General features: G+C 67.5%; 52 protein-coding genes, 1 tRNA gene and 2 pseudogenes (1 of these 55 cut by a window edge). 14 read left to right on the forward strand and 41 right to left on the reverse strand.

What is annotated here, in order from left to right; all coding sequences use genetic code 11:
* From IEW15_RS10445 to IEW15_RS10465, 5 genes and pseudogenes are all read right to left on the reverse strand, one after another.
* A pseudogene (locus IEW15_RS10445) lies at nt 1-1,849 on the reverse strand (hypothetical protein); the annotation flags it as partial.
* Between the two features lie 178 nt (nt 1,850-2,027).
* Nucleotides 2,028-2,102, reverse strand: a tRNA-Thr gene (locus IEW15_RS10450).
* Nucleotides 2,103-2,246: 144 nt separating this feature from the next.
* The gene (locus IEW15_RS10455) at nt 2,247-3,386 is read right to left on the reverse strand and encodes a hypothetical protein (protein ID WP_188577561.1); all 1,140 of its coding nucleotides are present in this window, start codon (nt 3,384-3,386) and stop codon (nt 2,247-2,249) included.
* The gene (locus IEW15_RS10460; RefSeq protein WP_188577563.1) at nt 3,325-3,510 is read right to left on the reverse strand and encodes a hypothetical protein; all 186 of its coding nucleotides are present in this window, start codon (nt 3,508-3,510) and stop codon (nt 3,325-3,327) included. The genes IEW15_RS10455 and IEW15_RS10460 overlap by 62 nt, the downstream gene beginning before the upstream one ends.
* A gap of 136 nt (nt 3,511-3,646) precedes the next feature.
* The gene (locus IEW15_RS10465) at nt 3,647-5,149 is read right to left on the reverse strand and encodes an L-lactate permease (protein WP_188577565.1); all 1,503 of its coding nucleotides are present in this window, start codon (nt 5,147-5,149) and stop codon (nt 3,647-3,649) included.
* Nucleotides 5,150-5,324: 175 nt separating this feature from the next.
* Between IEW15_RS10465 and IEW15_RS10470 the strand changes: the two genes are divergently transcribed.
* Entirely contained in the window at nt 5,325-6,842 is a 1,518-nt protein-coding gene (locus IEW15_RS10470) for a hypothetical protein (RefSeq protein WP_188577567.1), read from the forward strand.
* Between the two features lie 119 nt (nt 6,843-6,961).
* Here the strand turns inward: IEW15_RS10470 and fumC are convergent, their stop codons facing one another.
* Complete coding sequence (gene fumC, locus IEW15_RS10475) at nt 6,962-8,374, reverse strand: class II fumarate hydratase (protein WP_188577570.1); 1,413 nt, start codon at nt 8,372-8,374, stop codon at nt 6,962-6,964.
* Nucleotides 8,375-8,753: 379 nt separating this feature from the next.
* Between fumC and IEW15_RS10480 the strand changes: the two genes are divergently transcribed.
* The 3 genes from IEW15_RS10480 to IEW15_RS10490 all read left to right on the forward strand — a co-directional run bounded on the left by IEW15_RS10480 (nt 8,754) and on the right by IEW15_RS10490 (nt 11,281).
* On the forward strand, nt 8,754-9,362 hold the full coding sequence (locus IEW15_RS10480) for a sigma-70 family RNA polymerase sigma factor (protein WP_306432605.1): 609 nt from the start codon (nt 8,754-8,756) through the stop codon (nt 9,360-9,362).
* 47 nt (nt 9,363-9,409) lie between these two features.
* Nucleotides 9,410-10,117: a ChrR family anti-sigma-E factor gene (locus IEW15_RS10485; RefSeq protein ID WP_188577572.1), complete on the forward strand. Its 708-nt coding sequence runs from the start codon at nt 9,410-9,412 to the stop codon at nt 10,115-10,117.
* A 156-nt stretch (nt 10,118-10,273) separates the two neighbouring features.
* The gene (locus IEW15_RS10490; protein WP_188577574.1) at nt 10,274-11,281 is read left to right on the forward strand and encodes an asparaginase; all 1,008 of its coding nucleotides are present in this window, start codon (nt 10,274-10,276) and stop codon (nt 11,279-11,281) included.
* Nucleotides 11,282-11,438: 157 nt separating this feature from the next.
* Here the strand turns inward: IEW15_RS10490 and gstA are convergent, their stop codons facing one another.
* Complete coding sequence (gene gstA / locus IEW15_RS10495) at nt 11,439-12,056, reverse strand: glutathione transferase GstA (RefSeq protein ID WP_188577676.1); 618 nt, start codon at nt 12,054-12,056, stop codon at nt 11,439-11,441.
* 101 nt (nt 12,057-12,157) lie between these two features.
* On the opposite strand from gstA, the gene IEW15_RS10500 reads away from it, so the two are divergent.
* Nucleotides 12,158-13,036, forward strand: coding sequence for a LysR family transcriptional regulator (locus IEW15_RS10500; protein ID WP_188577576.1), 879 nt, complete (start codon nt 12,158-12,160; stop codon nt 13,034-13,036).
* Nucleotides 13,037-13,331: 295 nt separating this feature from the next.
* Here the strand turns inward: IEW15_RS10500 and lysA are convergent, their stop codons facing one another.
* From lysA to argH, 3 genes are read right to left on the reverse strand one after another with little or no spacing between them, the layout of a single operon-like run.
* On the reverse strand, nt 13,332-14,609 hold the full coding sequence (lysA, locus tag IEW15_RS10505; RefSeq protein ID WP_188577578.1) for a diaminopimelate decarboxylase: 1,278 nt from the start codon (nt 14,607-14,609) through the stop codon (nt 13,332-13,334).
* 12 nt (nt 14,610-14,621) lie between these two features.
* Nucleotides 14,622-14,879: a hypothetical protein gene (locus IEW15_RS10510; protein ID WP_188577579.1), complete on the reverse strand. Its 258-nt coding sequence runs from the start codon at nt 14,877-14,879 to the stop codon at nt 14,622-14,624.
* A complete protein-coding gene (argH, locus tag IEW15_RS10515; RefSeq protein WP_188577580.1) occupies nt 14,876-16,291 on the reverse strand; it encodes an argininosuccinate lyase in 1,416 nt (471 codons plus the stop codon). Before argH ends, IEW15_RS10510 begins: the two co-directional genes overlap by 4 nt.
* Before the next feature lie 56 nt (nt 16,292-16,347).
* On the opposite strand from argH, the gene IEW15_RS10520 reads away from it, so the two are divergent.
* Nucleotides 16,348-16,941: a TlpA disulfide reductase family protein gene (locus IEW15_RS10520; RefSeq protein WP_188577582.1), complete on the forward strand. Its 594-nt coding sequence runs from the start codon at nt 16,348-16,350 to the stop codon at nt 16,939-16,941.
* Between the two features lie 103 nt (nt 16,942-17,044).
* Here the strand turns inward: IEW15_RS10520 and IEW15_RS10525 are convergent, their stop codons facing one another.
* The 7 genes from IEW15_RS10525 to ccrA form a co-directional block, all read right to left on the reverse strand.
* The gene (locus IEW15_RS10525; RefSeq protein WP_188577584.1) at nt 17,045-17,917 is read right to left on the reverse strand and encodes a 3-hydroxybutyryl-CoA dehydrogenase; all 873 of its coding nucleotides are present in this window, start codon (nt 17,915-17,917) and stop codon (nt 17,045-17,047) included.
* 134 nt (nt 17,918-18,051) lie between these two features.
* Nucleotides 18,052-18,984, reverse strand: coding sequence for an electron transfer flavoprotein subunit alpha/FixB family protein (locus IEW15_RS10530; RefSeq protein WP_188577586.1), 933 nt, complete (start codon nt 18,982-18,984; stop codon nt 18,052-18,054).
* Between the two features lie 2 nt (nt 18,985-18,986).
* Complete coding sequence (locus tag IEW15_RS10535) at nt 18,987-19,736, reverse strand: electron transfer flavoprotein subunit beta/FixA family protein (RefSeq protein ID WP_188577588.1); 750 nt, start codon at nt 19,734-19,736, stop codon at nt 18,987-18,989.
* A 292-nt stretch (nt 19,737-20,028) separates the two neighbouring features.
* Nucleotides 20,029-20,604, reverse strand: a complete 576-nt coding sequence (locus IEW15_RS10540) for a cob(I)yrinic acid a,c-diamide adenosyltransferase (protein WP_188577590.1) — start codon at nt 20,602-20,604, stop codon at nt 20,029-20,031.
* Nucleotides 20,605-20,662: 58 nt separating this feature from the next.
* Nucleotides 20,663-20,866, reverse strand: coding sequence for a twin transmembrane helix small protein (locus tag IEW15_RS10545; RefSeq protein ID WP_229707996.1), 204 nt, complete (start codon nt 20,864-20,866; stop codon nt 20,663-20,665).
* 87 nt (nt 20,867-20,953) lie between these two features.
* A complete protein-coding gene (locus IEW15_RS10550) occupies nt 20,954-22,639 on the reverse strand; it encodes an acyl-CoA dehydrogenase family protein (protein ID WP_188577592.1) in 1,686 nt (561 codons plus the stop codon).
* Nucleotides 22,640-22,867: 228 nt separating this feature from the next.
* Nucleotides 22,868-24,154 (reverse strand): crotonyl-CoA carboxylase/reductase, encoded by a 1,287-nt coding sequence (ccrA, locus tag IEW15_RS10555; protein ID WP_188577593.1) that lies wholly within the window; start codon nt 24,152-24,154, stop codon nt 22,868-22,870.
* A 542-nt stretch (nt 24,155-24,696) separates the two neighbouring features.
* Here ccrA and IEW15_RS10560 point away from each other — a divergent pair.
* A complete protein-coding gene (locus IEW15_RS10560; RefSeq protein ID WP_188577595.1) occupies nt 24,697-26,727 on the forward strand; it encodes a protein meaA in 2,031 nt (676 codons plus the stop codon).
* A gap of 23 nt (nt 26,728-26,750) precedes the next feature.
* Nucleotides 26,751-27,269, forward strand: coding sequence for a DUF523 domain-containing protein (locus tag IEW15_RS10565; RefSeq protein ID WP_268237154.1), 519 nt, complete (start codon nt 26,751-26,753; stop codon nt 27,267-27,269).
* A gap of 10 nt (nt 27,270-27,279) precedes the next feature.
* Here IEW15_RS10565 and IEW15_RS10570 read toward each other — a convergent pair whose 3' ends face one another.
* Complete coding sequence (locus IEW15_RS10570) at nt 27,280-27,426, reverse strand: hypothetical protein (protein ID WP_188577598.1); 147 nt, start codon at nt 27,424-27,426, stop codon at nt 27,280-27,282.
* Between the two features lie 251 nt (nt 27,427-27,677).
* Between IEW15_RS10570 and IEW15_RS10575 the strand changes: the two genes are divergently transcribed.
* The gene (locus IEW15_RS10575; RefSeq protein ID WP_188577601.1) at nt 27,678-29,657 is read left to right on the forward strand and encodes a BCCT family transporter; all 1,980 of its coding nucleotides are present in this window, start codon (nt 27,678-27,680) and stop codon (nt 29,655-29,657) included.
* Nucleotides 29,658-29,693: 36 nt separating this feature from the next.
* Here the strand turns inward: IEW15_RS10575 and IEW15_RS10580 are convergent, their stop codons facing one another.
* From IEW15_RS10580 to htpX, 14 genes are all read right to left on the reverse strand, one after another.
* Nucleotides 29,694-30,167, reverse strand: coding sequence for a DUF2000 family protein (locus tag IEW15_RS10580; protein WP_188577602.1), 474 nt, complete (start codon nt 30,165-30,167; stop codon nt 29,694-29,696).
* The gene (locus IEW15_RS10585) at nt 30,164-30,607 is read right to left on the reverse strand and encodes a MarR family winged helix-turn-helix transcriptional regulator (protein ID WP_188577604.1); all 444 of its coding nucleotides are present in this window, start codon (nt 30,605-30,607) and stop codon (nt 30,164-30,166) included. The genes IEW15_RS10580 and IEW15_RS10585 overlap by 4 nt, the downstream gene beginning before the upstream one ends.
* Nucleotides 30,608-30,704: 97 nt before the next feature.
* Nucleotides 30,705-31,394, reverse strand: coding sequence for an NnrU family protein (locus IEW15_RS10590; RefSeq protein WP_188577606.1), 690 nt, complete (start codon nt 31,392-31,394; stop codon nt 30,705-30,707).
* Between the two features lie 152 nt (nt 31,395-31,546).
* Complete coding sequence (locus IEW15_RS10595) at nt 31,547-31,912, reverse strand: iron-sulfur cluster assembly protein (protein ID WP_229707997.1); 366 nt, start codon at nt 31,910-31,912, stop codon at nt 31,547-31,549.
* A 128-nt stretch (nt 31,913-32,040) separates the two neighbouring features.
* On the reverse strand, nt 32,041-32,529 hold the full coding sequence (gene sufU / locus IEW15_RS10600; protein ID WP_188577608.1) for a Fe-S cluster assembly sulfur transfer protein SufU: 489 nt from the start codon (nt 32,527-32,529) through the stop codon (nt 32,041-32,043).
* 15 nt (nt 32,530-32,544) lie between these two features.
* Nucleotides 32,545-33,789: a cysteine desulfurase gene (locus tag IEW15_RS10605; protein WP_188577610.1), complete on the reverse strand. Its 1,245-nt coding sequence runs from the start codon at nt 33,787-33,789 to the stop codon at nt 32,545-32,547.
* The gene (gene sufD / locus IEW15_RS10610; RefSeq protein ID WP_188577612.1) at nt 33,786-35,180 is read right to left on the reverse strand and encodes a Fe-S cluster assembly protein SufD; all 1,395 of its coding nucleotides are present in this window, start codon (nt 35,178-35,180) and stop codon (nt 33,786-33,788) included. The genes IEW15_RS10605 and sufD overlap by 4 nt, the downstream gene beginning before the upstream one ends.
* Nucleotides 35,143-35,901, reverse strand: coding sequence for a Fe-S cluster assembly ATPase SufC (gene sufC / locus IEW15_RS10615; protein WP_188577613.1), 759 nt, complete (start codon nt 35,899-35,901; stop codon nt 35,143-35,145). The genes sufD and sufC overlap by 38 nt, the downstream gene beginning before the upstream one ends.
* 119 nt (nt 35,902-36,020) lie before the next feature.
* A complete protein-coding gene (gene sufB, locus IEW15_RS10620; protein WP_188577615.1) occupies nt 36,021-37,475 on the reverse strand; it encodes a Fe-S cluster assembly protein SufB in 1,455 nt (484 codons plus the stop codon).
* Nucleotides 37,476-37,716: 241 nt separating this feature from the next.
* Nucleotides 37,717-38,163: an SUF system Fe-S cluster assembly regulator gene (locus IEW15_RS10625; RefSeq protein WP_188577617.1), complete on the reverse strand. Its 447-nt coding sequence runs from the start codon at nt 38,161-38,163 to the stop codon at nt 37,717-37,719.
* A 168-nt stretch (nt 38,164-38,331) separates the two neighbouring features.
* Nucleotides 38,332-40,452 (reverse strand): heparinase II/III family protein, encoded by a 2,121-nt coding sequence (locus tag IEW15_RS10630; protein WP_188577619.1) that lies wholly within the window; start codon nt 40,450-40,452, stop codon nt 38,332-38,334.
* A gap of 109 nt (nt 40,453-40,561) precedes the next feature.
* Entirely contained in the window at nt 40,562-41,311 is a 750-nt protein-coding gene (rpe, locus tag IEW15_RS10635; protein WP_229707998.1) for a ribulose-phosphate 3-epimerase, read from the reverse strand.
* A gap of 73 nt (nt 41,312-41,384) precedes the next feature.
* Complete coding sequence (locus IEW15_RS10640) at nt 41,385-42,923, reverse strand: RsmB/NOP family class I SAM-dependent RNA methyltransferase (protein ID WP_229707999.1); 1,539 nt, start codon at nt 42,921-42,923, stop codon at nt 41,385-41,387.
* Complete coding sequence (gene htpX / locus IEW15_RS10645; protein ID WP_188577621.1) at nt 42,920-43,846, reverse strand: zinc metalloprotease HtpX; 927 nt, start codon at nt 43,844-43,846, stop codon at nt 42,920-42,922. Before htpX ends, IEW15_RS10640 begins: the two co-directional genes overlap by 4 nt.
* A 187-nt stretch (nt 43,847-44,033) precedes the next feature.
* Here htpX and IEW15_RS10650 point away from each other — a divergent pair, with 187 nt between their 5' ends.
* Together IEW15_RS10650 and IEW15_RS10655 are read left to right on the forward strand one after the other, a co-directional pair.
* Nucleotides 44,034-44,210 carry a DUF1674 domain-containing protein gene (locus IEW15_RS10650; protein WP_188577623.1) on the forward strand — a complete coding sequence of 59 codons (177 nt, stop codon included), beginning with the start codon at nt 44,034-44,036 and terminating at the stop codon, nt 44,208-44,210.
* Nucleotides 44,211-44,354: 144 nt separating this feature from the next.
* A complete protein-coding gene (locus IEW15_RS10655) occupies nt 44,355-44,786 on the forward strand; it encodes a hypothetical protein (RefSeq protein ID WP_188577625.1) in 432 nt (143 codons plus the stop codon).
* Nucleotides 44,787-44,899: 113 nt separating this feature from the next.
* Here the strand turns inward: IEW15_RS10655 and acs are convergent, their stop codons facing one another.
* From acs to IEW15_RS10675, 4 genes are all read right to left on the reverse strand, one after another.
* On the reverse strand, nt 44,900-46,846 hold the full coding sequence (acs, locus tag IEW15_RS10660; protein ID WP_188577627.1) for an acetate--CoA ligase: 1,947 nt from the start codon (nt 46,844-46,846) through the stop codon (nt 44,900-44,902).
* Between the two features lie 153 nt (nt 46,847-46,999).
* Nucleotides 47,000-47,383, reverse strand: coding sequence for a Rieske (2Fe-2S) protein (locus IEW15_RS10665; protein WP_188577629.1), 384 nt, complete (start codon nt 47,381-47,383; stop codon nt 47,000-47,002).
* A 5-nt stretch (nt 47,384-47,388) separates the two neighbouring features.
* Entirely contained in the window at nt 47,389-47,808 is a 420-nt protein-coding gene (locus IEW15_RS10670; RefSeq protein ID WP_188577688.1) for an EVE domain-containing protein, read from the reverse strand.
* A 103-nt stretch (nt 47,809-47,911) separates the two neighbouring features.
* Nucleotides 47,912-48,196, reverse strand: a complete 285-nt coding sequence (locus IEW15_RS10675; RefSeq protein WP_188577631.1) for a YciI family protein — start codon at nt 48,194-48,196, stop codon at nt 47,912-47,914.
* Between the two features lie 287 nt (nt 48,197-48,483).
* On the opposite strand from IEW15_RS10675, the gene IEW15_RS10680 reads away from it, so the two are divergent.
* Entirely contained in the window at nt 48,484-49,464 is a 981-nt protein-coding gene (locus IEW15_RS10680) for an NAD(P)H-binding protein (protein ID WP_188577633.1), read from the forward strand.
* A 5-nt stretch (nt 49,465-49,469) separates the two neighbouring features.
* Here IEW15_RS10680 and IEW15_RS10685 read toward each other — a convergent pair whose 3' ends face one another.
* The 3 genes and pseudogenes from IEW15_RS10685 to IEW15_RS10695 form a co-directional block, all read right to left on the reverse strand.
* Entirely contained in the window at nt 49,470-49,919 is a 450-nt protein-coding gene (locus IEW15_RS10685; RefSeq protein ID WP_188577635.1) for an acyl-CoA thioesterase, read from the reverse strand.
* Nucleotides 49,916-50,416 carry a MarR family winged helix-turn-helix transcriptional regulator gene (locus IEW15_RS10690; protein ID WP_229708000.1) on the reverse strand — a complete coding sequence of 167 codons (501 nt, stop codon included), beginning with the start codon at nt 50,414-50,416 and terminating at the stop codon, nt 49,916-49,918. The genes IEW15_RS10685 and IEW15_RS10690 overlap by 4 nt, the downstream gene beginning before the upstream one ends.
* Before the next feature lie 77 nt (nt 50,417-50,493).
* Nucleotides 50,494-52,828: pseudogene (locus IEW15_RS10695) on the reverse strand (bifunctional salicylyl-CoA 5-hydroxylase/oxidoreductase).
* A 248-nt stretch (nt 52,829-53,076) separates the two neighbouring features.
* Here IEW15_RS10695 and IEW15_RS10700 point away from each other — a divergent pair.
* A complete protein-coding gene (locus IEW15_RS10700; protein WP_188577639.1) occupies nt 53,077-54,705 on the forward strand; it encodes an AMP-binding protein in 1,629 nt (542 codons plus the stop codon).
* 97 nt (nt 54,706-54,802) lie between these two features.
* Nucleotides 54,803-55,672, forward strand: coding sequence for a TSUP family transporter (locus tag IEW15_RS10705; protein WP_188577641.1), 870 nt, complete (start codon nt 54,803-54,805; stop codon nt 55,670-55,672).
* Nucleotides 55,673-55,784: 112 nt separating this feature from the next.
* Here IEW15_RS10705 and IEW15_RS10710 read toward each other — a convergent pair whose 3' ends face one another.
* Nucleotides 55,785-56,498 carry an EF-hand domain-containing protein gene (locus IEW15_RS10710; protein WP_188577643.1) on the reverse strand — a complete coding sequence of 238 codons (714 nt, stop codon included), beginning with the start codon at nt 56,496-56,498 and terminating at the stop codon, nt 55,785-55,787.
* Between the two features lie 95 nt (nt 56,499-56,593).
* A protein-coding gene (tsaD, locus tag IEW15_RS10715; RefSeq protein ID WP_188577690.1) for a tRNA (adenosine(37)-N6)-threonylcarbamoyltransferase complex transferase subunit TsaD crosses the window boundary here: on the reverse strand, nt 56,594-56,716 show its final stretch. It continues 990 nt past the right edge of the window; only the last 123 of its 1,113 coding nucleotides appear in the window; the start codon falls outside the window, past its right edge; it ends in the stop codon at nt 56,594-56,596.

Genomic DNA, 56,716 nt, shown 5'->3' on the forward strand with positions numbered 1-56,716 from the left:
CCTCCGACGCAAGGTCGCCGCTTGGGACGACGACTTCCTCGCAAGCATCATCGCAGCTTAAAATTTTCACCCGATTCCCCTGCTTGCCACCCTGGCCGGTCATGTTGTCGCCGGTGGCATTGTAGACATGTGGCCGTTCCAGCCGCAGGCCACGCACTGTGGTCAGCAGCCAGCGTTCCCACGTATTGGTGCCGACACCGATGCCGTTGTTGCTGGGGGCATGTCCGGCATCGACCTCGGCGTCGACCAGCGTGATATTGACGGCACTCTCGCCGGACCGCCGCAGGCTGATCAGGCCGCCGCGCAGTGCCCGCCACGCCTCGTCGCAGGCGATCGCCGCGCGGCCCAGCCAGCGCAGGGTGGTGTTGCTGCCCACCTCGATCTGGAACTGGCCCAGCACCGTCGGATCGCCGCACATATACCGGCCGCTGGCCGACGGCACCAGCACAGTGCCTCCGGCCGACGGCATACTATCCAGCGCGGCCTGAATGGCGCCCTGATTGTCGACGGCGGCAGTTGATGCGCCGAACCAGGCGATCGATGCCACCTGTCCTGCCGCGAAGCGGATGTCGCCATCCACGAACAGGTCGGCCGCCTCGGGCGCGATCACCGGCCCGCCGAAGCTGATGCGATGGGGGCGGGCCACCGTCCAGCCATAGGATTTGACTTCGTTGCGCACCCACAGGCGGTTGGCGCCGCCCTCGAAGGCACCCATGCCCCACAGCCGGTGGGGATCGAAGGGTTCGCGCACGGTCGCGGCCACAGTGCCGAGCGGCTGCCACGGTGCATCGCCATCGACGCGATATCGCAGCGGCGTTCCCACGGCCAGCCCGGGTGCGCCGGTGGTCGAATACAGGCGGTTGCCGTTGATTGAGCCCACGGTGAACGACACGGTTCCGGCCACGTCCGACACGGTGTATCCCGACTGGACCTCAGGCATCGTCGCGATATCGACATCCACCGCATTCAACTGCGGCGCCGGCAGGAAATACATTGCGCGGATCACGTCCGGGGCCGACACCGGCGAGCCGCTGGCCAGCCGCAGATAAAGGGTGCCTTCCTCCAGCCCGTCCTGCACGCCATAGGCCCAATTGTCGGGGGCCATCTCGCTGAACTTGGCCGCTCTGGTCAGCATGGTGGTGCCGATCTCGACCCGCGACGGCAACGGCAACTGCCCACGCCCGGGCTTCGAGCCATTGACGAAAAACCAGCTGGCGGCAACGTTGGTCGATGCGGTCCAGCTCGCCGCCAGTCGCGGCAGCAGTTCTTCGCCGAACGCGACATAGCGTCGGCCGCGCTTGATCGTGCCGGTCCCGCTGGTGAACAGCAGATAGGGCGGCACGGCCCCCGCGGCGATCACGGGCCCCGGCGTCTGCGGGCCGATGGCGGTGCCGGTGAACGCCAGCACCTCATGCCCGACCACCAGCCGTCCGGCGCCTTCGAACACCACCGGCGCCGTGAACGCCAGATCCTGGTCCACCTTGTGCGGCCGGTCGATGAACAGGCTGCCGCCGATGGTGGCCGCATAGGCGTCGGCGGCGGCGAGCGCCGGGCCGTCATCGGTGATGCCGTCGCCGGCAGCACCCCACCAGCCGGCCACCGGGCGGGCGGTGTCACGCCGCAGCCAGCGGCCGGGCTGGCCCGAGGTCAGCGCCGACGGCCGCAGCACGGTCGCGCCGTCATCGGCCGCGAGCGACGCCGTGTCGAAGCGGAAGGCTCCACCCCCGGCGGTGGTGCCGGTGGTGGCGCGGATCACCTCGACCATCGGGATGGCGGGCACGCCGCCTGACAGCGGCAGCGAACGCAGATCGGCCAGAATGTCGACCGACTGGAAGTCGACGGATGCCATGAAACAAGATCCTCACAATGTCCGACACCGACGGCGGGCTTGCCGCGGTGTCGGGGACCAGTCTGTCGCGAGACTCTAAAAATGCGGCATGATGAACTGTTGCAACTTGCGGCAACAATGGCCGCCACAAAAAAGGCGCCATGCAGGAAGCCCTGCATGGCGCCTTTTTTGAAATCTCTGGTGCCGGCGGTCGGAATTGAACCAACGACCTACTGATTACGAATCAGTTGCTCTACCCCTGAGCTACGCCGGCCGGAACGCCGGGGCGCGAAACCCCTGCGAACGGCGCGGACGATAGCGCCGCACCAGCGGTTTGGCAAGGGCTTAACGTGGCCGGCCGGCAGCTTGTTTCCGCAACCGTTGCCGGAATTCAGGCGGGCCGGCCCCGACCGGTCGGTCAGCCGATGGCTGTTCCTCCGGTCTTCCAGTCGGTCACCGGGAAAGAGCCCTGCCGCAACCGGTCGGCAGACTGCCAGAGCGCCCTGTCACCGATCAGGCGGATGGTGCGGTCGATGCCGGTCGCGATGTCGAAGAGATGCCCGGCGGCAATCGCCGCCGCAAGGTCTGCGGTGAGGTCGTACCACAGCATCAGCGTGCCGGCGGCATCATTGCCGGCGATGTACCAGGCCTCGCGGGTGCTGGTGTCGATCAGGACGCGGCCGCTGTGCTCATCGGCGGTCATGACCATCCCGGTCGACACCATGGTGACATAGCCTGCGCCGTCGAAGACCGGGTCCGACAGGGCAAGGTTCGATGCCACCTCGGTGAACAGCCGCGGCACCTCGGCCTCGTTGCGCGCCTCCTGTGGTCGCAGCAGAGTGGTGTCGCGGAGCGCCAGCCGGAAACTGGGGAAGACGTCCCATTCCACGCGCATGGCCGCACCGACGGCAATCTGGCCGGTCACATTGCCCCAGATCCGGAACTGGCGGCCTCCGTCGGACAGGAAATCATCCTGCACATGCCAGCGCCGGCCCGAGGTTTTGTCGACCAGGAACAGCCCCTGCGCCATGTTGCAGACCGCGTCAGACGTTGCCGTCACATAGGTTGACATCTGCAGGTTGAGGCGGCCGGCGGAAATCGTGACGCCGGCCACGATCACATGGCCGGGCAGATAGCCCGGAGTCGAAGGTGGGCCGAATTCCGCCGCGCCGGTGATCATCGCCGTACCACTGCCCGGTGCCCGGATCGGATCGATGATCTTGGCCGAAGTATAGCCCTCGACATGCAGGGTCGGGCCCTTCATGCCGGCGATGAACCCATCGCGCCAGCGCAGATTGGTGGTGTCCCGCAGATGCATGGCCGGAACGCCTTGGGGAACGACGCTGCCAAACGAGCCGTCGATCTTGCCACTGAACATCTGAATGCCGCGACCATCCTGAACATAGACGCCGGTGGCGCGCGGGTCTTCGATCCGCAGACCATAGACATAGAGATTGTTGAGCCTGACACCATCGAAGCCGGGGCTGCTGAACCCCTCATAGCAGATGGAGACGGCGGCACAGCGTCTGCTTGAAAACGAAGCGGCCGACCGGCACATCCACCCGAAGAATGTCCTTTGCACCGCCGGAAGCGGTTCGCGCCGCATTGAAGACTGCCTGAAGGGCCGTGGTGCAGTCGGTGTCATTGTCGCCGACGGCGCCGAACCAGACGATATCGAGCATGCCATCGACATCGCGGCGCCAGCGCCCCGCACCGCCGCCGGCAACATCATGCGGGCGCAGGATTGTGCCGCTGTCGTCATCGGCGATCGCTGCGGCGTCCCACCACCGGATGCGGCCACTTGTGGCCGCGCGACCGTCAGCCAAGCAGCCCGGCCACGGCCGCCGCAAGGCCCAGCAGCAGGGCCACGGCCACCGGCAGGGGCGTGCTGCGGCGGCGGATGGCGGCCTCGTCCGAGGCGGCCGCACCGGTCAGCGCCGCCGCCATCGCCAGGCGCATCGGCGAGACCATGGTGGCAAGCCCGCCGACCACCAGCAGCATGGCCGCGATCAGCAGCGCCATCAGGGCACCGGCGCCGCCACCGTCGGCGCCCATCCCCGGCAGCGCATCGGCCAGTGGTGCGATCATCGCCGCCACCGCCACATTACTGCCGGTCAGGAAGCCCGCAAGGCCGGCCAGCGGCGGAATGATCGCCAAGTCGGCGCCGGCGGCGACATCGCGCCATGCCGCCGCCAGAACCGTCGGCGCGCCACCCGCCGCCCACACCCCCGCCAGCAGCACGAAGGCGATGGTGGCCGCCGCCGGCCGGATGCCATGGCCAAGGCCGCGTGCGATGTCGTGGCCGATCCGCCCCGGCCGGTTGCCCGCCATCAGGGCGGCGACGACCGCGGTCGCCAGCAGCCAGCCGGCAGGATGGTGCAGCGGCGCATAGCCGGGCAGGCCGTCGACCGGCTGCCAGATCCAGTGCCGCAGCGCCTCGGCCAGCGGCGTCACCAGCCGGGTGACCAGCAGCACCAGGGTCAGGGCAAGATAGGGCGCCAGGATGCGGGTGGTGGTCCGGATGGCGACGTCGCGGCGCCGCACGCCCAGATCGATCGCGATCGGCAGGCCCAGCGCCGCCAGCGCCGCGGTTTCCGGCCCCAGAAACAGATTAGCCACAACCAGCGCCACGATCAGCCCGGCGACCAGCGGCGGATCGATCAGCCGGTCGCGGCGCCGTGGCCGGATGCCCACCGCCGCCAGTTGCAGCCGCAGCACCACCAGCCCGCCGGCATAGGCGATCGCCGACACCGCTGCCGCGGCGGCCCCCAACTGGTGCGGATCATGACGCATCAGCACCGCCGTGACCTGAGTGCCGATCGCCAGAGCGCCCCAGGGCACCAGCAACTGACTGAGCAGCGCCAGCACCGCCGCCCGCGCGCCACCAAGCCCTTCCCCCCGCAGCAGAGCCGCGGTCACCACCGCGCCCACCCCGAAGCCGGTGGCGCTTTCCGCAAATGGACCGATCAGCATGCAGGCGGTGAAGATCCGACGATAGCGGCGGTCATCCGGGCCGGCTGTCGTGGCTGCGGCATCGGTCCACGCCGATCCGCGCACCGGCGATGCCACGGCATCGAACACCAGCCCGGCCAGGATCACCGAAACCGCCATCCAGGCGATCCACAGCGACCGCAGGGCGGCATCGGCCAGCACGGCGCCGGGCAGCCCGCCGGCCAGCGCCAGACCGGCGCCCAGAGCCGCACCGGCCAGCCCCGCCTCGATCGAAGACCGGCGCGCGGCCAGCAGGCCCATGGCCAGCAGCACCGGCATCGGTGCCAGAATGATGGTCAGCAGCGACATCGGCTCGGGGTCTCGCGTCATGGCGGTGGATGGCCCGCCGCATCAAAGCCGATCGACCGATGCCGGGCAAGCACGGCGCCGCCGGTTCGGCCGGCCTTGACCCGCGCACGCGCCCGTGATCGGCTGTGGCCGTCGTCACTCCCCCCGATGCCCGCCATCATACGGCGCCGGCCGTCCACCCGAGGCCTCAGCCATCATGACCACCTCGCGCCCATCCCGCAGCCGGACGGTACTAACCCTGTCGGTGCTAATGCCCGTGGCCGCCTGCGCGCCGCTGATCGATCAGATGGTGCCGCCACGCTATGGGGTGATGAGCGAACGGCAGTCACCGGTGCGGATCGACTGGCCGGCGCTCGACGATCAGCCGCAGCGCTTCGTGGTTCAGTCCTATGGCATCTATGACCGGGCGATCGCCGATTATGGTGATCTGTATGGCGCCGTGCCGCGTGGCCAGCTGCGCGTGCAGCGGCTGTCGCCGGAAAGCCGCCATGCCCTGACCGATGCACCGGACGATCAGCCGGCGGGAGATGACACAGAGGAAGACACAGAGCAACGGCCAGTCGCCGATGTGCGCGCGGCCCCCGCCGCCACCGCTTCACAGCCAGCCGGCAATGATGACGGCCGCCCGGCACTCGCCCCGGTGCGCGCGGCCGATCCCCGTCTGGCCGGGCTCGACCTGTCGGCACCGGCCGACACCACGGCGCCTGTCGCCCGTGACGGTGAAGGCCGGCCGATCGGCATCGCCGGCGGCGCTGGCGGCAATGCGGGCGACACCGATCCGCAAGGCGAGGCGGTGTTCGCGGCGGTCAGCGGCTTTCTGGGCAACACCCGCAGCGAACAGGCCCGCCGCGCCTTGGCTGATGCCGGAACCACCGGCGCCAGTGACATCGATCGCGCAATGATCGGCGATGACACGCCACGCGATCCCGTCTCGGCGCTGGAGGCGTCGCTGCCGCTCTATTTCCAGCGCTATGCCTATACCATCGGTGAACGCGGCCAGATGACGGTGGCCTTGGGAGCGGTACAGGCGCCGCTCGACTGGGTGCGGGCCGACACAGCCAATGCCCGCTGCGTGCTGTTCTCGACCGCGCTTGCCGATCAACCCGCCGGCACACAGGCCGAAGCCGAGGCCGCCCCCGTGGCGGCACCCGCCGCTGCGGCCGAGCCCGAGGCGGTGGAGCCCGAGGCGGTGGCCGGGCCGGACGAGGACGCCGCCCCGGATGCGGCGCAGGACAGTCTGGGCAGCCTGTTCGAAAGCGTCGGCCGCTGGCTCGATGGTGACGATGCCGAACCGGAATCCGAAGCCAAACCAGAACCGGAAGCCACAGCCGAACGCCAGGCAGACACCGAGACGGCGGCGGCCGAGACCGCGTCCGACCCGGTTGCCGATTTCTTTGCCCGCCTGTTCGGCGGTGACGCCGCCGAGACACCACCCGAAGAGGCGATGACAGAGGCTGTGGCCGCGGCCGACCCGCCTCCCCGACCACAGCCGAAGCCCGAACCGCAGCCGCAGCCCGCGCCAAAGCCGGACCTGCGACCCGAAGCCATGCCAAAGCCGGAACCCGGACTCGAACCCGGGCCAGAACCCCAGGCGCCCGCCCTGCCTGCCACACTGTCCGCCACCCACATGGATGGCCATCTCTGCGTGCCGCAGAACGAGACACTCGACCGCGCCCGCATTGCCGAACTACTGGGGTTCATCCGGCTGCGCTGATCGGCCACCAGATCGCGCCCGGCCTGGAAAAGCCGACATGACAACGGGCGGCGCCGGTGTCCCGGTGCCGCCCGTTGTCATGATGGATGTCCGCCCCGTCCGGGATCGGCCCGTATCGATCAGGCGCTGGGGCCGACCATCAGCTTCGGGTCGACATAGCGGTCGAACTCGTCTTCGGTCAGCAGGCCCAGCGTCACCACCGCCGTCTTCAGGCTGGTGCCTTCCTTATGGGCGGTCTTGGCGGCCTTGGCGGCGTTGTCATAGCCGATATAGGGGTTCAGCGCCGTCACCAGCATCAGCGAGTTGCGCATCAGCTCGTCGATGCGGCCGGTATTGGCCTCGATGCCGACCACGCAATTGTCGGCGAAGCTGACCGCCGCGTCGCCCAGCAGGCGGATCGACTGCAGCACGTTGTAGATGATGACCGGCTTGAACACGTTCAGCTCGAAATGGCCGTTCGATCCGGCCACCGTCACCGTCACATGATTGCCCATCACCTGGGTCGCCACCATGGTCAGCGCCTCGCACTGGGTGGGGTTGACCTTGCCGGGCATGATCGACGAGCCGGGCTCGTTTTCCGGCAGCAGCAGTTCGCCCAGGCCCGAACGCGGGCCGGAGCCCAGGAAGCGGATGTCGTTGGCGATCTTCATCACGCTGGCGGCCAGCACGTTCAGCGCGCCCGACAGCTCGACCAGCGCATCATTCGCGGCCAGTGCCTCGAATTTGTTGGCGGCGGTGATGAACGGCAGGCCGGTGATCTTGGCGACCTCGTCGGCGAAGGCCTCGGCGAAGCCGATCTTGGCGTTCAGGCCGGTGCCGACCGCCGTGCCGCCCTGCGCCAGTTCGTAGACCCGCGCCAGCGAGCCCTCGACCCGCGCGATGCCATATTCGATCTGGCGGGCATAGCCGCCGAATTCCTGGCCCAGCGTCAGGGGCGTGGCATCCTGGGTGTGGGTGCGGCCGATCTTGATGATGTCGGCGAAGGCATCGGCCTTGTCGGCCAGCGCCTTGTGCAGATGGCGCAGGCTGGGGATCAGATGGCCGGTGGCCTCGACCGCCGCCGCGATATGCATGGCGGTCGGGAAGGTGTCGTTCGACGACTGGCCGCAATTGACATGGTCGTTCGGATGCACCGGGCTCTTCGAGCCGATCACGCCGCCCAGCATCTCGATCGCGCGGTTGGCGATCACCTCGTTGGCGTTCATGTTGCTCTGGGTGCCAGACCCGGTCTGCCAGACGACCAGCGGGAAATGGTCGTCCAGCTTGCCATCGGCCACTTCCTGGGCGGCTGCGGCAACCGCCTCGCCGATCCTGGTGTCCAGCACGCCCAGCGCCATGTTCACCCGCGCCGAGGCCAGCTTCTGGGTGCCCAGCGCGCGCACCAGCGGCACCGGCATCTTCTCGCCGCCGATCTTGAAGTTCTGAAGCGACCGCTGGGTCTGGGCGCCCCAGTAACGATCGGCTGGCACGTCGAGCGACCCCATCGTGTCCTTCTCGACGCGCGTTGCGGCGGCGGTGGTGATCTCGGTCATCGCGTCCTCGGCTCCATCAGGCAGTCAGCGGGTGGCGGACACAGGCCTGGCTCATTGCGAACCGCCATGTCCGCGCGGCGTCTCCTCTTCGGCCGGTATATGCGCCTGCACGGGCGCCCGCGTCAAATATTGCGGGGGGTTGTACGACCCTGGTCGTCGGTTTTGGCGCCGCATGGCGCCCTGAAATAAAGCGTATGATCAACGGGCGTCGCGTGATCCGCAACCGCCGCCACATCGTATTGGCAGTGTATCCACAGCCACGAGTGGCCCGAAAGGCCGGCGCATGACGGACGACACCTGCGTGCAGATCCAGACGATATCCCGGCCCGTGCCCCGGCGCCTGCTTGCGGCCCGCGCGACAGTTCTGTTAGATGGCATCATGACCACGGCGAGCGGTCGTGGCGGGGCTTCCGAAGGCTCGCGCCCGGCATCCGAACACATGGCCGACCTGATGGTTCTGATCGCCCGCGATCAGGATCGCCGGGCCTTTGGCGAGCTGTTCGGATATTTCGCGCCCCGCGTGAAGGGGTTCCTGATGCGCCGCGGCCTCGATGCCGGGCGCGCCGAAGAGATCACCCAGGAAACCCTGCTGATCGTCTGGCGCAAGGCGGATCGCTTCGATCGGCGTCAGGCGTCGGTGTCCACCTGGATCTTCACCATCGCCCGCAACCGCAGCATCGATGCGTTGCGGCGGGAACGACGGCCGGGGATCGAGCTGGACGACCCGACCCTGACGGGCGACGGCATGGTGGCATCGGCCGAAACCGCCTATTGCGATCAGCAGGATCATGCCCGGCTGAAGGCAGCCATCGCGACACTGCCCGACGATCAGGCCCACCTGCTGAAACTGGCCTTCTTCGAGGACAAATCCCACAGCGTCATCGCTGAAACCGAGGATCTGCCGCTCGGCACGGTGAAGTCCAGGCTGCGTCTGGCCCTTTCCAAGCTCAGGGTCGCGCTGGCCCAGACATTGGGTCCGGTGCAGTGATGGCGTATCAGACGAGGACGGGCAAAGGCCCGATGGGAGACCGCCGGATGACCGGTCCGCAACATCATATGCCCGAGGCATGGCTGGTGGATTATGCCGCCGGCACGCTGGACGAGGCGAACGCGCTGCTGGTGGCCTGCCATGCGGCGCTCTGCCCGTCCTGCCGCGAAAGCTTGCGGCTGCTCGACGGCGTGGGCGGCGCGCTGCTCGATGAGGCCCAGCCGGTGCCGGTCGCAGACGATGCCCTGTCGCGCCTGTTCGCCCGCATCGATGCCGAGGATGCCGAGACCGGCGATGATGCGCCCGATGGCGCCACCACCGGCCAGCATAGAGTCGATCTCGACAGCCTGCTGCCACTGGGCGCCGACGCACTGCGCCTGCCCCGGCCATTGCTCGCCTATCTGCCCGCCCGGCCCGACGCACTGCCCTGGCGGTGGAGCGGCCCCGGCGTGCACACGGTCGATCTGGCGGTGGGGCGGCCCGGCACCCGCACCGTGCTGATGAAGATCGGGGCCGGGCGGGCCATGCCGCATCACACCCACAAGGGCACCGAGGCGCTGATGGTTCTGGCCGGCGGCTATCGCGACCATAGCGGCGACTACCTGCCCGGTGACGTCGCGATCTCGACCGGCGCGGTCGACCATCGCCCGATCGCCCATGATGACGGCGAGTGTCTGTGTCTGGCGGTGCTGGATGCGCCGATCACCCTGACTGGAACCCTGGGCCGGCTGCTGAACCCCTTCATCCGCTTCTGATCGACCCGCGGCCGCCGACCCACCCCACCTGCCCCCACCCGACTTGAACGGCGGTGCGGCTTCGCGCATTGTGGCCCGGTCATGGCCACACGGGCGTGAATGAGGACAAGCAGGCGTGAATGAGGGCGGGCGGGCGTGACTGAGGGCGGGCGGGGCATGAACACCGATCCGGTGCTGGTCGAGGTGGTGCGCGGCGGCTTTGTGGAAAGCCGGCATCGCGGTGCGGTGGCGGTGGTGAACGCCCGCGGGCAGGTGGTGCTGTCGGTGGGCGATGCGGCGCGGCTGGTCTATCCGCGCTCGGCCACCAAGCCGGTTCAAGCCCTGCAGCTGATCGAAAGCGGCGCCGCCGATGCGCTGGGGCTGTCGCCGGCCGATCTGTCGCTAGCCCAGGCCAGCCATGGCGGCGAGCCGGTCCATGTCCAGCGGGTTCAGGCATGGCTGGACCGGCTGGGGCTCGGCACCGAGAACCTGATCTGCGGCGCCCATTGGCCGACCACCGAGGCCGCCGCCCGGGCGCTGGTCCGCGATGGCGGGGCGCCGTCACGCGCCCATAACAACTGTTCGGGCAAGCATTGCGGCTTTCTCACCACTGCCCGTCATCTGGGCGAGCCGCTGGCCGGCTATGGTGATCGCGACCACCCGGTGCAGCGGCGCTGGCGCGACGCCCTGGCCGAGCTTGGCGACCATCCGCTCGATGCGGCCCCCGAAGGCATCGACGGCTGCGGCATCCCGGTGATCGCCATGCCCCTGCAGGCCCTGGCGCTGGCCTTCGCCCGTATTGCCGATCCATCGCGTGAGGCCGCCGCCCGTCAGGCGGCGATGCGCCGGCTGACCGACGCGGTCTGGCAGGCACCACACCTGATCGCCGGCCAGGGCCGCCTGTGTTCGGCCCTGGCCGGCCGCGCGCCCGGCCGGGTGCTGGCCAAAGTGGGCGCCGAGGGCGTCTATGCCGCCGCCCTGCCGGCACTGGGCCTGGGCGTTGCGCTGAAAGTCGAGGATGGCGCCGTGCGTGCGGCCGAAACCGCGCTGGTCGCGGTTCTGGCCCGGCTGGGCGCCCTCGATGCGGCCGACCTGGAAGCCCTGGCGCCCTGGAGCCGGCGCGGCGTCACCACCTGGGCCGGCGCCGAGGTCGGCACGATCCGGCCGGCGGATGCCCTGATCTGAGGCATCCTCCACCCCAAACCTGCCGGATGGTTGTCGGCGCTGTCCGATCCTGTGCGCCGGGAACGTTCCAACGAGATGACGCTCCCTGAATCTTCTCTGCCGCGCGCCGCGACCACCGGCCGCTTTCCGATCAACGGGTCGACGTCGAACTTGCGTGTCATTCCACGGGAGGAATCTCCGCCTCCCGTGCCAAAGCAGATTGGACGGACGCCCGCGTGTCGATGCGCTGCATGTAGAGCGCAATCGCCGGCCAACGGTCGAGATCGATCGAAAACCCCTTCATCCAGCCGAGCACGGTGAAGAGGTAGGCGTCGGCGACCGTGAAGCCGTCGCCCACCAGATAATCCCGAGATGCGAGATTCACCTCGATGAAGTCGAGACGCCGGAACAGCCGGTCCCGGAAGATCACCAGCGCCTCCTCCGGCAAGGCTCGATTGAACAGCGGGCTCGATCCGGCATGGACCTCGCTGGTGATGAAGTTGAGCCATTCCTGGAGCCGAACCCGTGCCAGCGTACCAGCGGCCGGAGCCAATCCCGCTTCCGGCCTCAGGTCGGCCAGATACTGAACGATGGCCGGGCCTTCGGTCAGAGCCTCGCCGGTCTCGAGTTCGAGTGCTGCGACATAGCCCTTTGGATTGATGGCGAGGAAGTCCTCTCCGGTGGATGTGCGTTTCGTCCGATTGTTCACGCGGACGAGTTCGTAGGGCATTCCGAGCTCTTGAAGCACGATGTGCGGCGAGAACGAACAGGTGTCGGGGGCGAAATAGAGCTTCATCGTCAGGGCCTCGCTGAGGGGGGAGATCGCCACCCACATTGGCAGGCCTCGTGATATGATAAAAATTACGTCCATATTTTCCTGGTATAAGATCACCTACTATGAACCTGACCCAACTCCAGAGCCTGATCGCCGTCGCCGAGGCCGGCAGCTTCACCGCAGCCGCGGATAAGCTCGGCGTCACCCAATCTGGGATGAGCCAAGCCCTGGCGGCGCTCGAAGAAAACCTGGGGGTGAAGCTGCTCATCCGGCAGCCACGGGGTGTCGAGTTGACCGCCTTCGGAGAGCGCGCGCTCGACCATGCGCGTGCGGCCCTTTCGCATCTGGAGGCGATCGAAAGGGAAGCAATGGCGCTGATCGGCGAGGAGACCAGCGCCATCCGTCTGGCCGGGTTCCCCAGTGTCTTTGCCACCGTCCTTCCACCCTTGCTTCGCCGCTTTCGCACGCTCCATCCAGGCGTCGACCTCGTGCCGCTCGAAACCGATGACATGGAAGTGGAGACTTGGCTTACGGCGGGATCGATCGACCTCGGCGTCGTTCTCAACCCGTCTCCGGCCAGAAATGCCGTTCCGCTCGGGCGAGATGCCTGGGTTCCGATCCTGCCGGCGGCGCATCCCCTGTCACGGCGGAGTTCGGTCTCGTTGGCCGAACTGGCGGCAGCGCCCTTCGTCCTCGCCACCGGCGGGTGCCATACGAACGCCCGCTCGCTTGCCGACGCGGCTGGATTGACGCTCCAGAACGTGCAGATCGAGGTGCGCGACTGGTCGAGCGCGATTGCCCTGGTTCGGGAGGGCGCGGGTGTCAGCCTCGTGCCGGAATCCACCCTTCCGGAACAGCGGCGCGGCTTCCGGGTTTCGAAACTCACGTCACCGCTGCATCGCGCGTTCGGACTCGTTGCCTCGCCAGCGCGGCCACTCTCGCGGGCCGGACGTCTGTTCGTCGAGATGGCACGTCGCTCGACCGCGCCGACCTTGGCATAGCGCAGGACGCAAGGACCGGCGGGCTGACGGGGGCTCCAACCTCATGACGCGCTATCGACATCTCTCCTCCTCCCGAAGGTGAAGACGCTGAGTGCGGCAAGCATCCAGACGCCGATGGTGCCGTAGAGTATCGTGTCTCAGAAGCCGCCAGCGCGATGCGCCGCAAACCCTCCCCGAAGGCCGAACGCAAACCAATCGCCGCCGCCATCGCAAGCCTCCGACAGCCTGCAATTGTGAATCACGCCAAAGGCCGTTTGGGACTCTCGGCGTGAGCAGGCATCAGTCGGATCTGGTATTATAACCAGGCGGGCACCCGGTCCATGGCGATCAGATCCTCGATGCTCTGGCGAGGCCGGATCACCGCATAGCGGTCGCCGTCGACCAGAACCTCAGGCACCAGTTCGCGGGCGTTATAGGTGTTCGACATGGTGGCGCCATAGGCGCCGGCCGAGCGGAAGGCCACCAGATCACCGGCATTGAGCGGCGGCATCAACCGGTCGCGGGCGAAGACATCGGTGCTCTCGCAGACCGGCCCCACGATTTCGACCGGCGCGCGTGGCGCATCCGCTGCGGGTTCGCTGACGGCCACCACCTCGTGATAGGCGTCATACAGCGCCGGGCGCATCAGGTCGTTCATGCCGGCATCCAGGATCAGGAACCGCTTGGCCGCGGTGTCCTTCACATAAACCACCCGCGACATCATCAGCCCGGCATTGCCCACGATCACGCGGCCCGGCTCGAAAATCAGCTGCAGATCCAGATCACCGGTGACCCGGGCGACCATGTCGGCATAGGCCTCGGGCGCCGGCGGCGTCTCGTCGTCATAGGGAATGCCCAGCCCGCCGCCCAGATCCAGATGGCGGATCGGGTGGCCGGCGGCGCGCAGGCTGCGGACCAGCCCCACCGTGCGGGTGAAGGCCGCCTCGAACGGTTCCAGCTTCGACAATTGCGACCCGATATGCAGGTCGATGCCGGTCGCCTCGACATGGGCCAGCCGGCTGGCATGGGCATAGACATCCGGCGCCCGGTCCCAGGCGATCCCGAATTTGTTGTCGGCCTTGCCGGTGGTGATCTTGGCATGGGTGCCGGCATCGATATCGGGGTTGATGCGCAACGACACCTTGGCGATCTGCCCCATGGCGCCGGCCACCCGGTCGATAGCATCCAGTTCCGCATCGCTCTCGACATTGAACTGCAGAATGCCGGCCTCAAGTGCGGCCCGGATCTCGCCGTCTGTCTTGGCCACGCCTGAGAACACGATCTTCCCGGCCGGGATGCCGGCGGCCAGCGCCCGCTTCATCTCGCCGGCCGAGACCACGTCGGCGCCATAGCCCTCGGCTGCCAATATCCTCAGCACCGCCTGATTGCCATTGGCCTTGACGGCATAGCAGATCAGCGGCGCCCGCCCATGGGGCGCGATGCGGCCCGCCAGGGCATCGCGGAATACCCGCGCGTGCCGGGTCAGGGTCGCCCGCGAATAGACATACACCGGCGTGCCAACTTCGGCAGCGATCCGCTCAAGCGGCACGTCTTCGGCATGAAGACGGCCCGCGCGATACTCGAAATGGTCCATGCGGTCCAGTCCTCAATAAGGCGGAACGCCGAGGCCCGGGCCGTTGATCCGGCCGGGTGTCATCAGCGAGCGCGGGTCGTTCTCGGGCGTGTAATCCGGCAGCTTGTCGCGATCGACGGTGCCATCCGGCGCCACGGCCATCGGCGGCACCGGCGTGCCCTTCTTGCCGCAGGCCGTCAGTGTCAGCGCCAGCATCACGGCTATAGCCGCGTGCCGCAGCATCCGCCGGGGGCCGTCCACGGCGGCCGGGGCAACAGAAATCCGGGTCACAGGAAACGCTCCCTTGCATCGGCCGCGCGGGCGCGCACGCCCTCAGGCGCGGTTCCGCCATATGACGTGCGGCTGCGGACCGAGGCATCGACGGTCAGCACCGCCATTGCCTCGGCGCCGATGCGAGCATCGACCGCCGCCAGATCCTCCGCCGTCAACTCGTCCAGTCTCAGGCCCCGCTGTTCGGCCGCACGCACCACCCGGCCGGTCAGGTGATGGGCCTCGCGGAACGGCAGCCCGGCCGCGCGGACCAGCCAGTCGGCAAGATCGGTGGCGGTGGAATAGCCGCCGGCCGCCTGGGCGCGCATCGCATCGGGGTTCACGGTCAGGTCGCGGATCATGCCGGTGGTCGCCTGCACCGCCAGCGACAGGGCGTCGACCGCATCGAAGGTCGGTTCCTTGTCTTCCTGCATGTCCTTGGAATAGGCCAGAGGCAGGCCCTTCATCACCGTCATCAGCGTCACCTGCGCGCCCATGATCCGGCCGACCTTGGCGCGGACCAGTTCGGCGGCATCGGGGTTGCGCTTCTGCGGCATGATCGACGAGCCGGTGGTATAGGCGTCCGACATCCGCACGAAGCGGAACGGCGCCGACGACCAGATCACCAACTCCTCGGCGATCCGCGAGAGGTGGGTGGCGCAGATCGTGGCGGCCCCCAGGAATTCCAGCGCGAAATCACGCGCCGACACGCCATCCAGCGAATTGGCCATCGGCCGGTCGAAGCCCAATGCCTGGGCGGTCATGTGCCGGTCGATCGGGAACGAGGTGCCGGCCAGCGCCGCCGAGCCCAGCGGGCTTTCGTTCAGCCGCCGGCGGGCATCGGCCATCCGGCCGCGATCGCGCCCGAACATCTCGACATAGGCCAGGAAATGATGGCCAAGCGTCACCGGCTGAGCGGTCTGCAGATGAGTGAAGCCGGGCATCACCGTCTCGGCATGCTGTTCGGCGCGCTCGATCAGCGCCGCCTGAAGGTCGCGCAACTGGATGTCGAAGCGGTCGAGCATATCGCGCAGCCACAGGCGGAAATCGGTCGCCACCTGATCGTTGCGCGACCGGCCGGTGTGCAGACGCTTGCCTGCATCGCCGATCAACTCGGTCAACCGCGCCTCGACATTCATGTGAATGTCTTCAAGCGCCCGGCTGAACGGAAAATCACCGCCCTCGATCTCGGCCAGAACCTGATCCAGACCGCCATCGATCGCCTGCACATCGTCGGCCGACAAGATGCCCTGGGCGCCCAGCATCCGGGCATGGGCACGCGATCCGGCGATGTCCTGGGCATAGAGGCGCTTGTCGAAATCGATGGAGGCATTAATCTCCTGCATCAGATCCGAGGGCGCGCTGTCGAAATGTCCGCCCCACATCATCACGCCGCTCGCGCGGCCGGCGCCGCCCTTGCTGTCGCTGGTCATCTTGCTTCAAGGCTCCTTGCAGGCACGGACATCCCCGGAGGCCAGATACCCCCGCCATGAAAAAGCCCGTCATCGCCATCATCGCCGCCATCGTCGTCATCGCGGCCGGTGTCCTTATCTACCGCGGCTTCGGCCCCGGCGACAAGCCGGCAGGGCTGGATCAGGCGCTTGCACGCGGCAGTCTTGCCAAGCTCATCGTCCATGATACGCCGAAACCGCTGCCCGATCTGCCGATGACCCGGCTTGACGGCAGCCCGGCCAGTCTTGAGGATTATCGCGGCCGGGTGGTCCTGCTCAACCTCTGGGCCACATGGTGCGCGCCCTGCATCGAGGAAATGCCGGCCCTGCTCAGGCTTCAGACCAGCCGTGGCGGCCCCGACTTCACCGTGCTCGCGGTGGCGGCAGACCAGGGCGGCGCCGCGGTCGTGGCACCGTTCCTGGACCGGCTGCAACTCACCGGCCTGGACGTCACCATCGACAAGTCGATGAAGACTCTGGGCGCGCTTCAGGTCGCCGGCCTGCCGACCACCCTGATCATCGACCGCCAGGGCCGCGAAGTGGCGCGGCTGGTGGGCATCGCCCATTGGGACGCAGCCGAGGGCGTGGCACTGATCGATGCCGTGGCCGCCCAGGGGCCGCCGGCCGGCTAAGGAAACGCCGGCGGCACGCACTGCGCAACCGCCGGCGGATGTCATGCCCGATGATGCCTACGCGGCACTGTCCGCCCGGCAAGACCTGCCAGGGCGCGGCCGCTCAGCGGGTCGGAACCGGCACGTCGCCGCGATAGTCATAGAAGCCGCGATCGGTCTTGCGGCCCAGCCAGCCGGCCTCGACATATTTCACCAGCAGCGGACAGGGCCGGTACTTGCTGTCGGCCAGGCCGTCATACAGCACCTGCATGATCGACAGGCAGGTGTCCAGGCCGATGAAATCCGCCAGTTCCAGCGGGCCCATCGGGTGGTTGGCGCCCAGCTTCATGGCGGTGTCGATCGCCTCGACGGTGCCCACACCCTCATACAGGGTATAGATCGCCTCGTTGATCATCGGCAGCAGGATGCGGTTGACGATGAAGGCCGGGAAGTCTTCCGAGACCGCCGGGGTCTTGTCGAGCTTGAACACCAGCTCGCGGACGACCTCATAGGTCGGATTGTCGGTGGCGATACCCCGGATCAGCTCAACAAGCTGCATGCGCGGCACCGGGTTCATGAAATGCATGCCCATGAACTTTTCCGGGTGGCGCATTGCCGCCGCCAGCCGCGTGATCGACAGCGACGAGGTGTTGGTCGCGACGATCACCTCATCCTTCACGATGTCGCGGATGTCGGCGAAAATCTTGCGCTTCAGACTCTCGTCCTCGGTCGCCGCCTCGACCACCAGATCCAGATCGTCGAAGCCGGCATAGCCGACCTGCGGCTTGATCCTGGACAAAGCGGCGGGCTTGTCCCCGGGCTCGATCTCGCTGCGCGACACCTGCCGGTCGAGCGCCTGCTCGATCCGGTCCAGGCCCTTCGCCAGCTGAGCCTCGGAGATATCGACCATCGTGACCTCGTAGCCGGCAAGCGCGCAGACATGCGCGATGCCGCGGCCCATCTGGCCCGCCCCGATGACGCCGATCTTCCTGATCATGAGGACCGCACCTTCTTCGACTTGACAGCCCGGAGCGATGCCATGTGCAATCTTCTTTTCGAAGATTGCGCAAGACATCACGCCGGGCTCGGTTTTCTTTCACATGGCCGGCGGGCTGCCTGCCATATGTTACATCACTTCTTCAGCGTCTCGGTCAGCTCGGGCACGATCTTGAACAGATCGCCCACAAGGCCGTAATCGGCGACCTGGAAGATCGGCGCCTCTTCGTCCTTGTTGATCGCAACGATCACCTTGCTGTCCTTCATGCCGGCCAGATGCTGGATGGCACCCGAGATGCCGACCGCCACATAGAGCTGCGGCGCGACCACCTTGCCGGTCTGGCCGACCTGATAGTCGTTGGGCACATAACCCGCATCGACGGCGGCGCGGCTGGCGCCGACCGCCGCACCCAGCGCATCGGCCAGGCCTTCGATGATCTTGAAGTTGTCGGAGCTGCCGACACCACGGCCGCCCGAGACCACGATCTTGGCCGAGGCCAGTTCCGGGCGCTCGGACTTGCTCAGGCTCTCGCCCACGAAGCGGCTGACCGCCGCGTCATCGGCGGCCTGAATGCTCTCGACCGTGGCGGAGCCACCTTCGGCCTCGGCGGCCTTGAAGGCGGTGCCGCGCACCGTCAGCACCTTCACCTTGTCGCCCGACTGAACGGTGGCAAGGGCGTTGCCGGCATAGATCGGGCGCACGAAGGTGTCTTCCGACACGATCTCGATCGCTTCCGAAATCTGCGCCACATCCAGCAGGGCGGCCACGCGCGGCATCACGTTCTTGGATGCGCTGGTGGCCGAGGCCACGATGTGGCTGTAGCCGTCGGCAAGGCCCACGACCAGCGGTGCCAGGTTCTCAGGCAGGTTGGCGGCGTACTGGTCGCCTTCGGCGTGCAGCACCTTGGCGACGCCGGCCACCTTGGCGGCGGCTTCGGCCACGGCACCGGCATCCTTGCCGGCGACCAGGACATGGACATCGCCCAGCCTGGTGCCCGCGGTGACCGCATTCAGGGTCGCCGCACCCAGAGTCGCGTTGTTGTGATCGGCAATGACAAGAACAGCCATGGTCAGATAACCCCCGCCTCGTTCTTCAGCTTGTCGACCAGCGTCGCGATATCGGGCACTTTGATGCCGCCCTTGCGCTTCGGCGGCTCCGACACCTTCAGCGTCTTCAGACGCGGCGCGATGTCGACACCGAAATCAGCCGGGGTTTTGGCATCGAGCGGCTTCTTCTTCGCCTTCATGATGTTGGGCAGCGAGGCATAGCGCGGCTCGTTCAAGCGCAGATCGGTGGTCACGATCGCGGGCAGCTTCAGCGCCACGGTCTGAAGACCGCCGTCGATCTCGCGGATCACCTCGACCTCGCCGTCACCCACCGTCACCTTGGACGCGAAGGTGCCCTGGGGCCAGCCCATCAGCGCCGCCAGCATCTGGCCGGTCTGGTTCGAGTCGTCGTCGATCGCCTGCTTGCCCAGAACCACGAGCTGCGGCTGTTCGGCCTCGACCACGGCCTTCAGCAGCTTGGCGACCGCCAGCGGCTGAACCTCGTCGTCGGTCTCGATCAGCAGGCCGCGATCGGCGCCCATGGCCAATGCCGTGCGGATCTGCTCCTGCGCGCCCTTGGGGCCGATGGAGACCACCACGATCTCGGTCGCCTTGCCGGCTTCCTTCAGCCGAACGGCTTCCTCGACTGCGATCTCGTCGAAGGGGTTCATCGACATTTTGACGTTGGCGAGGTCGACGCCGGTCTGGTCAGCCTTGACACGGACCTTGACGTTATAGTCGACCACGCGCTTTACGGGGACGAGTACCTTCATAGATCTCCCGACTCCAGTTGGGTTTCATCGGCTCTTCGTCGTCCGGGCAGCGGCCCGACCCCCTCAGCGGGACCACAGCCGGACGGTTCGCTGTTCCGACAGGCGGCCGGGGCCGTGCGTATGCCTGTCTTGGAGGCCACGGTCGATGCCGTGTGCGCGCCCCCAGGACCGAAAATGCACTGACTGCCGGTTCCCCCCGATCAAGTCCACCGCACATTAGGCGCTCAATGCAGCGGAGTCAATTTCGGGGCACCTCTCGAAAATGCAAGGAACGCCGCAGCTTACCGCGGCATCAACGGTTTGCGCCCGGCACCCACAGCACATCCCGGGCACCTTTGTCGTTCAAATGCCGCGCCATCACGAACAGATGGTCCGACAAGCGGTTCAGATAACGCAGCGCCGCCTCGTTCACCGGCTCCACCCGCATCACTTCGACAAGCTCGCGCTCGGCGCGGCGCACCACCGTGCGTGCCAGATGCAGATAAGCGGCGGCCGGCGTGCCACCGGGCAGCACGAAGGATTTCAGCGGCGCCAGTTCCGCGTTCATCGCGTCGATCTCCGCTTCCAGCCGGTCGACCTGCGCCGGATGGATACGCAGGCTGCGCGCCTCCTTTACCGGGTCGTCGCCTGCCGGGCAGGCCAGATCAGCGCCCAGATCGAACATGTCGTTCTGGATGCGCATCAGCATGGTATCGGCATCGCTGCCGGTCTCGACATGCTGACGCACCAGGCCGATCACACCATTGGCCTCATCGACAGTGCCATAGGACGCCACCCGCAGATCATCCTTGGGCCGCCGGCTGCCATCGCCGAGCGAGGTCTCGCCCCGGTCTCCGCCGCGGGTATAGATCCGGGTCAACTGCACCATGGGGGAAGGCTCCGTTGGTTGATAAGGGGTTGCCCGCTGAAGGTGGACGTCGGACGCCTCAGCGCCCGGACATCAGCAGAAACAGCAGCACCAGCACGATCGCCAGGCCCTGAAGCCCCACCCGCCACTGCATCAGCTTGTTTGAGTATTTCTGGTTGAAGCGGCCGCCGACAAGCATCGACATCACCCCGACCATCAGAACGGCGGCCGTGGCGACCATCGCGACCACGATCAGCACCGACATCACACCCGACATATCCATGAGCCTCAATATGGTTCCGGCTGACCGGATCTGACAGGGGGGATGGCGCCGGCCGATCCGCCGGCGCCGGAAACCGCCGCGCGCGGATCAGCCCAGCAGGCGGCGGGCGATGACCTGCGCCTGGATCTCGGCTGCACCCTCGAACACGTTCAGGATCCGGGCATCGCACAGCACCCGGCTGATCGGATATTCCTCGGCATAACCATTGCCGCCATGGACCTGCACGGCATTGTCGGCCGTGGCCCAGGCGACGCGGGCCGCCAGCAGTTTGGCCATGCCGGCTTCCAGGTCGCAGCGCCGGTCGCTGTCCTTTTCGCGGGCCGAGAAATAAGTCAACTGGCGAGCGATCATGATCTCCACCGCCGCCCAGACCAGCTTCGACGACACCCGCGGGAAGGCATAGATCGGCTTGTTGAACTGCACCCGCTCATGGGCATAGCGCAGGCCCATCTCCAACGCCGACTGGGCAACGCCCACCGCGCGCGCCGCCGTCTGGATGCGGGCGCTTTCGAACGTCGCCATCAACTGCTTGAAGCCCTGGCCCTCCACCCGGCCCAGCAGGTTGGCGGCCGGCACCTGGAAGTCGTCGAAGCCGATCTCATATTCCTTCATGCCGCGATAGCCCAGCACCCGGATCTCGCCGCCGCTCATGCCCTGGGCCGGGAACGGGTCGGCGTCGGTGCCGCGCGGCTTTTCGGCCAGCATCATCGACAGGCCCGAATAATTCTTCGTCGCCGGATCGGTGCGGACCAGCAGGGTCATCAGATCGGCGCGGGCGGCATGGGTGATCCAGGTCTTGTTGCCGGTGACGGTATAGGCATCGCCGTTCAGCGTGGCACGGGTCTTCAGGCTGCCCAGATCCGATCCGGTTCCGGGCTCGGTGAACACCGCCGTCGGCAGGATCTCGCCCGAGGCGAGCTTGGGCAGGAAATGCTGCTTCTGGTCTTCGGTGCCGCCCAGGCGGATCAGTTCGGCCGCGATCTCGGACCGGGTGCCCAGCGAGCCGACGCCGATATAGCCGCGCGACAATTCCTCGGTCACCAGGCACATGGCGACCTTGGTCATGCCCAGGCCGCCGAATTCCTCGGGCACCGTCAGGCCGAACACGCCAAGCTCGGCCATCTGCTCCACGACCTCGATCGGGATCAGCACGTCGTTCTTATGCCAGTCATGGGCGAAGGGCACGACCTTTTCCTCGACGAAGCGGCGGAACTGGTCGCGGATCATCAGCAGGGTGTCGTCTTCGAGCCCAAGGTCACCGAAATTGCCGTCGGCGATCAGGCCGGCCAGCGCGCCCCGCACGGCGGCGGTGTTGCCACGGGCGGAGAACACGCCGGCATCGCCCTGGCCCAGAGCCGCCGCCTCGGCCGTCAGGCCGAAATCGGCCGGGCGCACCATCTCGCCCTGCGACATCGGCAGGCCGCCGGCCAGCTGCGCCAGATATTCGCCGAACGCCGCCTGAAGCATCAGCTCTTCCAGCGCGCCCAACCGGCCATCAGCCTCAAGCCGCCGGGCCCAGCCCAGCATCTGGCGCAGCGCCTCGACATAGGTCGCGACCCAGGCGAGGCCGTGCACCGCATGCTGATTGGCGTCGAGCCTGCCCGCGTCGACCCGGCCGTCGCTGCGCACCAGCCCGCCCACGGCGGTCTGCACCGCATCGGCATAGGCCTCGGCCGTGGCCAGCGCCCGTTCGGCGCGATCGAGCAGATCGTCGATCACCACCGACGACAGGTCATCGGCGGCGGTGGTGGCGAGCGAAGTGGAAGCGGACATGGGGGAAGAGACCTCCGGTCGGAACTTGGTCGGTGCAGGCGGCGGGGCGTCTGGTCCACAGATGGCGCGACGAAGCGTCCTGTCCAGTGCCCCCGCGCGGTCGGGATCGAAGCGGGTCGCATGCGTCACGGCCGCGCATGACCGCCACACCGCATAGCCGGCCGGATGGGGCTCCGGGCCGGGGCGCGAGGTGACAGACCATGCGCGGCCGCCCTTGGCAGGGGCGCGTCAGCCTTCGACAGCGTCCTCGATGGTCCGCAGGCCCGGGCGCGGGGCCTGGATCAGCACGGCCATGTTACCGGGCTTGTGCTGGTTGCGGAGCATCTTCATATGCGCCTCGGGGATGTCCTCCCACGGGAACACTTCCGACATGCACGGGTCCAGCCGGCGCTCGATCACCAGCCGGTTGGCCTGCGCCGCCTGCTTCAGATTGGCGAAATGGCTGCCCTGAATGCGCTTCTGGCGCATCCACACGAAGCGGGCATCCATGGTCAGGTTATAGCCGGTGGTGCCGGCGCAGAACACCACCATGCCGCCGCGCTTGACCACATAGGTCGACACCGGGAAGGTCTGCTCGCCCGGATGCTCGAAGACGAAATCGACGTCATTGCCCTTGCCGGTCACGTCCCAGATCGCCTTGCCGAAGGCGCGGACCCGGCGGACATAGTCGTTATAGCCCTCGACATCGTCGACCTCGGGCAGCCGGCCCCAGCAATCGAAATTCTTGCGGTTGATCGCGGCCTTGGCGCCCAGGCTGAGCACGAAATCGCGCTTGTTGTCTTCCGAGATCACGGCGATGCCGTTGGCGCCCGCGGTCGCGATCAGCTGCAAGGCCATCGAACCCAGACCGCCGGCGGCACCCCAGACCAGGACATTGTCGCCGGGGCGCAGGATGTGCGGGCGATGGCCGAACAGCATGCGATAGGCGGTGGCGAGCGTCAGCATATAGCAGCCGCTCTCTTCCCAGGTCAGATGCGCCGGGCGCGGCATCAACTGGCGCGACTGCACGCGGCAGAACTGCGCGAAGGATCCGTCCGGGGTCTCATAGCCCCAGATGCGCTGCGACGGCGAGAACATCGGATCGCCGCCATTGCACTCCTCGTCGTCGCCATCATCCTGGTTGCAGTGAACCACGACCTCGTCGCCGACCTTGAAGCGCTTCACGCGCGATCCCACCGCCCAGACGATGCCGGCGGCGTCGGAGCCCGCGATGTGATAAGGCGCCTTGTGGCCGTCGAACGGCGAGATCGGGCGGCCCAGCGCCGCCCAGACACCGTTATAGTTGACGCCGGCCGCCATCACCATGACCAGCACTTCGTCCGCAGCCAGATCCTTGGGGGTTTCCACCACCTCCACCTGCATGGCGGTGTCGGGGTTGCCGTGGCGTTCCTTGCGGATACACCAGGCATACATCTGGTCGGGGGTATGACCGAGCGGAGGAATCTCGCCGACTTCATAGAGCGCCTTGACCGGCTGGCTGCGGGTCGCCTCGGCGACGTTGGTGTCAGTGTTCATGGGAAGACCGTGCCCTCGTTTTACGTCTCTCGACCTTGGTCGTCCGCGGCGCGCGATCGGGGCACCACGCGCCTGCGGCCTCCTGGCAGCGCCCCGTTATCCGGGGCGCTCTGAACTGTCGTAACCGCACGTATTGTTCGTGCGTTGGCCTGGTTCTGCTAGACTGCCGGCCCGGACACCCCGCCCTGACCCGCCGTCCTGTCGTTCATGCCGTCCTGTCGGGCAGCGTCGCCCCGTCCGACATTTCCCCGCCCGGCGCATCACGGCCGCCGGCCACCCGTGGGGAGACGGGCGGATCGGCAGGGCCGGTGCGGAACCGGTAGGGGCAGCGGCGGGTTCAACCGCCTGCGGGAGCGCCATGCGCGGTACGGTCGCATGCAGCGGCCCGATCACGACCGACGCTTTCCCGGTTGCCGTTCATGATTTTCCGGATATAAGGGATTTTCAAGCCCTTTTTTGCGGCGCAAAATATGGGCTTATTTCCAATGGGGCACCCATAGGGTAATATTCGACACAGAACCCCGCCAGGACAGGACGAAAAGATGCCGAAACAGCCAATTTCCGCAGCGGAACAGGCAAACAGCACCATGCCGCGCCGCGATAAACCGTGGCTGATGCGCACCTATGCCGGCCATTCCTCCGCCGAGGAGAGCAACACGCTCTATCGGACCAATCTGTCACGCGGGCAGACCGGCTTGTCGGTCGCCTTCGACCTGCCGACCCAGACCGGCTATGACGCCGATCATATCCTGGCCCGGGGTGAAGTGGGCAAGGTCGGCGTGCCGATCGGCCATATCGGCGACATGATGACCCTGTTCGACGGCATCCCGCTCGACCGCATGAACACCTCGATGACGATCAACGCGACCGCCGCCTGGCTGCTGTCGCTGTATATCGCCACCGCCGAGCGTCAGGGCGTGTCGCGGGCCAGCCTTCAGGGCACCACCCAGAACGACATCATCAAGGAATATCTGTCGCGCGGCACCTATGTGTTTCCGCCCAAGCCCAGCCTGGGGCTGATCGCCGACACCATCGCCTTCACCTATCGGGAACTGCCCAAGTGGAACCCGACCAATGTCTGTTCCTATCACCTTCAGGAAGCGGGGGCCACGCCTGAGCAGGAACTGGCCTATGCGCTGGCGACCGCGATCGCGGTGCTCGACGAGGTCCGCAATGGCGGCCAGGTGCCGGCGGAAGATCTGGCTCAGGTGGTGGGCCGGATCAGCTTCTTCGTCAATGCCGGGGTGCGGTTCGTCACCGAGCTTTGCAAGATGCGCGCCTTCACCGAGCTTTGGGACGAACTGACCCTTGAGCGCTATGGCGTGACCGACGAGAAGTTCCGCCGCTTCCGCTATGGCGTGCAGGTGAACTCGCTGGGCCTGACCGAGCCGCAGCCTGAAAACAACGTCTATCGCATCCTGCTGGAAATGCTGGCGGTGGTGCTGTCGAAGAACGCCCGCGCCCGCGCCGTGCAGTTGCCGGCCTGGAACGAGGCGCTTGGCCTGCCCCGCCCCTGGGACCAGCAATGGTCACTGCGCCTGCAGCAGATCGTGGCGATGGAAACCGACCTGCTGGAATATGGCGATCTGTTCGACGGCTCGCCCGTGGTGGCGGCCAAGGTCGCCGAATTGAAAGAGGGCGCCCGCGCCGAGCTTGCCCGCATCGACGAGATGGGCGGCGCCGTGGCCGCAGTGGAAAGCGGCTACATGAAGCAGCGGCTGGTCGAGGCCAATGCCAACCGGGTCGCCGCGATCGAGAACGGCGAGCAGATCGTCGTCGGTGTGAACAAATTCGTCGAGACCGCGCCCTCGCCGCTGACCACCGGTGCCGATGGCAGCATCATGGTGGTTGATGAGGGGGTCGAGCGCCGGCAGATCGAAAAGCTGCGCGCCCATCGTGAGGCCCGCGACGCCAAGGCCGCCGCGGCGGCGCTGGGCGAGCTTGCCCGCGCGGCCAAGGAAGGCCGCAATATCATGGAAAGCTCCATCGCCTGCGCCCATGCCGGGGTGACCACCGGCGAATGGGCCGGCGCGCTGCGCGAGATTTTCGGCGAGTACCGCGCCCCCACCGGTGTCGGCGGCAGCGTGGTCGAGGCGCGCGGCGATCGCAGCCAGACCAACAAGGTCCGCGAGGCGGTTGACGCGCTGTCGGCGCGGCTGGGCCGGCGGCTGAAATTCCTGGTCGGCAAACCGGGCCTCGACGGCCATTCCAACGGCGCCGAGCAGATCGCGCTCAAGGCCCGCGATTGCGGCATGGAGGTGGTTTATGAAGGCATCCGCCTGACCCCCGCCCAGATCGTCAATGCCGCCCTTGAGGAAAGCGTCCATGTTGTCGGTCTGTCGATCCTGTCGGGCAGCCATAACGAGTTGGTCGCCGATGTCATGCGCCGCATGGTCGAGGCCGGGCTCGACGATGTGCCGGTGATCGTGGGCGGCATCATCCCGGATGAGGACGCGCGCAAGCTGAAGGCCGCCGGCGTTGCCCGGGTCTATACCCCCAAGGACTTCGAGATCACCCAGATCATGGCCGATATTGTTGCCCTGGTCGACGGGCTGACCCGCGAAGCCGCCTGACCGGACGGATCGACACCAGGGCAATGCCGACGCCAACCCTGAGCCCCGTCCTGATATCGGCCTGTCTTCTGGGCAGGCCGGTGCGCTTCGATGGCCGGGGTGCTACCCGGCCGCATCCGCTGATCGACCGGCTTCAGGCCACCGGGCGGCTGATCCCGCTCTGCCCGGAAATCGCGGGCGGTCTGCCGACCCCGCGCCCGCCGGCCGAGATTGTGCCAACCGGGCATGTGACCGATGGCGCGGGCGGGCGGGCGGTGATCGACGCGACCGGTGCCGATGTCACGGCGGCGTTCGCGACCGGCGCCGCGCTCGCTGTGGAAACCGCGCGGCGGGCCGGGGCGCGGCTGGCGCTGCTGAAGGCGCGCAGCCCCTCCTGCGGGGCAGGGCTGGTCTATGACGGCAGTTTCTCAGGCAGGCTGATCGCCGGCCACGGGCTGACCGCGGCGGCGCTGACCGCGGCCGGCATCATCGTCTGCGCCGATGACGATCTGGATCGCGCCGCCCGGCTTCTGGCCGAGCTGGATGGTGACAACGCCTGGTAGGGCCGCGATCCTACTTGGTTTCCACCGACAGGCTGCCCTCGCCAACATTCACCTCGACGCCACTGGTCTTCTGGCTTTCCTGATAGTACTGATAGCCAAGTCCAATCGCCGCGACGGCAAGAACACCGATGACGAGATAAAGAATATTTCGGTTCATATCGACATAACCTCATTCTTTTTTGCCAGGCGGGTGCCAATGGCCTTTTCATTGAATCATATGACGTCATGAAATGATTGGGGTGTCAACCGAGCGGGATCTTCTGGAACACCCGGACACCAAATAGACACCAGTGGTGTCATCACCAGGGCCGTCGATGGTCGTGGCGGCATCGAGCTGGATCGGCAGTCGCATGGCGGCCCGCATTCCTGTAGCGTTGGGGCAGAGCGCCACCATGCAGGACAAAAATCATGCAACGGATGACGATCAATCCGCCGGTATTCTTCGGCGCCGCCTTCATCATTCTCGCCTTCGTGGTGTCAGGGGCGGTGATGCCCCAGACACTCGAATCATTCTTCTCTCTTCTACAGTCCGAAATCCTGTCGCGATTCGGCTGGTTCTACATCCTGTCGGTCTCGATCTTTGTCGGTGTCGCGCTGTTCATGGGCATCAGCCGCTTCGGCCGGCTGAAGCTGGGACCGGATGATTCGACGCCCGATTTCCGTTACACCTCGTGGGTGGCGATGTTGTTCGCGGCCGGCATGGGCATCGGGCTGATGTTCTTCGCGGTCGGCGAGCCGATGACCCATTTCAGCAGCCCGCCGGTGGTGGAACCGCGTTCCTTCGATGCCCAGCGCTCGGCGATGAACATCACCTTCTTCCATTGGGGCCTGCATGCCTGGGGAATCTATGCGATCGTCGGGCTGTCGCTGGCCTATTTCGGATACCGATATAATCTGCCGCTGACCATCCGCTCCGGCCTCTATCCGCTGCTGAAGGAACGGATCAACGGCCCGATCGGTCACGCGGTCGACATCTTCGCGATCTGCGGCACGGTGTTCGGCATTGCCACCTCGCTGGGTTTCGGCGTGCTTCAGATCAATGCCGGGCTCAACCATCTGACCGGGCTTGAGGTCTCGTCCACCGTTCAGGTGATCCTGATCGCGGGCGTCACCTGTGTGGCAACCGTGTCGGTGATCAGCGGCCTGGACCGCGGCGTGCGCATCCTCAGCGAAACCAATCTGGTGCTGGCGGTCACGCTGATGCTGTTCGTGCTCGCTGTCGGCCCCACCACCTTTATCCTGCGGGCCTTCGTCCAGAATATCGGCATCTACCTGGACAATTTCCTGATCAAGAGCTTCAACCTCTATGCCTATGAGCCGCGGTCGTGGATCGAATCCTGGACGCTGTTCTATTGGGCCTGGTGGATTTCCTGGTCGCCGTTTGTCGGCATGTTCATCGCCCGCATCTCGCGCGGGCGGACGGTGCGCGAATTCGTGGTCGCGGTGCTGTTCGTGCCGTTGGGTTTCACCTTCCTGTGGATGACCGTGTTCGGCAACACGGCCATGTATATCGACACCATGGTCGCCGACGGCGCGCTGGCCGCGGCGGTGGCCGATGACCTGTCGGTGGCGCTGTTCCGCTTCCTGGAATATCTGCCGCTCAGCAGCGTCACCTCGGTGCTGGCGGTATTGCTGGTGACGGTGTTCTTCATCACCTCGTCGGATTCGGGCTCGATGGTGGTCGACACCATCGCCGCTGGTGGCGCCACCGACACGCCGGCGCTGCAACGCGTGTTCTGGTGCGCGATGGAGGGTGTGGTCGCGGCGGTGCTGCTGCTGGCGGGCGGGCTCTCGGCGCTTCAAACCGCCACCATCGCCAGCGCCCTGCCCTTCGCCGTGGTGATGCTGCTGCTGTGCTGGGGGCTGTTCCGGGGCATGACCGCCGATCTGGCCGGCATCTCGGCGCCCGCCGTGGTGGCGATGCCCGCGGTGGAGGTCGGCTGGAAGCGCCGGCTCGCCCATATCCTGCACACGCCCGACGAAGCCGACATCCGCCGCTTCATCGACACCACCGTCACCGAGGCGTTGACGGCGGTGGCGGCAGAGCTGGAGAAGAGCGGCCGCGCCGCCACCACCGAGCGCGATACGGATACCGGCATCGTCAGCCTGGTGGCGCCGGCCGAAGGTGTCCGCAACTTCCTCTATGGCGTCGGGCTCGCCTCCCACAAGCTGCCGGCGATGACCGTCATGGATGCCACGCGTCCGGAACTGCGGCATGAGGCACGCACCATGTTCAGCGATGGCAGCCGTGGCTATGACGTCTATGGTCTGACCCGCGACCAGTTGATCGCCGATGTTCTGGTCCAGTTCGACCGTTATCAGACCCTGGTCCAGACCCCGCGCGCGGCGCTGTTCGCGGGCGCGCCGGAACAGGATCTGCCGGCCTGACCGGCCAGGCCCCAGCGCGCGCGGACGTCATGGGCCTCACGGGTGCATGCGCGCGCCCTTGGTGATCCGGTCGACCACGCGGCGCTCGGCGCGCAGGCCCAACCCCACCACCCGCGCGGTATCAGGGCCGTATTCGGCAAAAACCGCGCGGTTCGCCGCATCATGGCCGGTGCTGAACATCTCCTCGATATACAGCGCCGTCGCCACGCCGCGTTCCAGGCTGCGACGGTGGATATTGGCCATGGTCGCGGTATCCGCCGCCAGCACGATCACCGGCTGAACCGACAGGCTTGAATGAACATGGCCTGCGGCATCGCGATAGGGCGCGCCGATGATCTCGGGGTTGGCGCCGACCACGCCGCTCATCAGAAAGGCGGTCACGTTCAGCTTCTGCCACACCGCCAGATCCTCGCGGATCACCAGAGCGATCTTGGTGTCGAAGACGGGTGCGCGCTCTGGGGCGGCATCGTTATTGGCAGGGGCATCGGGTGCAGGGGTCGCGGCAGTCATCGGCCGGTATGCTCCGGATCAGTGGGTGACAGGCCCGCAAGCTGGCGCAGCAGCGGCCACAGCCGCACGGCATCGGCGCCCAGCAACGCGCGGACATCCTGGTTGAGCGCCGCCATCTCGGCCTGCAACACCGGTCGCAGCGCCTCGGCCGCCGGTGTGGAAGACAGGCGGTTGACCCGGCGGTCGCGCGGATCGGGCCGGCGGACCACCAGCCCCTGCTTCACCAACCGCTCGATCACGCCGGTGGCGGTGGCACTGTCCAGCACCAGCCGCTGGCCGATCTCCACCCCGTTCAGGCCGTCATGCTCCCACAACACCTGAAGCACGGCATATTGCACCGGGGTCACCCCATGGGGCGCCAGCCGGTCGCGTGCCGCCCGGCTCACCGCCTGCGCGGCCTTGCCGGTCAGAAAGCTGATGCAGTCCTCGATCCGATCCATGGCCGGAAGACTGGCATGCCTGTATCTCGCATACGAGTCATTTATCGGAAAAAACGGCCACGGCCCATGACCGCGGCCCCGTCTCAATACAACCGTCTCAATACAATGCCACCCCGGCGATATAGCGGTGGCCGGCGAACAGGGCCGCATAAACCGCCAGCGCCACCAGCCAGCGCCACCAGGCGATTTCGCCGAAGGCGCCCTTGGCGCGGCCGCTGAACATGGCGGCGAAAGGCACATAGGAACTGGTGGCGGTGAACATGGCCCACGACACCGGCACCGCGCGGCGCTTGCGCATCTCGATGAAGCGCGTGCCCACGAAACCGACCAGCAGGATCGTGCCGGCCAGGATGGTGGTGGCGGCATCGCCGTTGGCCAGGATATGGGCGACCGCCCAGATCATGATGCCCCACATCACCGGGTGGCGGGTGATCTTCAGCACGCCCACAGCCCGCATCGATCCGGGACCGCCGGTGTTGCCGTCACTGCCGGCCATGGTGGGGTTGCGCTGGGTCACGCCCAGCACCAGAAACAGCACCGACACCAGCATCAGCAGAAAGGCCAGATGCCGCGGGGCGCCGGTTCCGTCCCACAACGGGATATAGGGCGCCGAGGCGTAGCCCCAGATCAGGATGCCCAGCGCGAAGATCGCCACCATCGAATAGGCGGCACGATACGGGCCTTCCTCCAGCGACCGCACCAGACCGGCGCGCACCGATGGTATGCCCGGTACCAGATGCGTGATCGCGAACAGCGCCGCGCCGATGGCGAGACCGATAAGTTCCATTGTGATGAGACCTTCCCCGCCTTTTCCCCGACGCCAGCATGACCGGGACCGGCCCCGGGTTCAATCCCGCATCATGACAGCGGGGCCGGGGCTGGCCCGACCGGTGCAGGCCGGGAGAGATCGGGGCCGGAGACGCGCAGTTGGCGGCAGGATCAGAACATGTTCAGTTCCAGCCGGGCATCCTCGCTCATCAGTTCGGGCGTCCATGGCGGATCCCAGACCACCTCGACCGTCACATCCGACAGCCGGCCAATGTCGCGGACCTTGGTCTCGATCTCCACCGGCAGGCTTTCGGCCACCGGGCACATCGGCGAGGTCAGGGTCATCCGGATATAGGCCTGATCGCCGCCGTCGATCCGTACCTCGTAGATCAGGCCCAGATCATAGATGTTCACAGGGATTTCGGGATCATAGCAGCTGCGCAGCACGTCGATGACCGCCGTTTCGAGGTCGCCGGTGCCGACGTCGCCGCCGGTCTGTGTACCACCGCTGTGGATGGTCGAGGTGTTTTCGGTCATGTCGCCTGCTTCCGTTCAAAACCCGTCGTCATCACGTTGCCCGTCGTCATCACGTTGCCCGTCTGCGCGGGCTTGTCTGGTGTGGTCGGGCGCACCGCATGCCGGTATCGGCGGCCCGTCCTGTCCACTCATTCGGTGCTGACACCACCACCGCCACCGCCCAGCGCCCTGGCCAGCGTGTGCCAGGGCAGGGTCGCGCATTTCACCCGGCTGGGGAATTCACGCACGCCCCCCAGCGCCGCCAGCACGCCCAGCACCGCCTCGACCTCCGGGTCGTCCAGCGCCCGTGGATCGGTGCCGGTCACCAGATCGCGAAACCGGGTGAACAGGCTCGCGATCTCGTCGCGGCTCCGGCCCAGCACCGCATCGGTCATCATCGACGCCGAGGCGGTCGAAATGGCGCAGCCCCGGCCCTTGAAGGCGATCGCCGCCACCCGGTCGCCATCCATCCGCAGATCCACGGTCACCTCGTCGCCACAGAGCGGGTTGTGACCATGGGCCGTGGCATCGGCCGGATCCAGCCGGCCGGCATGGTGCGGGTTGCGGTTATGGTCCAGGATCACCTGCTGATACAGCAGGCGCAGATCGTCATCCAGTGCGGCAGCATCGGCCGGCATCGCGGCGGTCCTTCCTCAGCCCATGAACTTCACGACCTTGCGCAGGCCGTCGACCAGAGCATCCACTTCGTCCCGGGTGTTGTACATGCCGAACGATGCCCGCGCCGTCGCCGGCACGCCGAAGCGCACCATCAGCGGCTGGGTGCAGTGATGGCCGGTGCGCACCGCCACGCCCTGCTGGTCAAGAATGGTGCCGATGTCATGCGGGTGGATGCCGTCGATGGTGAACGACACCACCCCGGCCTTGTCGCGCGCCTCGCCGATGATCTTCAGCCGGTTGATCTCGCACAGTCGTTCATGGGCATAGGCGGTCAGGTCGTGTTCATGGGCCGCGATCGCGCCCACGCCGATGCCCGCGATATAATCCAGCGCGGCCGCAAAGCCGATCGCACCCACGATATGCGGGGTGCCGGCCTCGAATTTCGCCGGCGGCTCGGCATAGGTGGTCTTCTCGAAGGTCACCGTCTCGATCATATCGCCACCGCCCTGCCAGGGCGGCATCGCCTTCAGCAGCGGCAGCTTGCCATACAGCACGCCGAAGCCGGTCGGGCCATAGGCCTTATGCGACGACATGGCATAGAAATCGGCATCCAGCGCCTGCACGTCCACCGCCAGATGCGGCAGCGCCTGGGCGCCGTCGATCACCGCGATCGCACCCACCTTGTGGGCGGCCTCGATCATTCGCCGCACCGGCAGGATGGTGCCCAGCGCGTTCGAGACATGCGCCACCGCCATCACCTTCACCCGGCGGCTGGAAATCAGCCGGTCGAAGGCATCCTGATCCACCTCGCCCCGGTCATCCACCGGCGCCACCACAAGCCGCGCGCCGGTGGTCTCGGCGATCATCTGCCAGGGCACGATGTTGGAGTGGTGTTCCAGATGGGTGATCAGGATTTCGTCGCCGGCGCGGAGATTGGCCCGGCCCCAGCAATGCGCGACCAGATTGATGCTCTCGGTCGTGCCACGGGTGAAGACGATCTCATTGGTCGAGGCGGCATTGATCCAGGCCCGCACAGTCTCGCGCGCCGCCTCATAGCCCTGCGTGGCCTTTTCCGACAGGTAGTGGACGCCGCGATGGACGTTGGCATAACCGGTCTCATACACCGCCCGTTCGGCATCCAGCACCTGCCGCGGCTTCTGCGACGAGGCGGCGTTGTCCAGATAGACCAGCGGCTTGCCGCGCACCTGGGTCGCCAGGATCGGGAAATCGGCGCGGATCCGCGCCACGTCATACAAGGGTCGTGTGGTCTGGTCGGTCATGACGCTGTCGCCTCCTTCACGACCGCGTCGGTCAGCACGGTCTGGGCCATGTGGCGGTCGACCCAGCCCGAGACCTGCTCACGGAAGGCCTCGAATGGCAGGCGGTCGACAATCTCTTCAGCGAAGGCGCGGGTCAGGATCCGCCGGCCCTCGGCGGCATCCAGGCCGCGGCTTTGCAGATAAAACAGCTCCTGCTCGGAAATCGCGCCGACGGTGGCGCCGTGGGCGCATTTCACCTCGTCGGCATGGATCTCCAGTTCCGGCTTGGGCAGGATTTCGGCGGTGCGCGATGCCAGCAGGTTGCGGCTCGACATCGACGCATCGGTGCCGACGGCGCCGGGCAGCACATGCACGCGCCCGCAGAAGATGCCGCGCGCGCGGCCACCGGCGACCCCCTTCCAGGTCTGCGACAGCCGGCCGTCGCGGTGGCGGTGCTCGACATTGGACCGGGTGTCGGTCTGCTGTTCGGCGCCGATCGCGAACAGCCCGTCCAGGGTCGCCGCCGCCCCGCGCCCGTCCAGCATCACATCGATGCCATGGCGCGACAGCCGGGCGCCCAGATCGATCTGGATCACGTTCAGCGTGGCATCACCGGCGACCGAGGCCGCCAGCCGGTCGATATGGAACGCCGTCTCGCCGCTGGTCTGCAACCGGATCAGGTCCAGCCGGGCGCCACGCGCCAGCCGGATCTCGATCACCGCGTTGACGAAGGCGGTCTCACCTGCCAGGCCCCGCCAGTGCTCGATCACCGTGGCGCGGGCATTCTCGGCCAGATCGATCACGATCCGGGGTTGCGCCACCACGGGGGTGCGCGGGCTCAGCGCGTGGTGCAGCAGATGCACCGGGCGGGACAGTTCAACCCCGCGCGGCACGATCACCGCCGCGCCATCGGCCAGCGCCGCCTGATTGAGTGCGGCAAAGCCATCGGCATCATCACGGGCGATCCGGCCCAGCACCGGCTCGATGCGGTCTGCGTCTCCGGCAATCGCGTCGGCCAGACCCGACACCCGGACCCCCTCGGGCAGATCCCCCACCGCCGACAGATCGGCGGAAAATCGGCCATTGACCATGGTGATCCGGTCGCAATCGATGCCCTTGGGCACGATCGGCATCAGATGCGCCCAGGTCAGCATCGGCACGGCGCCCTCGCCGGCCGTGAAGCTCTGGCCATAGAGCGCGTTCAGCCGCAGGTTCCGCCAGTCCTCGGCACGCGGGGTCGGCAGGCCCAGCGAGCGGAAGCCGTCGCGGCCCCGGGCGCGCAGCGCTTCCAGCCAGTCGGGGCCACCGTGATGGCCCTGGGCCGCGATCAGCATGTCCAGCTTGTCAGGGGTGGCATCCAGAACCGCCATGGTCTCAGGCCCCCGCGCCGGCAAGCTCGTCGATCCAGCCATAGCCCTTTTCCTCAAGCTCCAGGGCCAGCGACTTGTCGCCGGAACGCACGATCCGGCCATGGGCCAGCACGTGCACGAAATCGGGCACGATATGGTCCAGCAGCCGCTGATAATGGGTGATCATGATGAATGACCGCGCCGGATCGCGCAGGGTGTTCACACCGTCGGCCACCGCCTTCAGCGCATCGATATCCAGCCCGCTATCGGTCTCGTCCAGGATGCACAGCTTCGGCTCCAGCACGGCCATCTGGAAGATCTCGTTGCGCTTCTTCTCGCCGCCCGAGAAGCCGGCATTCACCGGCCGCTTCAGCAGGCTCTCATCCAGATGCACGATCTTCAGCTTCTGGCGGACCAGCTTCAGGAACTGGATCGCGTCCAGTTCCGGCAGGCCCTCATGCTTGCGCCGGGCATTCAGCGCCATCTTCAGCAGATAGGTGTTGTTCACCCCCGGGATCTCCACCGGGTACTGGAAGGCCAGAAACACGCCGGCGCGGGCGCGCATCTCAGGCGCCATCTCCAGCAGATCCTGCCCCATATAGGTGACGGAGCCGCGGGTCACCTCATAGCCGTCACGACCGGCCAGAATATGCGACAGGGTGCTCTTGCCGGCGCCGTTCGGCCCCATGATCGCGTGCACCTCGCCGGGCCGCACGTCCAGGTCCAGGCCGCGCAGGATCTCCTTGCCGTCGACGCGGGCGTGCAGGTCACGGATGATGAGCATAGTGTCCTCGAACAAGGTCGTCAGGCCGGCGGCGGGCGCCGGCACGGGTCAAAAACTGGCAGCGCCTGGGCGCGGGCCGGATCGGATGGGCGTAATATCGGGCGGAGCGGGCGCCGGCCTCAGCCGACGCTGCCCTCCAGCGTGATGCCCAGCAGCTTCTGCGCCTCGACCGCGAACTCCATCGGCAATTCCTTCAGCACGTCCTTGCAGAAGCCGTTGATGATCATCGACACGGCATCCTCGGCCGACAGCCCGCGCTGCATCAGATAGAACAGCTGATCGTCGCTGATCTTCGAGGTCGTGGCCTCGTGCTCCACCTGTGCCGTCGGGTTGCGGCTCTCGATATAGGGGAAGGTGTGCGCGCCGCAATCGGGGCCCAGCAACAGGCTGTCGCACTGGGTATAGTTGCGCGCGCCCTCGGCGCCCTTCTGCATCCGCACCAGACCGCGATAGGTGTTCTGGCCGCGGCCGGCGGAAATCCCCTTCGAGATGATCGTGCTGCGGGTGTTGCGGCCGATATGGATCATCTTGGTGCCGGTATCGGCCTGCTGGGCGTTGTTCGCCACCGCAACCGAATAGAACTCGCCGATCGAGTTGTCACCCTGCAGGATCACGCTGGGATACTTCCAGGTGATCGCCGATCCGGTCTCGACCTGGGTCCACGAGATCTTCGAATTGGCGCCGCGGCAGGCACCGCGCTTGGTGACATAGTTCAGAATGCCACCCCGGCCCTCGGCATCGCCCGGGTACCAGTTCTGGACCGTCGAGTACTTGATCTCGGCGTCCTTCATCGCGACCAGTTCCACCACCGCCGCATGTAGCTGGTTCTCGTCGCGCATCGGTGCCGTGCAGCCCTCCAGATAGCTGACATAGGCGCCTTCCTCGGCGATGATCAGCGTCCGTTCGAACTGGCCGGTCCCGGCGGTGTTGATGCGGAAATAGGTCGACAGCTCCATCGGGCAGCGCACGCCCTTGGGCACGTAGACGAAGGTGCCGTCCGAGAACACGGCGGCGTTCATGGCGGCATAGAAGTTGTCGCCAACCGGCACCACCGAGCCCATATACTTCTGGACCAGCTCGGGATATTCGCGCACCGCCTCGGAGAACGAGCAGAAGATGATGCCCATCTCCTTGAGCTTGCCCTTGTAGGTGGTGGCCACCGACACGCTGTCGAGCACGGCATCGACCGCGACATTCGACACGCCGGCCAGAAGCTCCTGTTCCTTCAGCGGGATGCCCAGACGTTCATAGATCTTCAGCAGTTCCGGGTCGACCTCGTCCAGGCTCTGCGGCCCGTCGGTCTTCGGCTTCGGAGCCGAATAATAGATGATCGATTGAAAATCGAGCTTGGGCTTCTTCAGGAAAGCCCAGTCGGGCTCTTCCATCGCCAGCCATGTCTTGTAAGCCTTCAACCGCCAGTCAAGCATGAACGCGGGTTCCTGCTTCTTGGCGGAAATCACGCGGATGACGCTCTCGTCGAGTCCAGGCGGCACGTTGTCCGCGTCGATATCGACGTGAAATCCTTCCGCGTACTCCCGGGCGACCAGCGCCTCGACTGCGTTCTTGCTCGTCATCACTCGTCCTCCGCGCGCCCGTTCGTTTGTGCCGGCCCGTCATCGGGCCGCGGGTCGTCGCACCTAGAGAGCAGATCCTGATCAGATGGACCCACCTGATCAGGTGAAGATGCTCGTTAAACCAGTCCCGAGCAGATCCTGATCAGATGGACCCACCTGACCGGATGAAGATGCTCGTTCAAACAGATCTCGTCTCGTCACCACCGGCCAGAGGGCCCGCGGCCAATCTCGTCCCGGCTCCTCACACCGCAGCCTCGGCCAGGATCGGCACCTCCGGCGCCACCGGGGTGTCGAGCGCCATATCGGCCAGGCTGATACCTTCCAGCGCGCGGGTGATGGCCCGGTTGATCCGGATCCAGTTGCCGCGGGTCTGGCAGACGCTTTCCTGTCGGCAGGCGCCGGGATGTTCGATGCATTCCATGATCGCCACCGGCCCTTCCAGGCTCTCGACGATGTCGACGACCCGGATCTCGGCCGCGGGCCGCGCCAGACGATAGCCGCCATGCGCGCCGCGATGCGAGATCAGCAGCCCGTCGCGCGCCAGGGTCTTGGCCAGCTTCGCGACCGTGGGCGCCGGGATGTTCAGCTCATCGGCAAGCTCCGTCACCCGGTGGACCCGGTCGGGCGCATGGGCGATGTGGGTGAGCACCACGATGCCATAGTCGGTCAGTTTGGCGATTTTAAGCATCGAGCCATCTTGAGCGGGGTGAACCAGCGAGCGGGGTGAGCCGGAAGCCACGGCCATGCAATCAGGACCGCACAAGTCCTATATCGGTGAAACCCCCGCGGATGGCAAGGCCAATCGACGCGAAAAAGCCCGGCGCCGCCGGGAAAAAATCCGGACCGGCGGCCGGATTCACGCTGATGCAGGCGGATCGCCGGCGCCCGGGCGTGTGCCCCGCAGGGCGGCCGGCTCAGGCGGCCCGGCCGCGTCCGGCACCGCTGTGCCGGTCCTGGCATCGCCGGCTGCGCCGCGCACATCCTCGATCCGCGCCGGGCGGGTGTCGAAGCCGGGGCCGGTCGCGGCGGCATTGACCCGGGCATCCCCCTCGGGTCGCGACTGCACCTGCTGGAATGCCCAGCGGATGCGGGTCTCGGCCCCCTCGGTCACGCCGCTGACCACGATCTGCTGGGCGGCGCGCACCCGACCGCCCTGACCCATATGAACGCTGTCCTCGATCGCGATCGAGGCGCCATCGGCCCGGACATACCAGCCGGGGCCACGAACCGGCCGCACCAGCACGGCGGCACCGCCCTGGATGGGCGATGCCTTGGCGGCCGGATGCAGATGAAAGCGAAGCGCGAAGCGCGACGGTGCCGCCGTGTCGTCGGCCCCGGTTGCCGTGAACCGGTCCTCACCGCGCAGATCGTCGCCATCCGGGCCCAGATACAGCCGCCGGCTGTGGACCAGCCCGTGATCACGGAAGCCGTGATGGCTGAATTCCAGCCATTGCGCACCCTCGTCGTCGCGGCGATCGACCACCACCGGCGGCGTATCGCGGCGCTGGCGGCGATCGCCGCTGCCGGCTTCAACCCGCACCGGTCCGGTCTCGTCGATCGTAACGCCGGAATGGGCGGCGGCCTGGGTCACCGCCTGCATCCAGGGGCCCGGCCGGGCGACATAGGCGCCGCAATTCACCACCAGCCGTTCACGGCCGGTCGACATCTCGAACGATCCGAACCCGGCAAAGCCGGTCTGGCCGGCGCGTGGCGGCGCCGGCAGGCCCAGATCGACCAGAACCGTGGTGCGGCGCGCGGCCAGCCGCTCGAACCCGCCGATGCGGCCATCCAGGCGGTCCATGCCCCGGGGCGGGATCTGGCCCAGCACGGCATCGACCTCGGCTGCCGGAATTTCCGGCGTGCCGTTGAACAGCGCCAGCACCCCGTCGCGATGGCGCATCAGCCGCAATGCCGCCGCCAGCCGCGACATCGCGTCGTCGAACTCGCCCGGCATGTTCAGATTATGGGCGGCGGCGATCGCCTTCAGTTCCACCAGATCCGACAACAGTTCCAACTGACGGGCGGGAGACCGCGAGCGATGCACCCCGTCCTCGTGGATCTGCCGGCCCAGCGCCAGGGCCAGTTGTTTCGCAATTTTGGCAAGCTTGCGGCGGCCGGCGCCAAGGGCGGCGCGGCCCATCCACAGGCCCCTCAGCGCCTGGATGCGCTCCACACCATCCAGCCCGCGCCATTTCACCATCCGCTCCAGCCGATCCGCATGCTGACGCATAGCAGCCATCAGGCGGCGGTCGTCGGTGCGGGCGGCCTGCAGCGTGTCGTCGTCGGCGTCGATCAGAAAGCCCGCATGCAATGCGAATGCAGCCAGCCGGCGCCCGGCGATACCAGGCGACCAGGCATAGGGCTCGAAGGCGGCGCGATCGGCGGCGATCCATTCCGCAACCAGGGCACGGGCCAGCGCGCGGGCGCGGGATGCGTGGCTGCCCGCCACCGCCCGCAGGTCGTCCATCCAGGTGAAACCCTGCCAGGCGACCAGCCAGGCATCGGATGCCTCGTCCGGCAGCCAGTCGGGGCGCGACAAGGCGGGCGGCGGCGGCATGGCCGCAACCGGCGGCGGCGCCACGGCAACGCTGCCTCCTTCCAGCAGGGCCGCATCCTCGGGCAGGGCGGTATCGTCCAGAAACGGGTCCGGCGCCGGCAGCACCGGTGGCGGCGGTGTCAGCTCGATATCGGGCTCGTCGGCGCCACGGCCGGCGGCATCGCCATCGGCGGGGGTATAGGGGTCGGGGCCCAGCTTGTGGGTGGCCTCGACCACCTGTCCCGCCAGATGAAACCGGCCCTGAACCATCTCCACCCCGCGATCGGGGTTGCCCGGACGCACCGGCACCAGCACCCGCCCGATACGGCCGCGGGCATCGGGCAGGGGCGCCACGAACCAGCGATGGGCCAGCGCCCTCAAACGGTCGCCAGCGCCGGGCAGCGGACTTCCGGACGGCGGCATGCGCGTGGTCGCGGCCATGGACCTTGGGTCTCTCGATTGTGAAAGGGGCTGGTCAATGATGCCGGCGGGTGCAGCCGGGGTCGGGGGTGGCCGGGGTCGGGGGTGGGCGGGCGCGTGGGTGGTGGGCTCAAGCCCCCTGCCGGCCGCGGTCGGCGCCGGCACGGAGCCTGGCGATATTGTCGGCATAGGCAGCGGCCCCGCCCTTGAAGGCGGCGGAGCCCGCCACCAGCACGTCGGCGCCCGCCGCCGCGACCAGGGCCGCGGTCTCCGGCGTCACGCCGCCGTCGACCTCAAGGTCGATATCGCGTCCGGTGGCGTCGATCCTGGCGCGCAGGATCCGGATCTTGTCCAGCTGCGACGGAATGAAGCTCTGGCCGCCAAAGCCCGGATTGACGCTCATCACCAGCACCAGATCCAGGTCGGGCAGCACATAGTCCAGCACCTCGGGCGGGGTCGACGGGTTCAGCGACACCCCGACCTTCGCCCCCAGCGACTTGACCAGTTGCACGGTGCGGTGGAGATGCGGCCCGGCCTCGGCATGAACCGTCACGATATCCGCCCCGGCCTCGACAAAGGCCGCGATATAGGGGTCGACCGGCGCGATCATCAGATGCACGTCGAAGACCTTCTTCGACCATGGCTTCAGCGCCTTGACCACCATCGGGCCGATGGTCAGGTTCGGCACGTAATGCCCATCCATCACGTCGACATGGATATAGTCGGCGCCGGCGTCGTCGATGGCCTGCACCTCGGCGCCCAGCCGGCCGAAATCAGCCGACAGGATCGACGGCGCGATCCGAATCGGCGCCCGGCTGGGGGTTGCGGCCGCGGTGTGATTGAGACCGGCGCGGACGGGGCTGGCTGGTGCCTCGGTCATGGGTCTTGAAGCCTCCGGCGAGGATGCCGTGATCGGCGGGGCAGCCGATCACGGCCTGTTGACGTCCTTGGTATCAGCTATCGGCGCGCCGCCGCAAGCGGACGGCGAAAAACCCGTCCATGCCACCCGCGTCGGCCAGCATGGCCGGTGTCGTGCGCAACTCGCCCAGCGCGTTCACCGCCATGCCCATGCGTGCCGGCAATTCATCGGCCACCAGCGGCACCCGCTCGGCATTCAGGCCGCGCTGCAACGCGCGCGCGACCAGCGCCTCGCCCTCGGCCGCTTCCAGCGAACAGGTGGCATAAACCACCAGCCCGCCCGGCTTGACCATGGCCATCGCCGCGGTCAGCAGATCTTCCTGCAGCGCCGTCAGTTCCGCCACCTGATCGGGACGCTTCGACCATGCCAGATCGGGGCGGCGGCGCAGGGTGCCGGTGCCGGAACAGGGCGCGTCCAGCAGCACCGCATCGGCCAGGGTCTCGGGCTTCCAGGTCAGCAGATCGGCGGTGACCGAGGTCACGGTCAGACCCAGCCGCGCCATGTTCTCGTCCAGCCGCATCATCCGGCGCGGATTGCGGTCGACGGCGGTGACCACGGCACCGGCGGCTGCCAGCTGCGCGGTCTTGCCACCGGGGGCGGCGCACAGGTCATAGACCAGCTTGCCGCGCACATCACCCAGCAGCATCGCCGGCAGGGTCGCCGCCAGATCCTGCACCCACCAGGCGCCGTCGGCAAATCCCTCCAGCCGGTCGACACCGCCCTCGGCGCGCTCGATCCGTACCGTGCGGGCGCCGACGGCCCGGCCACCCAGGCGCTCGGCCCAGGTGGCGACGTCACGCGGCTTCGCCACACAGATGTCGATCGGCGGCTCGCGCAGCAGCACCTCGGCGATCGCGTCGGTGGCCTCAACACCGTAAGACGCCTCCCACGAGGCGCGCAGCCAACGCGGCAGGTTGTCACGCACAGCGCTGATGCCATGGCGCTCGGCCAGCGCATCGCCCTCGGCGGCGATCCGGCGCAGCACCGCATTGACCAGTCCGGCCAACCCGCCCAGGCCACCGGCCTGCGCCAGACACACGGCATTGTCGACCGCGGCGTGGTCGGGCGTGTTCAGCACCCGCAGATCGGCGATGCCCAGCCTGAGAACATGCATCGCCTTCTCAGGCGCCGGCCGGTCCATCACCGTCGCCAGCAGCCGGTCGAACTCGCCCTTGCGGCGCAACACCGTCGCCACCAGCATCCGGGCATGCCCGCGCGCGCGCGGGTCCAGCTTGTGGAAACCGGCATGGGTGGCAATGGCGTCGTCCAGCGGCCGGCCGTCATCCAGCACGTCCATCAGCAGTTCGGCGGCGACGGCGCGCGATGGCGTCGGCTCGCGGAAGCTGCGGGCGCCTTCGGCCGCGCGGTCGCGCTGGGCACGATAGCGGTCGTTACGGGACTTGCCGCCCTGGATGCGGCCATCGCGTTCGCCCTGATAGGTGCGATCGGTGCCCTGCGGCGCCGGATCCTGGCGACGGCCTTCCGGCCGGTGACCCGTGCTGCGGCGCGCGTCGGCCCCCTGCCGCGGGGCGACAGGGGGCCGCTGGCCTGAACGGTCCTGGGGCCCGGTCAATTCCACGGCCCCCGGCTGGTGCGGCTGGGGCCCCACGGGCTGGGGGTCGCGGTGGCGGCGCGGGCGGCGCCCGCCCCCGGCACCATGGCACGCAGGCGCGCCACCCGGTCGGCAGTGGTTGGATGGGTGCGGAACATGCTGTCGATGGCGTTTGATTTCAACGGGTTCACAATAAACAGATTGGCCGAGGCCGGGTTGTGTTCGGCGTGGCCATTGACCACGCGGCGAGAGGCGTATTCCAGGCGTTCCAGCGCCGAGGCCAGCCAGTCGGGCCGGCCACAGATAGCGGCGCCGATGCGGTCGGCTTCATATTCGCGCGACCGGCTGATCGCCATCTGCACCAGCGCCGCCGCGAACGGCGCCAGCAGCGAGACCAGCAACACCCCCACGAAACCCAGCGGGTTGCCATTGCCGTTCTCGTCCCGCGATCCGCCGAAGAAGAACGCGAAATTGGCCAGCATGGCGATCGCGCCGGCAATCACCGAGGTCACGGTCATGATCAGGGTATCGCGGTTGCGGATATGGGCAAGCTCATGGGCCACAACGCCTGCGACTTCGTCGGGCGACAGCGCCTGCAGCAGCCCGCGCGTCACCGCCACCGCCCCCTTTTCAGGCGAGCGACCGGTGGCGAAGGCATTGGGCTGCGCCTCGTCTATGATATAAAGCATCGGCATCGGCAAGCCGGCATTGGCAGCCAGCCTTGCGACCATCGCATGCAGATCGGGCGCCGAGCGCTGATCCACGGGCCGCGCGCCATACATGCGCAGCACCATCTTGTCGGCATTCCACCAGGCGACGCCGTTCATCACCACGGCGATGGCCAGAGCCACCATCATGCCGCCGCCACCGCCGATCAGATAGCCCACGGCCATGAACAGCCCGGTCATGGCCGCAAGCAGCAAAGCCGTTCGGATATGGTTCATCGGAGGGTCCAGCCCAGAAGGGGGCCAGCCGGCTGTGCGGCCAGCCCCGACACCGGAAAGATATCCGGGGGGATCACCGCCCGGACGCCTGACATCAGCAGACGCCTGACATATATGGACATCGACCATGGCTTCAAGCGAAACCGCCGCCCGTCGGGCGCATGCCTTCCATGAGGAACCGGACGCAATGACCGACAAACCCCCGATGGCCCCCACGACCCCCGCCGCACCGGCCGGCACGACACCAACCGTTCAGGATACCGGCATGACGCCCCCCCGCCCGCGCGAGACTGGCGGCCCCAAGGGGCCCGATCCGGTGCGCTATGGCGATTGGGAGCGCAACGGCAAATGTGTTGATTTCTGACCGGGTCGACCATCGTTCATGAGCGTGCCCGCCGAGACGGTGGCGGCGCCAGCGGCCGTGGCATTCTGCCGCATGGCACCATCGGCCCGGAGAGGCCGCATGCCATGCATCGGGTCACAGCACAGCCGAGAGGGCGGGCTTTTCATGAACAGCACCGGAGATGTATCGCGGGGACAGGGCCGGCCGGCCATCAACCCGCTTGCGGCCTTCCACCTGCGCGCCGCCGCCGTCTATGCCGTGATCGGCATGGTGGCGGGCGTCGCCATGTCTGCCACCCATCATTTCGAATATGGCCCCGCTCATGCCCATCTGAACCTGCTGGGCTTCGTGGCGGCGGCCCTTTATGGCCTGCTGCTGAAGGATCGCGCGGATCTGGCCGCCACCCGGTTGGCCCGGCTGCATGCCGGGCTCGCCCATGCCGGTATGGTAGTGATGATCGCCGGCCTGGTGATCCTGTTCTCGGGCAATCCGGGGCTGGGCGAGCCGCTGGCCAGGATCGGCAGCATCGCCGTGGTTCTGGCCGCGGTCCTGTTCGTGGTGCTGGTGTTCCGCGCCACCGCGCGCCGGGCGGCCTGAACCATCACGCGCCAGGCACAAATGGGCCGGGGCACAAATGGGCCGGGGCACAAGAGGACGGGCGCACAAGAAAGCCGGGGCGCGCCTCGCGATGCGCGCCCCGGCCCTGTGGCTCAGTTGCCGTTCATCCGGTTGCCGACCAGATCCTCGACCACGCTCGGATCGGCGAGGGTCGAAGTGTCGCCCAGCCCCTCATGCTCGTTGGCGGCGATCTTGCGCAGGATGCGACGCATGATCTTGCCGGACCGGGTCTTGGGCAGGCCCGGCGCCCATTGGATCAGGTCCGGGGTGGCGATCGGGCCGATCTCGTTGCGCACCCAGGCGACCAGTTCCTTGCGCAGCGCCTCGCTGGGGGTCTCGCCCGATTTCAGGGTCACATAGGCATAGATGCCCTGGCCCTTCAACTCGTGGGGATAGCCCACCACCGCCGCCTCGGCGACCTTGGGATGGGCGACCAGCGCGCTTTCCACCTCAGCCGTGCCCATGCGGTGCCCAGAGACGTTGATCACGTCGTCGACCCGGCCGGTGATCCAGTAATAGCCGTCCTCGTCGCGCCGGCAGCCGTCGCCGGTGAAATACATGCCGGGGAAGGTGCTGAAATAGGTCTGGGCAAACCGTTCATGGTCGCCATAGACCGACCGCATCTGGCCGGGCCAACTGTCGGCGATGCACAGATTGCCCTCGCAGGCGCCCTCCAGCGGCTGGCCCTCGTTATCCACGATCACCGGCTTCACCCCGAACAGCGGCAACGTGGCGGAACCCGGCTTCAGATCGGTGGCGCCGGGCAACGGCGCGATCATCAGGCCGCCGGTCTCGGTCTGCCACCAGGTGTCGGTGATCGGGCAGCGGCCATCGCCGACCACGTCGTAATACCAGCGCCAGGCTTCCGGGTTGATCGGCTCACCCACCGATCCCAGCAGGCGCAGGCTCTTGCGCGACGACCGCTTCACCGGCGCCTCGCCCTCGCGCATCAGCGCGCGGATCGCGGTCGGCGCGGTGTAATAGATCGTCACCCCGTATTTATCGACCACCTCCCAATGCCGGCCGGCATCGGGCCAGGTCGGCACGCCCTCGAACATCAGGGTGGTGGCGCCATTGGCCAGCGGGCCATACAGGATATAGGAATGCCCGGTCACCCAGCCGACATCGGCCGTGCACCAGTAGACGTCATCATCCTTAATGTCGAAGACGTATTTATGGGTCAGCGCCGCATACAGCAGATAGCCAGCGGTGGTGTGCAGCACGCCCTTGGGCTTGCCGGTCGATCCCGAGGTATACAGGATGAACAGCGGGTCTTCGGCGTCCATCGGCTCGGCCGGGCAGTCGTCGGACACATCCGCCATCGCCTCGTGCCACCAGATGTCGCGGCCGTCTTTCATGGCGATATCGCCGCCGGTATGACGCACCACCACCACCGCCGTCACATCCGGGCAATGATCCAGCGCCTTGTCGGCATTCACCTTCAGCGGCACCTTGCGGCCGCCGCGCAGGCCCTCGTCGGCGGTGATCAGCACGGTCGATCCGCAATCGGTGATCCGGCCCGACAGGCTGTCGGGCGAGAAGCCGGCAAACACCACCGAATGCACCGCACCGATGCGCGCACAGGCCAGCATCGCCACCGCCGCTTCCGGGATCATCGGCAGATAGATCGTCACCCGGTCGCCCTTGGCGACCCCCTGCGCCTTCAGCACATTGGCGAAGCGGCGGACCTCGGCGGCGAGTTCCGAATAGCTGATCCGGCGGCCCGGGGCCTTCGGATCATCGGGTTCCCAGATGATCGCGGTCTTGCTGCCGCGGGTCGCCTCGTGGCGGTCCAGGCAATTCTGGGCGATGTTGATCTGCCCGCCTTCGAACCAGCGGATCGAGACATCGCCGGTGAAGTCGGTGTTCTTGACCCGGTCCCAGGGCTTGATCCAGTCGAGCGTCTGGGCCTGTTCGGCCCAGAAGCCGTCGGGATCGTTGATCGAGCGGGCATACATCTCGTCATAACGGGCCTTGTCGATCAGCGCGTCGCGCGCGAAGGCCTCCGGGACGGGATAGACGGTTTTCAGGTCTGACATGGGCTAGGTTTCCCCCTGGATCGGATTCCCTCGCGGCCGCGGGTCAGGCGGCAGCGGTTCTGCGCATCCGGTTCGCGCCGGATGTCTGATGTGTTCCGGCCATGTCCGGACGCGGTCCCACGGGACCCCGGCCCGGTCATCGCCATCAAGCTTTCAGGGCGACGGGCGCCCCGGATCAAGCGCATGCACCACGCCCTCGTCGTTCAGTTCGATGGCCAGCGCCGTAAGCTTCAGCCCCCGGCACGGCCCCGCCACGCACAGGCCATCCTCGGGCCGGAAGCGGGCGCCGTGTAGGGCGCAGATCAGCAACTCGCCATTGCGGTCGAAGAACCGGTCCGGCGTCCAGTCCAGCGACACGCCGGCATGCGGGCAGGCATTCTCATACGCCAGCAGCCGGCCCTGCCAGCGGATCACGAACACCCGCAGCTCTTCCGGCATCCGGCCGAAGACGAAGCCGCGGCCACCGCCCTCCGGCACCTCGTCCGCCGGGCACAGCCTCAGGCGTCCGGCGCGCGTGCTGTCAGCCGTCGCGGTCATCGGCCTCAGATATCCGGGTCGATGCCGGCCAGCCGGCAGATATGGGCCCAGTGCTCATCCTCGATCGCCATCACCGACAGCCGCGACTGGCGCACCAGGGCAATGCCCTCCAGCGCCGGATCGGTCTTGATCTGGGCCAGGGTCACCGGCTGCGCCACCGGCGCCACCGCCTGCATGTCGACCATGCCGAAGCGCCCGGCCGGGTCCGACGGATCGGGATAGTATTCCCGCGCCACCTGAACCACGCCCACGATCTCCTTGCCCTCGTTGGAGTGATAGAAGAACGCCCGGTCGCCCAGCTTCATGGCCTTCAGATTGGCGGCGGCCTGATGGTTGCGCACGCCATCCCAATGGGTGCGACCCTCGGCAACCATCCGGTCCCAGGAATATTTGAAGGGTTCCGACTTCACCAGCCAGCGGCCCATCACGCAACTCTCTTCCATCTCACGCAGGTCTCTCCGGGCATCTCACGCAGGTCTCTCCGGGCGGCTTGAACCTTGCCTCATCATCTCCTGATACGGCCGTCATTCAGCGATTGTCGATCGTTTTGCGCCACGGGCGGATCGTGACGCTGTCGAACAGCCCCGCCTTGGCATAAGGGTCGCCGGCCGCAAACTCGCGGGCCTCGTCGAGGGTTTCGGCATCATAGACGATCAGGCTGCCTGTCATGGCGCTGCCGTCATCCGACAGGAACGGGCCCGCCAGCATCACCTGTTCATCCTCTTGCCTGAGATAGGCCACATGGTCGGGCCGGGTCTCCAAGCGCACGGCCTCATGACCGGGCTTGTCGATGCAGATGATCGCGAACAGCATGGGGGCGTGTCTCCTCGTCAACGGAACGGCGTCGGGCGACGCCATTCTGCGCCGATGCGGCCGTCGGCGGCAAGCCCGCGACCACCGGTTTCCCCGCCCGTGCGGGGTTGCCAGACGTTGTTGCAGCAGCATCATGACATTGGAAACCGGCCGCGACGCCCCCTACCTTCGGATGATTGGCGGGCTTCGGATGATTGGCGGGCTTCGGATGATTGGCGGGCTTCGGATGATTGGCGGGTCTGGCAGTCTTCCCGGCACGGCGCCGTGCACAGCTTGAGGAGTGGATCATGGACGGCATCGACAGGCGCGCCCTGATCCTGGGCGCTGCGGGCAGCTTCGGTGGCGCGGTGGCGCAGGAACTGGGCCGGCGCGGCTGGCGGCTGCGGCTGCTGGTGCGCGATCCGGCGCATCTGGCGCGTCTGGCATTGGCCGAGGATGCCGAGATCGTGGTCGGCGATGCCCGCGATCCGGCGCTGGTCGCCCATGCGGCCGAGGGCACGGACGCGATCGTCCACGCTGTCAACCTGCCCTGGCAGCACTGGGAACCGGCCATGCGCCGCATCACCGCCGCCGCGGTCACGGCAGCGCGCGAGGCTCACATCCGGCTGGTGTTTCCGGGCAATGTCTATGGCTTCGGCCGCCAGGACGGCCGGCCGCTGCACGAGGCGGCGGAACGTCGCGCCACCACGGCCAAGGGCCGGCTGCGCATCGCGCTTGAACAGACGATCGAGGATCTGGGCGACAGCGGCGCCGCGCCGGTGCTGATCCTGCGCGCCGGCGATTTCTATGGCCCCACCGTCCGCAACCGGCTGGTGGAGATGATCTTCGGCCGGCTGGCGCGGGGGCAGGCCCCGCAATGGCCGGGCGCCCTGGATCTGCCCCACCAATGGTGCTTCATGCCCGATCTGGCCCGGATCGTGGCCGATCTTCTGGATCGCGACGACCAACTCGCAGCCGTGGAGCATGTTCATGTGCCGGGCCATGTCTTCGACAGCCAGCGCCGGTTCATGGAGATGGCCGCCCGCGCCGCCGGCCGGCCGGGCCTTCTGCCCCGCGCGCTGCCAGGCTGGGTGCTGCGGCTGGGCGCGCTGGGCGATGCCGAATTGCGGGCGCTTCAGGAACTGCGCTATCTGTTCGACGATCCGGTGATCATCACCGGCAGCCGGCTTGGCACATTGCTGCCCGATTTCCGCCCCACCACCCCGGAGCGCGCCATCGCCGCCACGGTGGCCGCCCGCAACCATGCGGCGGCGGGGGCCGCGACATAGCGGCCTCAGCCGGCTGCCGCCACTGCCTGTTCCGCGGCTGGCTGATCCGCCGCCCCCTCGTGCCGGGCCATCGCCGCCGACAGCGCCCGTGGCCAGGGCACCGACACCGCCTGCGCCAGATCCATGCACACCAGCACCACCAGCGCCGTGAACCGCACCTCATCGCCGCAGGTCACCCGCACACGCAGCGTGCATGACCGGGCCGAGGCGCGTTCCACCGACAGGGTGAAATCCAGCGCGTCACCCAGCCGTGACGGCGCCTTGAAATCCACCTCCAGCCGCACGGTCGGCGCCCCCAGCCCCAGTGTCTGGTGCAGATGGCGGAAATCGAACCCCATGCTGGCGAACCAGTCTTCGACCGCACCGTTCAGCATCTCGAAATAGCGGGGATAGAACACGATGCCCGCCGGATCGACATGGGCGAAGCGAACCGGTGTCCGGGCCACGAAGCTCATTCGACAGCGCCTTTCGTCATGATCTGATCTTTCAGAATGGCCAGCAATCCCAGAAGCGCTTCCTGCTGCGCCGGGGGAATACCGGAAAAGACCTCGGCGATCCAGCCGTGATGCGCCTCGGCCAGCACCGTGAACCGGGCCATGCCGTCGGGCGTCAGGCAGACGATCGAGGCACGCCGGTCATCGGGCGACGGCGCGATCCGGGCATGGCCCTGGTCCTGCAACTGCCGGACCAGGGCGGTGACATTGCCGTTCGATACCAGCAGCGCCCGCGACAGCTCGCCCATGGTGATGCCGTCGGGATGACGATACAGCGCCGCCATCACGTCGAAACGCGGCAGGGTGGTGTCGAACTCGTCGACGAACCGCCGCCGCAGCCGCTTTTCGATAACGGTCGAACAGGTCAGGAGGCGAAGCCAGAGCCTGACACTCAGCGCGCCCGAGGGGTCGCCCGCGTATTTGTCCTGCACAATGCCCTCATGATCGTTCGAATCCAAAGCCCGCCGGACCATCCTGCCTGGCCTGGGTCCATATCGCCGGGGTATATAAGCCGGCGCATATATAGATAGGCCCCCTACAGGCTGGCAATCTCCTGCGCCCGCGCCAGATTGCGCGCCAGTTGCGCCTGGCCCGTCTGATAGGCGGGTGGCGTGTGCCCGCCCCGATAGCCGAGTTCGGCGGCGGCGCGCAAGGTCCACATCGGGTCGATCAGATGCGGCCGGCCCAGCGCCACCAGATCGGCGCGGCCGGCGGCCAGGATCGCATTGACCTGATCGGCTTCATAGATATTGCCCACCGCCATCACCGCGCAGCCCGCCTCGTTGCGGATCTGGTCGGCGAAGGGGGCCTGGTACAACCGGCCGAACACCGGCCGCGCCTCGGCGCTGGTCTCGCCCGACGATACGTCGATCAGATCCACGCCGACGGCGGTCAGGGCCCGGGCGATCAGCACCGCGTCATCGGGGGTGATGCCGGCATCGCCCATCCAGTCGCTGGCCGAAATCCGCACCGCCAGCGGCTTGTGTTCGGGCCAGGCCGCGCGCACCGCCGCCACCACCGCCAGCGGAAACCGCAGCCGGTTGCCCGGCGTGCCGCCGAAATCATCCTCGCGTCGGTTCATCAGCGGGGTGATGAAGCCCGACAGCAGATAGCCATGGCCGGCCTGGATCTCGATCAGGTCCACGCCCAGTTCGTCGGCGCGGCGGGTGGCGGCAACGACATCATCACGCACCGCATCCATATCGGCCAGGGTCATCGCCGCCGGCACCTGGCCGGCCGGGATCCGCGCCAGGGCCGGGGCCGTGATCAGCGGCCAGTCGTCACCTGTCTGCAGCGGCGCGTCATCCGGCGTCACGGCCCCACGCGCACCGGCATGACCAAGCTGAATGCCGATCCTGGCCGCACTTTTGTTGTGGACGAAATCCACCAGCCGCCGCCAGCCCGGCATCTGGGCATCGCCATACAGCCCCAGGCAATGGGGGGTGATCCGGCCACCGGCACTGACCGCGGTCATCTCGGTCATCACCAGCCCGGCGCCACCCAGGGCGCGGGCGCCGTAATGGACCAGATGAACATCATCCGGCGCGCCATCCGGGCCGGCGCCATAGGTCAGCACCGGCGACACCACCACCCGGTTGGCCAGGGTCAGCCCCCGCAGCCTGAACGGCGTGAACAGAGGTGGCGGGGTCGGCGTCTCAACGGCTGTGGCCGGCGCATCGCCCGGTGCCACGGCGGCGGCGGCGCGTGTGGCGAACCGCCGTTCCACCTCGGCCAGCCACGCCGGATCGCGCAGCCGCAGGTTCTCGTGGGCGACCCGCTGGCTGCGGGTCAGCAGCGCATAGGTGAACTGAAGGGGATCGAAATGCTGATAGCGGCGCAGCGTCTCGAACCACTCGGTCGAGTTGCGCGCGGCGTTCTGCAATTTCAGCACCTCGACCTGGCGGACGTCCTCGTAGTCCTGCAGGGCGGCCGGCAGCCAGCCGGCGGTATCACCACCGGCCGCGCCGGCATTCAGCACCTCGGCCAGCTTGATCGCATCCTCGATCGCAAGCTTGGTGCCCGATCCGATCGAGAAATGGGCGGTATGCGCCGCATCGCCCAGCAGCACCAGATTGCCCATGGTCCAGCGCGCGCACAGGATGCGGTTGAAATTGAGCCAGGCCGAGCCGCGCAGATGTTTCGCATTGGTCGACAGAGGGTGGCCGTCCAGATGATCGCTGAAGATCGCCTCGCAGGCCCGGCAGGTCTCGTCCTGGCCCATCTTGTCGAAGCCGAGGCCGCGCCATGTGTCTTCGGAACACTCGACGATGAAGGTCGAGCGCCCATCCTCGAACCGATAGGCATGTGCCCAGATCAGCCCGGCGGGCGTTTCTTCGAAGATGAACTCGAAAAGCATCGAACCGCCGCTCGGTGCCCAGCCAGATATACTTGTTGGCCCGGGTCTGGATATCGACCCCGAAGCGGTCGGCGAAGCGGGTGCGGAGCTTGCTGTTGATGCCGTCGGCGGCCACGATCAGGTCGAACCCGGCGAAGGCGTCGAGATCGGCGTCGAATTCGGTTTCGAACGACATCCGCACGCCCAGCTCCCGGGCGCGGTCCTGCAGAATCGCCAACAGGCGCTTGCGGCCGATGCCGATGAAGCCATGGCCGGTCGAGCGGATCGCCTCGCCGCGGAACCGCACCACGATATCCTCCCACGACGCGAAACTGCCGATGATCGCCTCGGCGCTGACCGGGTCGTTGGCCCGCAGATTGTCCACCGTCTGATCCGAGAACACCACGCCCCAGCCGAAGGTGTCGCCGGCACGGTTGCGCTCGATGATCTCGATGTCGTGGGCCGGGTTGCGCAGCTTCATCGATATCGCGAAATAGAGGCCGGCCGGCCCGCCGCCGAGGCATGCAATGCGCATCTCGCACCCGTCCTTGCTCGTGTTCGTGAGGCTGAAATTATTTTAAGCTTAAATTACATTATCGCCCCGCCGATAGATGTCAAGGGCGCTCTCCGGCGGATTTCCGCGATGCCCTCGCCATGCCATCGATGGTTTTTGACCACATGGTTGACATATTCCGCCGGGATTGCCGTGCGCCCTTTCCCTCGCTTGACCGACTATAATTTAGGCTTAAAGTATATCACGGGGAAGACGAGGGAGTGACACACATGATACGGCCGTCGGCGCATCGCGACACTTTCACCCGTGACAACCTACCGCCGCCGGATGAGTGGCCGGACCTGATCTTCGACCGCCCGGAGCTTCACTATCCCGACCGGCTGAATGCCGCGGCGGCGCTGCTGGCCCGGGCGCGGGCGTTGAGCGACCCCGACGAACCGGCGATCTTCTGGGGCGCGGCATGCTGGACATTCCGGATGCTCGACACCTGCTCGAATCAGCTTGCAGGGGTGCTGGTCGATCATTACCGGCTGGTGCCGGGGGAACGGGTGCTGCTGCGCGGCGCCAACACGCCGATGCTGTTCGCGGCCTGGCTGGCGGTGATCAAGGCCGGCGGTGTTGCCGTCACCACCATGCCGATGCTGCGCGCCATGGAACTGGCGCCGGTCATCGACAAGGCGCGGATTCAGCTCGCGATCTGCGAAGACGGGCTGGTCGGGGCGCTTGAGGATGCGCGCCATTGCACCACCGCCGGGTCGTTGCGGGCGATCGCGGTCTATGGCGGCGACGATGACCCGCTGGCCGCCCTGATGCAGCGTGCCGATCCGGATTTTCAGCCGGTCGCCACCGCCCAGGACGATGTCTGCCTGATCGCCTTCACCTCAGGCACCACCGGCAGCCCCAAGGCGGCGGCGCATTTCCATCGCGACGTGCTGGCGATGTGCGACACCTTCGCCCGCCATATCCTGAAGGTCGAACGCCCGGCCGTGTTCTGCGGCACGCCGCCGATCGCCTTCACCTTCGGTCTGGGCGCCCTGCTCGCCTTCCCGCTCAGCGCCGGCTGCGCGGTGGCCCTGCCGGAGCATTCCACGCCGGCCGCCCTGGCGCGGGCGATCGCCGATCACCGCGCCAGCCATGTCTTCACCTCGCCCACCGCCTATCGGGCTTTGCTTCAGACCCTCGACCAGATCGACCTTGCCAGCGTGCGGCTGTTCGTCTCGGCCGGCGAGCATCTGCCGGAGGAAACATGGCATGCCTGGCGCCAGGCCACCGGCGCCGCCATCGTCAACGGCCTCGGCACCACCGAGATGATCCACATCGTGCTCTCCGCCGCCGGCCGCGACATCGTGCCCGGCGCCACCGGCCGGCCGGTGCCGGGTTACGAGGCCTGCCTGCTCGATCCGTCAGGCGATATGATCGACGGTCCCGGAGAGGGTCGTCTGGCGGTGCGCGGCCCCACCGGCTGCCGCTATCTCGCCGATCCGCGCCAGCGCGATTATGTGGTCCGGGGCTGGAACGTCACCGGCGACATCTATCGCCGCGATGCCGCCGGCTATTACTGGTATGTCGGGCGCAGCGACGACATGATCGTCTCCAGCGGCTATAATATCGCGGCCCCTGAGATCGAGGCGGCGCTCTATCGCCACGACGCCGTCGCCGAATGCGCGGTGATCGGCTGGCCCGATGCCGATCGTGGCCAGATCGTCAAGGCGGTGGTGGTGCCGGCGGCGGGCATCATCGGCGATGCGGCCCTGGTCAAGGTGCTTCAGGATCACGTCAAGCAGACGCTGGCACCCTATAAATATCCGCGCCTGATCGAGTTCCGCGATGCCCTGCCCAAAACCGCCAATGGCAAGCTCCGCCGGGCCGCGCTGAAGGCCGCCGCCCTGGCCGACTGAAAGCGGATGACGCCGCGCGCCGGTGGGCGTAGGAAGGGGGGCTCGCCCGCCCCCCCTCGCCCGCCCCGCCCCCGCTCTCCGGACCATCGCGCCCCCCATGGATATCGTCGCCGCCATCCTGTCCCATCCGATCGGGCCCGAGCTGCTGCTCGCCCTGTTCGGGGCCGCCATCCTCGCGGCCGCGATCGACGCCATTGCCGGCGGCGGCGGGCTGGTGACCCTGCCGGCGATGCTGGCGGCCGGCGTGCCGCCGGCGGCGGCCATCGCCACCAACAAGCTGCAATCCAGTGTCGGCACCGCCACCGCCGCCATCACCTATCTGCGCTCGGGCCAGATCCGGCTGCGCGATGTGGGTTTGCGGATGGTGACCGTGCTGGCCGGCGCCGCCGCCGGATCGGTGGCGGTGCAGATGATCGACCCATCGGCGCTGTCGCGGATCCTGCCGGTGCTGCTGGTGCTGATGGCGCTGTATTTCCTGCTCTCGCCCCGGGTCGGCGACATCGATGCCGAGGCGCGGGTGCCGGGCTGGGTGACCGGCTTCATCGTGGCCCCGGCGATCGGCTTTTATGACGGCTTCTTCGGCCCCGGTACCGGATCGTTCTTCATGCTGGCGCTGGTGGCGCTGGACGGCCGCGGCATGCGCCGCGCGGTCGCCGAAACCAAGCTGCTGAACCTGACCAGCAACCTCTCGGCCTTGATCGTGTTCGCGATCGGCGGCCATATCGATCTGATCATCGGCATCACCATGGCCGCCGGCGCCATGATCGGCGCGCAAGTGGGCGCCCGTCTGGTCATCGCCCGGGGCACCAGCATCGTGAAGCCCCTGCTGGTCTGCACCTGCCTGGCCCTGTCGCTGCGGCTGGGCTGGACCGAATACGTCGCGACCCCGGCGCCCCGGCTTGCCCCGCCATCATCAGTCGCCCCGCCATCGCCCCCCGCCGTCACGGACACGGCCGCGCCGCGCTGACGGGGTGTGGCCGTCAGCCTTCGCGCGGCCGTTTGCGCCCGAGTCCGAAACCGCCAGACCTATGATGTCGCGACTGAGTCCCGTCATTCTGGCTCATACCCGATGCTGACCGTCACCGGCCCAGCACCCGCGCCTCCGTCAGCGTCAGGCTGCCATCGCCATCGCTGTCGGCGCCGGTGAAGGCGGTGGCTGGCGGGGTCAGGCCGGCGCCGGCCAGGGTGGCCAGGGCGGTGTCGTATTCGGCGCGGCTGACCCGGCCGTCGCCATCGCTGTCGGCGGCGGCGAAGCCCGCATCGATCAGGCTGGACCCGCGTTGGGCAGCGGCGGCGACCGCGTCGAGGCGCGCCAGCGGCACGATCACCTGTCCGGGATAGCCCGTGGCGGCCGTCGTGGTGGCGGCCGATGCCGGCTGCGGCCCCCAGGCCAGCAGCGGTGCCGCCAAGACGGTGTCGCTGGCGGGCCCCGGTGCCAGAACCAGGGTTGATGCCTGAACCAGGCCGGCGGCGCTGCATGCCACCCGTAATGGCGCCGCCGAAACCGGTACCTCGGCCACCGCCGGCGGCGTCACCCGCACCTGTCCGCGATCATTGCCGATCAGGCAGGTGGCGCCGCTGACCGGCTGGCCGCCATGCACCACGCTGATCATCACCGGCACGCGCGCGGCACCCGCCGCCGGCGCCGTCGCAGAAACCGTGGGCGCGGAACCGCCGCTCAAGGGCTGCGATCCGGTCTGCTGGGCGCAGGCGCCAAGGGCTGCGATCGCCGTCAGACCGCTGACCATGGCCACGCGCTGTGCGGCCGCGCGAAGGGGAGTGAGATGCGGCATCGGAAATCCCGGACAAGGTTAAGATAGTCTTAACCCTATCCCGAAAGGTCACAGCCGGGGCGATAGAACTGCATCGGCGCATCAACCGTGGTTGATCAGCCGCGATGCCGGCCGCGCCCACCGGCCGCGACCTGTTCGGCATCGGGGTCCAGCGGCCAGCGCGCCCGCGCCACCAGATCCAGCCCCTGGCCGGCATCCACCGGCCCCTGCATCAGCCG

The sequence above is a fragment of the Tistrella bauzanensis genome (assembly GCF_014636235.1).
GTDB lineage: Bacteria > Pseudomonadota > Alphaproteobacteria > Tistrellales > Tistrellaceae > Tistrella > Tistrella bauzanensis.

Coding starts and splice junctions, on each gene's coding strand:
- IEW15_RS10455 (WP_188577561.1), bottom strand. CDS start 3,386: ATGTGCCGGTCGGCCGCTTCGTTTTCAAGCAGACGCTGTGCCGCCGTC.
- IEW15_RS10460 (WP_188577563.1), bottom strand. CDS start 3,510: ATGCTCGATATCGTCTGGTTCGGCGCCGTCGGCGACAATGACACCGAC.
- IEW15_RS10465 (WP_188577565.1), bottom strand. CDS start 5,149: ATGACGCGAGACCCCGAGCCGATGTCGCTGCTGACCATCATTCTGGCA.
- IEW15_RS10470 (WP_188577567.1), top strand. CDS start 5,325: ATGACCACCTCGCGCCCATCCCGCAGCCGGACGGTACTAACCCTGTCG.
- fumC (WP_188577570.1), bottom strand. CDS start 8,374: ATGACCGAGATCACCACCGCCGCCGCAACGCGCGTCGAGAAGGACACG.
- IEW15_RS10480 (WP_306432605.1), top strand. CDS start 8,754: ATGACCACGGCGAGCGGTCGTGGCGGGGCTTCCGAAGGCTCGCGCCCG.
- IEW15_RS10485 (WP_188577572.1), top strand. CDS start 9,410: ATGACCGGTCCGCAACATCATATGCCCGAGGCATGGCTGGTGGATTAT.
- IEW15_RS10490 (WP_188577574.1), top strand. CDS start 10,274: ATGAACACCGATCCGGTGCTGGTCGAGGTGGTGCGCGGCGGCTTTGTG.
- gstA (WP_188577676.1), bottom strand. CDS start 12,056: ATGAAGCTCTATTTCGCCCCCGACACCTGTTCGTTCTCGCCGCACATC.
- IEW15_RS10500 (WP_188577576.1), top strand. CDS start 12,158: ATGAACCTGACCCAACTCCAGAGCCTGATCGCCGTCGCCGAGGCCGGC.
- lysA (WP_188577578.1), bottom strand. CDS start 14,609: ATGGACCATTTCGAGTATCGCGCGGGCCGTCTTCATGCCGAAGACGTG.
- argH (WP_188577580.1), bottom strand. CDS start 16,291: ATGACCAGCGACAGCAAGGGCGGCGCCGGCCGCGCGAGCGGCGTGATG.
- IEW15_RS10520 (WP_188577582.1), top strand. CDS start 16,348: ATGAAAAAGCCCGTCATCGCCATCATCGCCGCCATCGTCGTCATCGCG.
- IEW15_RS10525 (WP_188577584.1), bottom strand. CDS start 17,917: ATGATCAGGAAGATCGGCGTCATCGGGGCGGGCCAGATGGGCCGCGGC.
- IEW15_RS10530 (WP_188577586.1), bottom strand. CDS start 18,984: ATGGCTGTTCTTGTCATTGCCGATCACAACAACGCGACTCTGGGTGCG.
- IEW15_RS10535 (WP_188577588.1), bottom strand. CDS start 19,736: ATGAAGGTACTCGTCCCCGTAAAGCGCGTGGTCGACTATAACGTCAAG.
- IEW15_RS10540 (WP_188577590.1), bottom strand. CDS start 20,604: ATGGTGCAGTTGACCCGGATCTATACCCGCGGCGGAGACCGGGGCGAG.
- IEW15_RS10545 (WP_229707996.1), bottom strand. CDS start 20,866: ATGGATATGTCGGGTGTGATGTCGGTGCTGATCGTGGTCGCGATGGTC.
- IEW15_RS10550 (WP_188577592.1), bottom strand. CDS start 22,639: ATGTCCGCTTCCACTTCGCTCGCCACCACCGCCGCCGATGACCTGTCG.
- ccrA (WP_188577593.1), bottom strand. CDS start 24,154: ATGAACACTGACACCAACGTCGCCGAGGCGACCCGCAGCCAGCCGGTC.
- IEW15_RS10560 (WP_188577595.1), top strand. CDS start 24,697: ATGCCGAAACAGCCAATTTCCGCAGCGGAACAGGCAAACAGCACCATG.
- IEW15_RS10565 (WP_268237154.1), top strand. CDS start 26,751: ATGCCGACGCCAACCCTGAGCCCCGTCCTGATATCGGCCTGTCTTCTG.
- IEW15_RS10570 (WP_188577598.1), bottom strand. CDS start 27,426: ATGAACCGAAATATTCTTTATCTCGTCATCGGTGTTCTTGCCGTCGCG.
- IEW15_RS10575 (WP_188577601.1), top strand. CDS start 27,678: ATGCAACGGATGACGATCAATCCGCCGGTATTCTTCGGCGCCGCCTTC.
- IEW15_RS10580 (WP_188577602.1), bottom strand. CDS start 30,167: ATGACTGCCGCGACCCCTGCACCCGATGCCCCTGCCAATAACGATGCC.
- IEW15_RS10585 (WP_188577604.1), bottom strand. CDS start 30,607: ATGGATCGGATCGAGGACTGCATCAGCTTTCTGACCGGCAAGGCCGCG.
- IEW15_RS10590 (WP_188577606.1), bottom strand. CDS start 31,394: ATGGAACTTATCGGTCTCGCCATCGGCGCGGCGCTGTTCGCGATCACG.
- IEW15_RS10595 (WP_229707997.1), bottom strand. CDS start 31,912: ATGACCGAAAACACCTCGACCATCCACAGCGGTGGTACACAGACCGGC.
- sufU (WP_188577608.1), bottom strand. CDS start 32,529: ATGCCGGCCGATGCTGCCGCACTGGATGACGATCTGCGCCTGCTGTAT.
- IEW15_RS10605 (WP_188577610.1), bottom strand. CDS start 33,789: ATGACCGACCAGACCACACGACCCTTGTATGACGTGGCGCGGATCCGC.
- sufD (WP_188577612.1), bottom strand. CDS start 35,180: ATGGCTGGATCGACGAGCTTGCCGGCGCGGGGGCCTGAGACCATGGCG.
- sufC (WP_188577613.1), bottom strand. CDS start 35,901: ATGCTCATCATCCGTGACCTGCACGCCCGCGTCGACGGCAAGGAGATC.
- sufB (WP_188577615.1), bottom strand. CDS start 37,475: ATGACGAGCAAGAACGCAGTCGAGGCGCTGGTCGCCCGGGAGTACGCG.
- IEW15_RS10625 (WP_188577617.1), bottom strand. CDS start 38,163: ATGCTTAAAATCGCCAAACTGACCGACTATGGCATCGTGGTGCTCACC.
- IEW15_RS10630 (WP_188577619.1), bottom strand. CDS start 40,452: ATGGCCGCGACCACGCGCATGCCGCCGTCCGGAAGTCCGCTGCCCGGC.
- rpe (WP_229707998.1), bottom strand. CDS start 41,311: ATGACCGAGGCACCAGCCAGCCCCGTCCGCGCCGGTCTCAATCACACC.
- htpX (WP_188577621.1), bottom strand. CDS start 43,846: ATGAACCATATCCGAACGGCTTTGCTGCTTGCGGCCATGACCGGGCTG.
- IEW15_RS10650 (WP_188577623.1), top strand. CDS start 44,034: ATGACCGACAAACCCCCGATGGCCCCCACGACCCCCGCCGCACCGGCC.
- IEW15_RS10655 (WP_188577625.1), top strand. CDS start 44,355: ATGAACAGCACCGGAGATGTATCGCGGGGACAGGGCCGGCCGGCCATC.
- acs (WP_188577627.1), bottom strand. CDS start 46,846: ATGTCAGACCTGAAAACCGTCTATCCCGTCCCGGAGGCCTTCGCGCGC.
- IEW15_RS10665 (WP_188577629.1), bottom strand. CDS start 47,383: ATGACCGCGACGGCTGACAGCACGCGCGCCGGACGCCTGAGGCTGTGC.
- IEW15_RS10670 (WP_188577688.1), bottom strand. CDS start 47,808: ATGGGCCGCTGGCTGGTGAAGTCGGAACCCTTCAAATATTCCTGGGAC.
- IEW15_RS10675 (WP_188577631.1), bottom strand. CDS start 48,196: ATGCTGTTCGCGATCATCTGCATCGACAAGCCCGGTCATGAGGCCGTG.
- IEW15_RS10680 (WP_188577633.1), top strand. CDS start 48,484: ATGGACGGCATCGACAGGCGCGCCCTGATCCTGGGCGCTGCGGGCAGC.
- IEW15_RS10685 (WP_188577635.1), bottom strand. CDS start 49,919: ATGAGCTTCGTGGCCCGGACACCGGTTCGCTTCGCCCATGTCGATCCG.
- IEW15_RS10700 (WP_188577639.1), top strand. CDS start 53,077: ATGATACGGCCGTCGGCGCATCGCGACACTTTCACCCGTGACAACCTA.
- IEW15_RS10705 (WP_188577641.1), top strand. CDS start 54,803: ATGGATATCGTCGCCGCCATCCTGTCCCATCCGATCGGGCCCGAGCTG.
- IEW15_RS10710 (WP_188577643.1), bottom strand. CDS start 56,498: ATGCCGCATCTCACTCCCCTTCGCGCGGCCGCACAGCGCGTGGCCATG.